Raw genomic sequence first — 57,671 nt, 5'->3', positions numbered from 1 at the left:
GTTGAATTTCTAGAAGCCATTTTAGAATTTCATTATTTAATTGCTTCATGCGCTGCTAATAAAGCAATCTTATTTGCGAGAGCACCAATTAGTGAGTTCTTGCTTCCAACTTATTTAAAGATGGTAAAAGATCGTAACCAGTTTCTTGTGGCTAACAAAGCTATCTTTGAAGCGTTACGGCGAAGTGATGCAGAAAGTGCACATCAATTAATGTATGAACATATTTACAATTTTTTTCAGGTTTGTGAGCTAAAAGGGGTATCAGTTGACGATTCAATTAGAAAGCTCAACGCTAAGCTAAATAATCCTGAATAGAGGGGATGGTAATATAAACCTTATACTGCAACGAAAGTATTAAAAATATCTTAACTTTAGTTAAGGTAAGAATCCAAAAACTGAAGTAACTTTTCCTTCGATGAATAATTAATATATCTGCTTGTTTTCTTAACTTTCTAAAAGCAGAATACAGCCACAAAAAAATAGTTTATTCGCCAGATAGTTGGAAGCTTTTAATGATTGGATTTTTTAAACCTGCAGTACATAGAGCTCGATTATCCGAGCAAGATATAGATCCCGTTTACAAAAAGCTTAGATGGCAGATATTCCTAAGTATCTTTGTTGGGTATGCGGGTTACTACTTGGTAAGAAAGAACTTTTCACTGGCCATGCCTTATTTAATTGAAGAGCAAGGGTTCACAAAAGGCGAGTTAGGTTTTGCACTATCTGCGGTTTCTATTGCTTACGGGTTAAGTAAATTCTTAATGGGAAATGTTTCTGATAGAAGCAATCCTAGATACTTTCTAATGACAGGGTTACTACTGTCTTCCTTGGTCATGTTTATTTTTGGTTTTGTTCCATGGGCAACGCAAAGCATCGCGATTATTTTTCTGCTGCTGTTCATTAATGGCTGGGTGCAAGGTATGGGGTGGCCCGCCTGTGGTCGTACTATCGTGCATTGGTACTCAGGGAATGAACGAGGGCAGGTTGTTTCGGTTTGGAATATTGCTCATAACGTTGGCGGCGGACTAATTGGCCCCTTATTTATTTTGGGCATGGCGTGGTTTAATGATTGGCATAGCGCTTTTTACGTACCCGCAACCTTTGCTGCATTAATCGCCGGTTTTGTTTTTCTAACTTTACGGGATACACCGCAAAGTTGTGGTTTGCCGCCTATTGAAGAGCATCGCAACGACTACCCCCTCGATTATGAGGAAAAACACGAGCAAGAACTCAGTGCAAAAGAAATTTTTGTTACCTACGTATTAAACAACAAACTCTTATGGTTTATCGCTATCGCAAATGCGTTTGTCTATCTTATTCGATATGGCGTTTTAGATTGGGCGCCTACTTACTTGTCAGAAGTGAAAGACTTCTCCTTCGAGCATAGTTCATGGGCGTACTTCTTGTATGAGTGGGCGGGCATTCCAGGTACGTTGTTATGCGGTTACATCAGTGACAAATGGTTTAAAGGTCGTCGCTCACCAGCGGCTATTTTGTACATGGTATTAGTGCTCATTGCGGTACTGGTGTATTGGTTTAATCCTGCCGGAAACCCCTCTGTAGATATGGCGGCACTAATGGCTATCGGCTTCTTAATCTATGGGCCTGTTATGTTGATAGGTTTATACGCACTAGAGTTAGTTCCTAAGAAAGCCGCTGGCACGGCAGCCGGTTTAACAGGCCTGTTTGGATACCTTGGTGGTGCTGTTATCGCCAATATTGCTTTAGGTTTTACCGTCGATTACTTTGGTTGGAATGGCGGGTTTATGCTTCTCACCGGTGGGTGTATTTGTGCCATCGTGCTAATCGGGTTTACGGTTAAACATGAAATTGCGCATTTAAAAAGTAAAGAAACGTCTTCAGTTAGCTAGGTGATAGCGTTTACTTAACGCGGATTGTTGATGTATCTAACACGGTAGTAGGTTAATCATGAGCAAAGCAGCGACAGCAAACACAGCGAATATCGTTATATTGGGCGCTGGGAGCATTGGGTGTTATTTAGGCGGTTGTTTGCTGTCTATTGGCGCGAATGTCACCTTAATTGGCCGCGCCAGACTAAAGATACAAATTGCGAATAGCGGCTTAACGTTAACGGATTGGCGGGGTAGGGATACAAAACTTAAACCTAGAGACGTTAATTTTACTGAAAATGCCGAGGTCATGGCGATCGCTGATTATATTTTAGTGTGCGTAAAAAGTGGTGATACCCAAGAGGCCGCGTCGCTTATTGCGCAATATGAAAATAGTGACCCATTGAAGGATAATCCAGTTGTCATCAGCTTTCAAAACGGGGTAAGAAACGGACGATTGCTATCAGAATGCTTACCGAATCATACGGTCATGAAAGGCATGGTTCCATTTAACGTGCTGGGGCAGGGCGACGGGCATTTTCATTGCGGCACGGAAGGCGATTTGTGTATTGAGGATAAATCAGGACAAGCGACAGACTTAGTTGGCCTGCTCGAAATGGCTAATTTACCGGTAAAGGTGTTTAAGGATTTATCCAGTGTGCAGTGGGGCAAGCTGCTTATGAACTTGAATAACGCCGTTAATGCACTCTCTGGCAGGCCATTGCTTGAGCAATTGAATGACAGTGCCTATCGAAAGGTGATGGCGGTAGTATTAAAAGAGGCATTAGCGATAATGAAAGCGGCTGGTATTGAGCCGGCTAAAACAGGAAAGGTTGTACCTAAGCTAATGCCTTATATTATGTCTTTACCTAATTTTCTATTTAAAAAGGTGGCGGCAGCCACGTTAAAAATAGACCCTCAAGCCCGTTCATCAATGTATGAAGATTTAGCGCTGAATAGAAAAACAGAGGTCGATTATCTCAATGGCGAAATTGTTGCGTTAGGGTTAGCACATGAAGTGAGTACACCTGCGAATACCGCGATTGTTGAGTTAATTAAAGCGGCTGAAAATGCGAATGATGGCTCGCCAAGGCTAAGTGCCAGTGCGTTACAGCAAGCGATAGGTATGAAGTAACCTTTTGTTTGCTGTCTGGATTTATTTCATGGGCGTGCTGCCTGGGCTTAATACCCAATACTTGCTACTTAATAATTGCTACTAGTCGTTTTGAAGACTTTTCACATCGTCAATAATATCTCGCAGTTGTTTAAGCAGATGGGTCTTTTGTTTCAAACTCATTGTTTGAGAAAGATCGTTCGCCAGCGATAAGTAAGCTTCTCTGTTTGCTTGCCTTTGAGCTAGGTATTCGTCAGAGCGATAATCATCAGGGTGAGTCAATAAATGGGTCAGCTTTTGTTGGAATACCTCAGCATTTGCTCTGCTAGCAAACAAGCGCCTTGCCTCATTTTGCATGGTTACACGATACTCAAGCCAATTACCACGGGTGCTGGCGAAATGGGGGGCTGCTTCAACAATGAGTTGTTTCTGCTTGTCGGTCAAATCACCAAGGTTTTCTTCAAAGTCGTCTTCAAAATTATCAATGAGTTTGTCGAGTCTTTCGTTTTTAGACATTGAGTTATATTCATCAAGTTCTTCTTGTTCTTCGCGATTTTCTTTTTGAATTGCGGCAAAAAGATAGATAACTTGATCGTCCGAAAGGCGATAGGCTAATTCGGCTAACTCGGGTGCTAATTTCGAGCGTAATGTCATTACATGTTCATTAGCTTGATTCAAATGATTAGCAATAACGTCTTTGTCTAATTTGTCTTGTTTTATGTCTTGTTCTAGTTGCTCTAGCTGGGTCAAATATAAAGCTAGTTGTTCTTCTCTGTGCCACTCAATCCAGCCTTCAAGCTTTACATCAAAAATGGCTTCTTGCGAATCGTTAAGCTCTACATAATCGTCCATGTACCAGTAAACCAGCCAATCAAGATTATTGTAAGCAAGCTTCGACGAGCACCCTGTGAGTACCAAAAAACCTAAAACAAGCCATAACTTCTTCATCTTAAAATCCGTTGTAGATGTAGCGATTAACTACGGTCAGTTAAATTAATTACAATGCATTAATAGTTCTTAGTAATTTAGCCGCGGTTTGGACTTCATAATCAATAAATCGCTGCTGAATTTCTATGGCTGCGCTACACATGATATCTGGTGAATCAACAAAGTTTTCAGGGACGACTACCACCTCAAAATGTGCCTTGCTGTTATCTTGCATGTCGGTAACCAACGTAGTGATCATGTCATCACTTTCCTCATCAGAATACAAAGATGGGCTTACCTGTTGATTGGCAATAAGTCGCGCCAATGCTTCAAGTTCAAGTGCCCTTACTTCGCTTGATAGCTGAACCTCATTGCCAGCATGATGCTCTAATGGTACCTCTTCTGGGTACACAAATGCGGCGCAGGCAAGGGGGTGTTGGCCTTGCAGTTCTTGCATTTGTTTTATTATCACTTGCCAATAATCAACAATGTCGGCATCGCTACCATGGGCGATATAATAGGTAACTCTTTGCTCTAGTACTGCTTGTGCTTCGGTTGCAATGGTATTGATAGAAGCGCCTTCCCGTAAGCCCTCCTCATTTATGGTAACAATACGATAATAGGTATCAGGATCTTTGTCTTTCATTGCCACCAAATAGGCGTGGGTCAATAAACCCGACTCCACTGCTTGAGTGTTAATTTCGTTTTCATCGCCAAAACCACTGAAACCATAGGCACTGCTGTCTACTATTCTACTGACAATACCTGCCCGCAGAAGTTCTTTATGAGAAGGAGCCCAAAGTTCAGTATTAGGGGTGTTTCGTATTTTTTTCGCAAACCAATTTGGCACACCTGCATCTTTATAAGCCCCGTCAAATGCCCCATTTAAATCAGTATTGTCGTGCAGAGACTTACCACCCAATGCGGGTGCGTGAAATTGCAACACGCCGTCTTCGCCCAACAGCCTTTCCTTTCCTGCTAAATACACAATAGTGCAGGCTGAAGCACAAGATGTTTTTACATAGGTGTTTAAGTTATATTCTTTCACTATGTCGGCAAGGCGAAGTGCGCCAATAAGCCGCCCGCCAATACTGTGTAAGTGTATAGTAGATACGTTTTCATTTTGTTGCAGCGCCTCTAACAGCAGTAGTTCTGAACCTATCTCAATACCGCCATAAAGCTCTAACTCCGTACCATCATTTAATACTCTAAATTGGGTAGCTGGATAGGTTGAATCTGCTCCAATTAAAGAAATACTTTCGGTAATAATTGGCACGCCAGACTGATAAAAATCAATACTGAACCGTATTATTCCTATCGCTACCATTACTATTGCGACAATGGACCAACCTTGAGAGCCTCCGCGATGAGGGTGACGTATTGCCGAGCGAATGATACCAACGGATTGCCAAGTGATCACTGGCACTAGAACCAAATATAACAGCATCATATAGATGCCAAGCTCGATACGAGATGAAGCATTGTCGATTTTAATTTCAACAAATGCGCTTAAAGCGAGGGTGCCAAGAGAAATTAAAATCCCAACAACCCAATAGCTGATAGGCAGAGATACTTGGCCTTTCCAAAAACGAATGAGCCAATTAGGATGTGGTACTTCGTTATAGCTAGATGCTGCTTGTTGAGCCTTTTGAAGCTTTGATTGATAGCCCGCTTCATGCTCTTGCTGAAAGCCTAACGTTTGAGTCTGATTAGACGAGATGCCCCGATGATTAGAAAGCGTTTGACGCAAAGCTATCTCTTCAAGAATAACAGATACTCGCTCGGGATATTCGTCATGGTCAATATGCGCTAATGCATCTTCAAGTTCGTTGATGCTGTAGGTTGAATAATTAGGGGCGTCCATTTAATACATCCATGTGGCTTTTTATTATTAATTATGACGTGCTAGTGCACTATATTTAAGCATACTGAATAAAGGAAGCTAACACTACTGTGTTAGGTATATCTCACTGAATAGATAAGGGAAAAGCATGGCAATTCACGAAAAGCTGAATTATGTAGAGTTAGGTACATTGAATATCAGCAGCACAAAGCAGTTTTTTGAAGCTGTGTTTGGTTGGACTTTTACTGACTATGGCCCAGAATACACGGCATTTTCTGACCAAGGGTTGGATGGTGGATTTTTTAAAGCCGAGCAGGCTAGCACTACAGATAAAGGTGGCGCGTTATTGGTTTTTTATAGTGCAGATATTAGGCAGACGCTGGATAAAGTAAAAGCCGCAGGTGGTGAGGTGGTTCAGTCTATCTTTGAATTTCCAGGGGGCTGCCGATTTCATTTTGTGGAGCCTGGCGGTAATGAATTCGCCGTTTGGTCTGAAAAGGAATAGCGGTTAAACAATAAACCTACAAGTGCAGAAAAAGCTGACTTAACATGGGCTTACACAAAAAAGGCGTATATAAAAAAGCCCGGCTTAAAAAAGCCGAGCTCCAAATAGTGTTGCTCAGTTAAAAATTAAAAATTAACTATTTAAATATTAATAGCTTACGCCTTGCCAAGAACTATACGTAGCATTCTGCGAAGTGGCTCGGCAGCGCCCCATAACAATTGATCGCCTACGGTGAACGCTGAAATATATTCAGGTCCCATGGTCAGTTTACGAATTCGACCTACAGGAATAGACAAGGTACCCGTCACTTTCGCTGGCGTTAATTCTTGCATGGTGGCATCACGATCGTTTGGTACCACTTTCACCCAATCGTTGTGCTGGGCAAGAATTTTCTCAATCTCTTCAACAGGTAAGTCTTGCTTTAACTTGATGGTAATAGCTTGACTGTGACAACGCATCGCGCCTACACGCACACAAATGCCGTCAATAGGAATAGGTTGTTCAGTTAAGCCCATAATTTTGTTGGCTTCAGCTTGGGCCTTCCATTCTTCACGGCTTTGGCCAGAAGGCAACTGTGAATCAATGTAAGGAATTAAACTGCCTGCTAGCGGTACACCAAACTGCTCAGAAGGATAATTTTCGCTTCTAATAAATTCTGACACTTGCTTATCGATATCTAGAATAGCAGAGACAGGATTGTCTAAGTTGGCTTTTACATTAGTGTGAATAGCACCCATTTGGCTAATAAGCTCACGCATATGCTTAGCGCCCGAACCAGAAGCAGCTTGGTAAGTCATAGGCGAAGCCCATTCCACCAAGTCTTTTTCAAATAACCCGCCTAGTGCTAATAGCATTAACGATACGGTGCAGTTTCCGCCTACAAAAGTGCGAATACCACTTTCTACGCCCGCATCAATTTCTTTACGGTTTACAGGATCTAAAATGATAACCGCGTCGTCTTTCATACGAAGTGCTGACGCTGCGTCTATCCAATATCCATTCCAGCCCGTGTCGCGTAATGTTGAATACACTTCTTTGGTGTAATCACCGCCTTGGCAGGTAATAATAATATCTTGCTTCGCTAGCGCTTGAATATCGAAAGCGTCTTCTAGTACACCTGCGTTTGCACCTGCAAAGTCTGGCGCCGGAAGGCCTTTTTGAGAGGTGGTAAAAAATGTGGGTTCAATGTGCGCGAAATCTTGCTCTTCTTGCATGCGCTGCATTAACACTGAGCCAACCATACCGCGCCAGCCCACTAAACCTACTTTTTGTTGTGACATTAACTTGAGAACCCTATAAAACTAAACTGTGTATTCATGTTGAACCAGCGGTGATATCACCCTGCCAACCCTATACCTGTCGCTTTTTCATTATTATGCCTGCAGTCTATAAACAATTTAAAACGCTGGCTAGCGAGTTTTTATAAATATTACGTAATAGATATAAGCGAAACCATTTACTAAGTCGATTATCAATATTTCATTGAAACTAATTCTTAAAATGGTTAATTATCATTCAAGGGATAGAAGCGTAGTCTTCCGGTAACAATTTTTAGCCCTTTAGCATCGCCATGAGTATTGAGTTTACCGATAACAACTTCGCAAAAATAAATACTGGCTTTGGCACAGTGTTTAACAATGGACATATGTCGATTGGCTTAGTTGTGCCTATTGAGTCTTACCCTTACGGGCCAGTTCCCACCATGCAAGATCATATTGAACGTGTGCAACTTGCAGAAAAGTTAGATTTCAAAGCGGTATGGGTAAGAGATGTGTTATTCAATGTACCTAGCTTCGGTGATGCGGGGCAGATGTATGACCCTTTTGTTTATTTAGGGGTAATAGCGGCGTTAACTAAAACCATATCGTTAGGGGTTGCCTCGTTGGTATTGCCCCAGCGCCACGCTGCACAAGTAGCAAAAGCCGCTGCTAGCATAGATGTACTTAGTGGCGGGCGACTTATTCTTGGAGTGGCATCTGGCGACAGACCAGAAGAATACCCCGCTATAAATCGAGGCTTCGATGACCGTGGTGACCGATTCCGCGAAAGTGTTAATACATTAAACGCATGATGTTAGGTTATGGCCAAGTGAACAATAGCTTTGGTCACGTAAATGGCACGTTAGACTTACTGCCTAAACCCCATGGTGAACGCTTTCCTATGATGATCACCGGTGGTTCTCAACAATCGCCTAACTGGGGCGCTGAACATTTAGATGGTTTAATTACCTACCCTCGAAGTCCGAAAATTCAAGCCCATGTAGTGGATAGTTATCAGGCTAAAGTGAATACTTTCAGCAAGCGGCCTAAGCCGATAATGCAACCGCTCTATATTGATATAGATGCTAACGATAACTCACCCGTATCACCGATACATTTAGGCGTTCGCTGTGGAATAAACAAATTACTAGATTACCTTTTGATATTAAGAGATAGCGGGGTTAACCATATAGCTTTAAATCTTAGGTTTAATCGCACACCGGTTGAAAGCACCTTACATAAACTTTCGGAAATGGTGTTACCCCATTTCCATTCCGACGAATTTAATCTTAAAGCTGTCTCGAAAAGAGAAGGAGTAAACGGATGAAAACTATTTTAATTACAGGGTCTACTGATGGTATTGGCCTTGAAACCGTTAAGATGTTGGCACATGAAGGACACAACCTTATTATTCACGGAAGAAACGCTGATAAATTAAAGCATGTTGAGCAAATGTTGAGTGCTGATTACCCTGCAATAAAAGTAACGGGGTTTGTGGCTGACTTAAGTAGTTTTGAGGCAGTGGACAGTTTTGCAACAAAGGTGGCAGAATCTTTTTCTTCAATAGACGTTATTATTAATAACGCTGGGGTATTTCATTCACCTTCAATTGAGACTGCTGAAGGATTAGACGTGCGTTTTATGGTGAACACCATTGCACCATTTATTATTACCCAGAAGCTAATGTCTTTAATGCCCTTGACCCCTACTAGGGGCCGCATAGTAAATGTATCGTCTGCGGCACAAGCGCCAGTTAATTTTGATTTGCTAGGTGCTGCTCCTTCGTTGAGCGATGGTATGGCATACGCGCAAAGCAAACTTGCGATTACTATGTGGACACGTTTTCTTGCCGAGAAATATACGGGTTCTGGGCCTTTGTTTGTATCGGTTAACCCTAAATCTCTATTGGGTAGCAAAATGGTTAAGGAAGCTTATGGCGTTGCCGGTGGCGATTTAGCCATTGGGGCGAAAATATTCGTAGAAGCTGCGCTTAGCGATAGATTTGCCAATGTAAAAGGCGAGTACTTCGACAATGACAATAATCAATTTGCTCCAGCACATCCGTTTGGTGAAAATGCGGAAAATAGAGCGAAGTTAGTCAGTGTTATAGAGTCAGTGATAGCGGGTCATTTAAACTAGGCCCCCATAATTCATTTAAATAATAAATTGTCGTATTCAAAAGCACATGAATAGGTGTGCTTTTTTGCCCATAGTTAATTCTAATTTCCATTCTCTTTCTGTTTCCTTTGATTCCATTTTAAATTCTTAGAACGACATGCTGGCTTAGCATTATTGTTAGGGTTTTTTATGCCTGTAAATTATTCCTCCTATTTGTAATTTTTGTAGGGCAGGGTAATGATTTATAATCTAAGTTTATGATTATGATGAATTTATTGCATGGAATTTTTTTTGCTTTCTTATGTTCTGAAACACGTATGTTCAACCCTAGATAACTATTTTATAGCAATCAATTAGGTAAATCCCAATAAGGAACTGAGATGGCTGAATCGTTTAAATATCAAGGAAACAAAGGTAAAGGCGGCGAATTACACCAAACCGCTTCTCATGGACATCCAACTATGACAACGGCACAAGGTTGCCCTGTTCACGACGATCAAAATTCCCTCAAAGCTGGTCAACGAGGGCCAACTGCTTTAGAAGATCACGTACTTCGAGAAAAGATATTTCACTTCGACCATGAGCGTATTCCCGAGCGAGTGGTACATGCCAGAGGCTTTGGTGCACATGGCTATTTTGAAACTTACGAATCTTTATCAGATATCACATCAGCAGACATTTTTCAGCGTAAAGGCGAAAAAACGCCAGTGTTCACACGCTTTTCCACCGTTGCAGGTAATAAAGGTTCACCCGATTTAGCTCGAGACGTACGCGGTTTTGCCGTGAAATTTTATACTCAACAAGGTAACTGGGATTTGGTGGGTAATAATATTCCAGTGTTCTTTATTCAAGACGCCATTAAGTTCCCAGACCTTATTCATTCAGCAAAACAAGAGCCTGATCGTGGCTTTCCTCAGGCACAAACCGCCCACGACAACTTTTGGGATTTCACTAGTTTATCACCGGAATCGACGCACATGTTGATGTGGGCCATGTCAGATCGCGCAATTCCTCGCTCTTTTCGTTTTATGGAAGGTTTTGGTGTACACACCTTCAAATTCATAAATGCAGACGGTGAAATGAAGTACGTAAAATTTCACTGGAAACCTAAGCAAGGTTTACAGTCGGTAGTGTGGAATGAAGCACTTAAAATTAACGGTGCAGACCCTGATTTTCACCGTCGTGATATGTGGAATGCGCTTCAAGCCGGTGATTTCCCAGAATGGGAGCTAGGTGTTCAGATATTCGACCAAGAATTTGCTGACAGTTTTGAGTTTGATGTATTAGACGCCACTAAGCTTATTCCTGAAGAACAAGTTCCCGTGAAGATTGTAGGTAAAATGGTACTTAACAAGGCAGTAGATAACTTCTTCGCAGAAACAGAACAAGTTGCATTTTGTACTCAAAACATAGTGCCAGGTATCGACTTTACGAACGACCCATTGCTTCAAGGCAGAAACTTTTCCTACTTAGATACCCAATTAAAACGCTTAGGAAGCACCAACTTTACGCAGCTTCCTATTAATGCACCCAAATGCCCAATGCGTCATTTTCAACAAGACGGCCATATGGCAATGCAAAACCCTAAAGGGCGTGCTAACTACGAACCAAATTCGTGGGATGCGGACGAAAACAACCCTAGGGCGTGCCCAGAAACAGGCTTTAAATCTCATGCGGAGCCCATGGAAGGCAGTAAAACGCGCTATCGTTCTGAAACCTTTGCAGACCATTACAGCCAAGCACGGCAGTTTTACATCAGCCAAACTCAAACAGAGCAAGAGCACATGCGTGATGCTTTCGCATTTGAACTGTCAAAGGTTGAACGCTTAGCGATTCGTGAGCGGGTAGTGTCTCATTTACGTAATGTTGATGAAGCATTAGCTAAAAGCGTAGCTGAAGAACTAGGCTTTTTAGAAATGCCTGAGCCCGCAGAAGCAGCAATGCCAACCAGAGAGGATTTACCCGTCTCTGATGCACTGAGTATTTTGAAAAATCCTCCGAGCACGTTTAAAGGTCGTAAATTAGGTATTCTCGTATCTGATGGCATTGATGGAAACATACTTTCAAACCTTATCGATGCACTTATCGCAGAAGGGGCCATGTTCGAGTTAGTCGCTCCGACAGTAGGCGGTGTAACCTGTAGCAAAGGTAAACACATAGCAGCACATCAAAAGATCGATGGTGGTCCATCAGTACTTTATGATGCGGTACTGCTACTACTTTCTGAAGACGGTGCGAAATCGTTATCGATGAAGCCTGAAGCGAAAGACTTTATTTCAGATGCCCATGCTCACCAAAAGTTTGTAGGTTATACATCAGAAGCAATGCCTTTGATTAAGGCTGCAGGTATGGGTGATGCTATGGATGACGGATGGCTTGATGTTGCTGATATAAAACTAGATGCTTTTATCAAGAAACTTCGCGACCTACGTTTTTGGGCGAGAAGCTAGGTAGATTGGTTTTTAGTTTATCGTTCGGGGAGGCGCTATTTGGGCGTTTCCCCTCATGTCTTATAAAATTTTCCCGTGCTAAATTACGTTTTTGATTTAGAATAGTGTAAAAGACTTGTGAAGTTTACTTAGTAGTTATTCCACAAATTAACGCTGAGTAGAGTAATGTAGAAAAGTGCTAACATATTAATATATATAATTTTCTATATAGAAGTCAGTCATAACAACTATTGAGTTTCCAGAGGGAAATATGCAGTACGATACACATCAAAAATTTGCACCTACCACAGTGCTTCTTCATTGGCTTGTTGGCTTAATTATCATTGGCATGCTGGCGTCGGGCGTTTATATGGTCGAGGAAAACGCTTACTGGGTTTTCAGTTGGCATAAATCCTTCGGGTTTATCGTGCTATTTCTTGCGTTAGCGAGAGTTGCGTGGCGCTTAAAGAATGGTTGGCCAACAGCGGCAGGGGACTATACCGCGTTCGTGCATGGTGTGGCTAAAGTTATCCACTGGGTGCTCATTATTAGCACGCTGTTAATGCCTATTTCTGGATTGATGACCTCGGTGCTCGGTGGCCATGGGTTATCTGTGTTTGGATTAGAAGTGTTTGCACAGAACTTTAGTGTTGAAGATCCTGAGAAAACACTGCCGATAAACTACGAGCTTTCAAAATTCGGAGGCACCGTACACCATTATTTAGGGTATGTACTAATTGGAGCCGTTGTACTTCACGTTGCAGGAGCGTTAAAGCACCATATTATGGACAAAGACGGAACGCTAAGACGCATGCTGGGAAAAAGCATTTAATGACTAACACCCAAGGCTGAAATTTGGGCTAAATGCGAACGCCAACAATCATCGAAATTTGTAAAAACCACAGTTTAATGACTGTGGTTTTTTTTGTGTCTTCGTTTACATTTTCATTATTGTTTTGGTTTCTTATGAAAGACCCGCTTCTCTTAGGGCTTTGTCCCAATAAGGTTCGCCACTGTAGCGGGCTTTAAGAAAGTCGATAAAAGCGCGTACTTTGGGGGCTAACAAACGGTTGCTAGGGTAGACCGCCCACAGCGCACATTCAGCTGTTAAAGGGTAATCTTTTAATACTTGAACTAGTTGGCCAGTTTCAAGATACGGAGAGCTACACCAGGTGGCAGTAAGGGTTAAGCCATTGCCTCCAATTGCGGCGTCTCTTACCGCCTCACCATTATCCATACGAATTCGAGTTTTAGGCTTTATCGATACCACGCCTTGTGGGGTGTTAAACTCCCATGTCTCTAAACCCATAAGGTTTACAGCAGCATGTTGTGTTATTTCTTGCGGGGTTTTCGGTTCGCCGTATTTTTTAATATAAGCAGGTGAAGCCACTATAATTCGTTTGTCATCGGCCAGCTTTCTGGCGTGTAGGTTAGAGTCTTTAAGCACCGCATCACGAATAGCTACATCAAATCCACCTTCAATCAAATCTAAAATACTGTCACTGAATCGAAAGTCGATATTTAGCTGCGGGTAAGATGCTAAAAACTCTTCCATTGCAGGAATTAAATGTAAGCGACCGAAAGAGGCCGGAGCGGTTACTCGCAACGTACCTTGTGGCGTTTGTGAGCCAACGCCAACCGCCGCTTGGGCTATTTCAATACTTGATAACACTTCTTCAGCGTGAGGTAGAAATAGTTTGCCTTCATCGGTTAACGACACTTTTCGCGTGGTGCGGTGAATAAGTCGCACACCCAAATTTTCTTCCAATTTATTGATGTGAGCGCTGGCCACGGCAGGGGAAACATTCAGTTCACGCCCAGCTACACTGATATTGTTGGTGTTGGCGATACGCACAAAAAGCTTAAGGTGATCGATGTTCATAATGGATTATCAATAAAATCTATAAACTGTATGTGTTTATAACCCAATTATCATATGCCTGGCTAGTGTCTATTATTAGTCTCGAACTTAACGCAACGAGGCAAACTCACATGAAAGCAATGGTTATTAACGAATTTGGTGGTCATGAAGTATTTACTGCGGCTGACATAGACGCGCCACAAATTAAAGCGGGTCACGTCATTGTGCGTATTGCAGCAACCAGCGTGAACACGGTAGACACCATGATACGTGAAATGGGTCAAGACCTGCCATTTTCTCCTAAACTACCAGGCGGTGTGTTGGGTATGGATTTCGCCGGTACAGTTGAAGCCGTTGGAGAAGGCGTAGATAACTTTAGCGTAGGTGATGAAGTTTATGGTTGCGCAGGTGGTCTAGCCGACTTGCAAGGTGCCTTAGCTGAATTAATGTTAGCCGATGTTCGTCTTATTGCACCTAAGCCTAAATCGTTGTCGATGCGTGAAGCAGCCGCTTTACCTTTGGTTGGCATTACTGCGTATGAGGGTTTAACCCGCGCGCAAACAGCAAAAGGTCAAACCGTATTAGTGCATGGCGGCGCTGGCGGCGTAGGTCACCTTGCTATTCAAATGGCTCGTCACTTTGGTGCTACTGTATTTGCTACTGGCGGCTCAGATGAACAAGCGGCACTGATTGAAAAGCTCGGTGCGACTTATATTGACTACCGTTCGGAAAAAGTGGCTGATTATATTGCTAAGCATACTGATGGCGCTGGTTTCGATGTAATTTATGATTCTGTGGGTGGCGGTAATTTACCTAACTCTTTTGAAGCGGCAAAATTATGCGGCCAAGTGGCGACGACGGTGTCGTTTATTGAAACAGATCTTACCCCAGTGCACTTCAAAGGCTTGAGTTTACATGTTGTGTTCATGCTTATTCCTATGATTCACAACTACAAACGTGAAAGTCACGGAGCGATATTACGCGCTATTACAGATATTGTTGATGCAGGTGCGTTAACGCCAGTATTAGATAGCGAGACGTTTACCCTTGAGCAAACAGGTGATGCACATGCGCGCCTAGCAAGCGGCAAGGCTATGGGCAAAATCGTTATTGATGTAGCCTCTTAAGCTTCTGCGAACTGGTTTGTGAACGAGTTCTTGTATTAGCTTTTAAATTTGTACAGTTTACTATCCCTAAGCGCTACCCTTTGCGCACTTTTCCCCTTGGCGTTAGTAGTTTTGCTCGCCAAAGGGGCTTTTCTTTATATTTCTCCCTTTAATTAATCGTCTCCATCCTCATGTGTGTATTAATAATAATGATCACATTTACTTCAGCTTATAGTTGCGTTGGTCGTTTTTTATGACTATTGATATCTATTGACCGCCACTATTTTCGCTTGCTAATTAGGAAGGAAATATTATGAAAGTAATGCGTTTACAAGACAACAGCGAAGGATTAGACGCGCTTTACTGCGTAGATGAAGCCGAGCCTACAGAGGTGGGTTATGATGAAATTAAGGTAAGAATTCACGCGAGCTCTCTTAACTATCACGATTACAGCGTAGCCACGGGCGCGATCCCTGCTGAAAAAAATCGTATTCCAATGTCTGATGGCGCTGGGGTAGTGGTTGAAGTAGGTGAAGGTGTTACCCAATTTGCACCAGGCGATCATGTGGTTTCTACGTTTTTCCCAGATTGGTTAAATGGCGCGCCCACGGTGGGAGATTTCTCAAGAACCCCAGGCGACGGTATTGACGGATATGCGCGAGAGGTTGTGGTAAAACCGCAGCAATGGTTTACCAAAGCGCCTGCCGATTGGACACACGAAGAGGCTGCAACTATCACTACCGCAGGATTAACCGCATGGCGTGCTTTAGTTGTGGAAGGCGGATTAAAAGCTGGTGACACGGTGTTGTTATTAGGCACTGGCGGCGTATCTATTTATGCGCTTCAAATTGCCAAGGCGATGGGAGCAAAAGTGGCTATTACTTCTAGTTCTGACGAAAAGCTAGAAAAAGCAAAGGCCTTGGGCGCTGATTTTACCGTTAATTATAAAACAGACGAAAAGTGGGGCAAAACCATTGCTAAATGGTCTGGTGGATTAGGCGTAGATCACGTGGTAGAAGTAGGTGGTCCCGCCACACTTGGCCAATCGATTAATGCTTGTAGGGTAGGGGGCAGTATTGTGCTTATTGGCGTATTAACCGGCATAAAAGGCGATATTCCAACAGCGACCCTGATGCGTAAGCAAATTAGGCTAACAGGCGTTATTGTAGGTAGCAATAAAGACCAGTGGGACTTTGTCAGTGCCTTGGAATGTATGAACTTTAAACCTGTAATAGATACTACGTTTGCGCTAGAAAGGTTGTCTGATGCCTTTACGTTTGAAGCTTCGGGTAAGCATTTTGGAAAAATCTGTATTAGTGTATAGATTTGCCGTTAGGCTTTTAGGCCAACAACGCAGTACGCTAATTTGTTAGTGCCTAGTACAGCGTTAGTTAGTACAACGTTGTGTTAGTAAAGATTTCTGTCATTACACAAAGGCGAAAAAAGTGATAGTTAGAAAGTAGCGCAAATTAGCTAGGAGTTTGCGAAAAACTAGCCTGAATACTGTAAGAATATTACCCGGTGTTAGTAGAAAAGGATTGAAAATGAGCTTGGCCAATATCATGTCATCTCGTGTGGTCAGTGTGCATATGGATGATAGTCTAGAGTCGTTGCAGACGTTATTTGCAGAAACCGGGTTTCATCATTTGGTGGTGGTGTATCGTAACCAACTACAAGGGATCATTTCAGATCGGGACCTACTAAAAGCAACCAGTCCTTTTGCTAACACCGTTAATGAACGCTTTCGTGATAGAGCGACACTTGAAAAGAAAGCACATCAAATAATGACACGTAACGTGTTAACCCTTTCGCCAAGCGATTCAATTGTAAAAGCGATTTCGTTATTCAATGATAACAAAATATCATGCATCCCTATTGTTGATGACCACCGCTGCCCAATTGGAATGGTTTCGTGGCGTGATGTAATGCGATATATGGAAGCAAGGGTGAATGCAAAGAAAGGCTAATATGTATTCGTGATAAATAAAAACCAATAAAAAAGGTGCGTATAAACGCACCTTTTTGCTATGTAAAAAGCGAAGGCCTGAAGCCTTGAGCTTTAGATCTTAAAGCGTAAACCTTAAAGCTATGAGTTGTTCGAGTTTCTATAGCTTACTTTAAATAACAAGCTATAAAGTACAGGCACCGCGATAAGCGTAAGAATAGTGGCGAAGGTCAATCCACCCATAATAGTCACAGCCATATCAGCAAAGAAAGCATCGAATAACAGTGGCGCCATCCCTAAAATCGTCGTTACTGCGGCCAAGGACACAGGACGTAAACGACTTAGTGTTGCTTCGATGATGGCCTTGCGAGGTTCTAAGCCTTCTTCAATCTGTAAGTCTATTTCTTCAATAAGTACGATGGCATTTTTAATCAACATGCCGAACAAACTTAAAAAGCCTAACAACGACATAAAGCCAAAAGGCATACTGGTTGAAAGCAGACCTGCCACTACCCCAACGATAGCCATGGGCACCACTAACCATATGATAAGTGGTTGTCTGGCGTGGCCGAACAACAAGACAGAAATGATAAACATGATTAAGAAGCCTGCGGGTAAGCCAGCACCTAGGGCTTCTTGGGCTTCACTTGAGCTTTCAAACTCACCACCCCATTCAAGTTCATATCCAGCAGGCAACTCGATATCTTCTATTAGCGGGCGTATGCGCTCCAATGCTTTACCGGCAGTGTCATCATCACCAGGTTCAGCTTCAACAGTAATTGTACGTAGTCTATCCATTCGGTGAATACGCAGTTCTTCAGCGACTATATCTAAACCGCTAGAAACCTGCATGAAAGGCACATATTGGCTCTGCAAAGAGGACCAAACTTGACTTTCCCTCACAGACTGAATAGCGGTTTCATCGGGTTGGCCCATCTTAGCCACTATGCTATAGGCATAATCACCATCTTGAACACTACCTAATCTTAAGCCGCTGCTAGCATATTGTACTGTCTGACTGAAGTCTGAATGAGAAACCCCCGCAATCCCAGCATTGTAATTATCGTACTGGGTATTTATCGCTACCCCTTTTTCACGCCAGTTGTGGCGAACATCTTTAATCTTGCCATCAGCAAGAATGACGCCTTTTGCTTCTTCAGCAAGGGCGCGGAGGACTTCGGTATCAGGGCCTGAGAATCGAGCTTCTAGCTTAGCGCCAGAACCTGGGCCAAACTGCATTCGCTCCAAATAGAAGCTTGCGTCTAAATCTATGTCATCAAGTAGGTCTGCTAGCTTAGCTTGAACGCCGGGGATATTCTCGAGTTCGTTTACTCTAACCATCATGAAACCGTAGTTTTCGTTGGCACTTTTAGGCGCGTAGGTTAGCGTGAAACGCTCGGCACCTTGGCCAATGATAGTGGTAACAGCGGTAACATTTTCTTGTTTCAAAACGCGCTGTTCAGCTTCTTTCATGATTTCTTCGGTAGCTCTAATATCGCGGTCTTGAGGCCCCCAATAGTGAACGAAAAACAACGGTGCGTTGGATGGTGGGAAGAACCCTTGTTTTACCATGCCAAAGCTGCCGTAAGCCACAATTGTGATAACGGCGAGTACCGCAATGGTAACCCATCGAAGTTTAAGCGCTTTAGTGAGTACGCCGGTAAACCAACGTTGCATGGTTGAAGGCTCATCATCTTCGCTGGTTTGTTTTACCCCTTTGCGATAGAAGTAGGCGCCCAATACCGGCACTAAAGTAACGGCTAGCACCCAACTCATCATGAGCGATACTAATACAACCGCAAATAGTGAATATAAGAACTCACCGGTAGCGTCATTAGATAACCCAATTCCCGAGAACGCAGCAATACCGATAACGGTGGCACCCAGTAAGGGCCATTGCGTTCGTTTTACAATAAAGCTGGCTGCATCTTTTGCTTTGGCGCCCGTCGCCATCCGTAGCATCATACCTTCGGCGACAACAATGGCGTTATCTACTAGCATTCCCATCGCAATAACCATGGCACCAAGCGAGATTCGTTGTAGTTGAATGCCCATCAACCACATAATCAAAATAGTGCCTAACACAGTAACCAACAACACTACACCGACTACTACGCCAGAACGCCAGCCCATAAACAAACATAACGTTAAAGTCACTACCGCAACTGACATTATGAGGTTATTAATAAAACCCGTAACTGACTCATCAACAACCGATGCTTGATCGTAAATAGGTGTAAGCGTGATACCCACAGGAAGCTTGGTTAGTAGTTGGTCAACTTTTGCGTTTACAGCGGTACCCACATCAACAATATTCACGTTCGACAGGGCGGATACAGAAACCGTAAGGGCTTCTTCGCCATTGTAACGAATGAGTTCAGATTGAATGTCTGCTGGTTCTAGCCTTAGCGTGGCAATATCAGAAACTCGAATAGAGCGATTAGTACCAGGTATAACTAAGGATAAGTTGGATATTTCTTCTAATTTATCTGGCGCTCGCTCTACAATTAAGCGTACTTTTTTCTCATCAACTTTTACTCTGCCGCCACTGAATGGACGTAAATTATCTTCAAATAACGCCGTAAAATCAGGGAAGGAAATACCTAAACCAGCAAGTTGATAAGGGTTGATGTAAGCAACAATTTGTTCTGATTGCACGCCACCTACTGTTACTTTAGCCACGCCATCAGTAGTTAACAAATCTCGTCTAATTACCCGTGCGAACTCTCGTAATTCGCTGGTAGTGAAATCTGGGGCGCTTAATGCGTAATAAAGCCCGTAAACATCACCGAAATCATCATACACAACAGGGGCTTCAGAGCCCGTGGGTAATGAAGAAGAAGCATCTCTAAGGCGCTTTCGAAGTTCATCCCAAATTTGGGGTAATTGCTTAGTGTTGTAGTTACTTTTTACTTCTACAGAAATTTCTGACAAAGAAGGGGAAGAAATTGAGGTGACCTCTTTTAACTGCGGCATCTGTTGAATAGCAATTTCTAGTGGTTCAGTAATTTCCTGCTCTACTTTCTCGGCGCTCGCGCCAGAAAAGGAGGTGTATACCTTCACTTGTTTAATAGTAAATTCAGGATCTTCCAATCTACCAATTTTGGTCATCGCAATAATACCGCCAAGCAGTAATATAACGACCATAAGCCAGACGTTAACCGGCTTTTCTATTGAATAACGCGCGATATCCATAAATTACTTTTCTCCCTCATAAGGAAGAACTTTCATGTCTGCTCGCATCTTCGTCGCGCCGGCAGCAACGACTTGTTGTCCTAGCGATAATTCACCTTTGAGTATCGCGAACTCTTCGCGTATATGCTCAACAGTTACACTCTCTTTGTGTACCAATTGACTTGGTTCATCGTAAACCCATACTGAGAAACCAGAGGCTTTGTCGCCTACAAGGGCTTGTACAGGAACTACCACACCATCATTAAACAATGAACCTTCTAATTGTACCTTAACGACCGCACGTGCCCCGGGAGTTAATTGGAATTCCTTTAAAGGCTCCATGGCGAACACGGCTTCGTAAGTTTGTGAAACTGGATCGGGTTGAGTGTTATGCTCAACGTACGAGACTGGATACCATTTACTACTATTCGTAGTTAAAGACGCACTGGCTTGATTAATTTGACGATTGAGGTTGGCAGTAAGCAATCGCTCAGGAATGTTGATATTGAAGTAAATTTTAGATAAATCTTGAATGCGAGCTATCGGCGTGCCCGCTGCCACGAAGCTATTGTTTTCGACTAAACGCTGGGAAACCTTTGCATCAAATGGGGCATAAAGCTGCGTATAACTTAAGTCTTGTTTAGCGGTTTTTAGTTCTATTTCCGCTAATTCATAGGCTGTTTTGGCAGTATCAAGCGTGCTTTGTGCCACGAGCTTTTGCGCGTACATTTTTTGGATTCGGTCAAATTCTCGCTTGGATTGCTCTAAACGCGTACGCTGTTCGTCTACTATACGTTCGAACGGCTGCCTATCAATAGTGGCTAGCAGCTTTCCTTCTTGAATATCGCTACCGGTCACCAAATCCATTTGAACAAGTCGCCCTGACACTTCAAAGCTAAGGTCGATGGTTTTAACCGCAGAAACAACAGCTGGGAAAGTAAATTCATCGAACGTAGGTACTTCGCTAACGGTTGCAAGTTTTACATAACGAGGGGGGATTGTTTTTTGTTGCGTATCATCCTCAGATGAACACCCTGATAGAGTAAAAATAGTTAAAGCAGCGAACGCTATTACATAACGAATTTGCGAAATGGGCATAGGAATTTTTCGATCCGGATTAAAGGTGAATACAGTATAGACGACTATGTTTACATATATTAAAAGTAAACTGAACGGTGCATTTTAGAGATCATCCATTGAAAAGTAAACTGTGCGGTGTAAAATGAAAGTATATTATTTTTAGGCAATGGGATTATGACTAGCACAACTCGAACGCGAAGTGATGTTAAGCGAGATGCTATTATTCAAGCAGCTAAACATGCATTTCAGGAATTTGGAGTAAACGGCACCAGCATGGATAAGCTGGCTGAGCTAGCGAACGTGTCTAAAAGAACCGTTTATAACCACTTTTCCGCCAAAGAAGAGTTGGTGATGCACCTTATCAAAGAGCAATGGCATACTGCACTTGTTGATAATGGAGCGCCGTATGATCCCACGCAAGCATTAGCCGACCAGTTAATTAGCATGATTTTAATTGATATTAACTTTATGAGTGGCGACGAACACCTAGAGTTAGCTCGCGTAGCTATCGGTCATTTTTTCTATGAGCCTTCTAGATTGAAAGATGAAGTTGCCCAACTTCAAGCCCAAGAAAAAGCCATGCACAAGTGGTTAAGAAGCGCTAAAAAAGATAATCGAATGGCCTTTGACGATATAGACCAGGTGGTTGAAGAAATGGATAGCCTTGTAAAGGGGCAGTGTTTTTGGCCTCAGCTATTCAAGCTGGAAGACCCGCTTACAGAAGAGCGAAAAATGCAGATAGCCAAAAGTGCGACCGCGCTAATTCTTAGCCGCTATGAGGTTAATGAGTAGTACAGTAAGAATTCCCATTTCCTATCACTTATGAGCTTCACTACGTTGAGCCTGGTATAAATAGATAGATAGTCATCTAAACTCCCACCGCTAAGTAGCGATGGGGGGTATCCAGATATTAATACAACATACTATTGTGTTTCGTATTTTACTTCGCCAGTATTCTTACCTGAAGAGTCATTCTCACTTTGAGCCTTAACGTCATTTACGCGAGATCTACGGGAAATTTTACTTTTTATCCATGAAAACGGTACGGCCAAATCCAGCAAGATTAAGTACAAGCAAGGAACGAGAATAAGCGTGACCAGTGTAGCGTAAAGCACGGCAAACCCGAGTGCAGCGGCCATAGGTACCACGAATGCTGCTTGTAGGCTGCTTTCAAACATAATAGGTAGTACACCGGCAAAGGTCGTAATAGAGGTCAGTGTGATAGCTCTAAAACGTGCGCTACCTGCTTCGGTTACGGCTTCTCTTACACTGTAACCTTGAGCGCGGCGCTGATTGACAAAGTCTGTCATTACTAGGGAGTCATTTATTACCACACCAGCGGCGGCTATCAGGCCAAAGGTAGACATCATGCTTAAATCTAGATCGAGCCAGAAGTGCCCCCATATGGCCCCAGTAAAGCTAAACGGAATAACCGACATTATAATAAGTGGTTGCCCGTAGCTTTTAAGCGGTACCGCTAATAGTATATAAACCATGATCATAGCGGCTAAGAAAAACAATAATTGCTCACTTTGCTGCGCTTGTTGCTCTTCAATGTCACCGCCTAACTCAGTCATCACTGAAGGGAATTCTTCTTGAAGTTGCGGTAATAGCTTTTCCTTAATTTGCTCTACTACTTCGTTCGGCTCTACAGCCTCTTCATCAATATTGCCCCACACATACACGCTGCGATAACCACCTTCGCGGCGAATGTAACTAATCCCAGGTTTTTCTTCCAACAAGACTACGTCACCAAGCAGTACATCACGGCCTTCAGGCGTTTTGATAACGGTATATTTTAAATCGGCAAAACGCTCTCGGGTAAGTTCGGGATAGCGCACCATTACCTTCACCTCCTCGCCATTACGAATAACTCGCTGGGCTTCGCCGCCGTAGAAACTAGCGCCTACTTGAGAGGCAATATCTGATAACGTTAGGCCTAGGTCGTATGCCACGGGCAACATGACTAATTGTACTTCTTTGCTGGCTGGATCTATGGTTGAACTAACATCAAATAGCCCATCTTGTTGTTGCAGCATTTCAATAAACTTCAGACCAGCAGCGTTCAGTGTGTTGATATCCGGGCCAAACAGTAGGTAGCCAAACTCACCGTCATTGCCGCCACCATTGACATCATCTACCACGATGAACGACTTCATGCCGGGTATTTCTGGTATGGCTTCGCGCCAGCGCCTTGCTAGTTCAAAAGTATCGATAGGGCGTTCGTCTTCGTGAACCAGAGGCGTAAGGATTCGGCCTTCGGTACGCTCTTCATTGAAGACAAGCCTATCGCGGATCATACCTGTACCGAATTCTTCTATAACCTGCTCTTCAACATTTAAAATAGTTTGCTCTATGGTTTTTAACGCAATTATTGTGGCTTCATCAGACACGTTTTCGTTCATTTCAATGCGCACACTAGGAAAGTCGTGGGGCACTTTGGGATTAGGAACCATGCGAACATAATTTGCGTTAATTAAACCAATACTAATCATCAATATGCCAAAGAAAAGGAAGAATACTGCCCAACGCCACTTTAATGCGCGTTCCACCGTGCGTTTGTATGGACCATTCACGAAACCATAAAATTTGGTGTTGAATTTGTCCCGCCAGCTGCCTTTTTTGATGGGAGAGAAGTGAGTATGGGCAATATGCGCAGGTAATATCAGTTTTGATTCAATTAAACTGAATACCAAACAGAAAATAACCACAATGGCAATATTGTAGAAGAAAGTGCCTTCAGGTCCGCTACTAAGGGTAAAAGGAGCAAATACCGCAATAGTGGTCAATACACCGAATGTGGCTGGTGTAGCAACACGTTTTGCGCCACGTACTACATTGTCGATACCGCCGCCCTTGCTTTCTATTTCAGTATAAGCGCTTTCTCCTATAACTATGGCATCGTCTACCACAATACCTAACACCATAATAAACGCGAATAACGATAAGATATTGATGCTTATTCCGAAAACAGGCATCAACATAACCGCGCCCAAGAAACACACAGGTAACCCTACCATAACCCATAACGCTAATTTAAAGCGTAAAAAGAGGGTAAGCATTAAGGCAACAAGAATAGAGCCCTGGAATAAGTTTTTAAGCATCATGTCTAAGCGGGCGTTGAGGTAGTAGGTCATATCAACCAACACTTCTAAACTTACCCCATCTGGCAAGGTTTTATTTCTTTGCTCTATATAGGCTTTAACCGTGTTCGCGACCGGAATTGTATTTTGGCTCTTAGTTGCACTTACCGACATGAAAATCGCGTTTTTACCGTTGAACTTGAAGTAGCGTTCACCTTCGGTAAAGCCGTCTTTAATTACTGCAATATCCCCTAATGTAACTTTTGCACCAGCGGTACCAATTTTAACGGGAATTTGCGCAAACTCACTGCCACTGTAGTATTGATTTTCCACTCGAACAGAGATGATACCTGCGTTTGTACGTAATTGGCCCGCAGAAATATTGGCTGAATAGTTACCCACTGCGCGACTAACATCGGCAATGGTTAAGTTATATTTGCGCAGCATTTCAGGCTTGATTTCAATGGCTATTTCGTCACTTGGTGCTGATAAGTTAACCAAAGATACATTACCCAGCTGAAGTAACTCATCTTCAATGTCTTTGGCAATAGCCTTAAGCTCGGGAAGAGGTAAGTCGCCTACCAAAGGCATATCTATGACTTCTTGGCGAAACTCAATTTGAGAAATATTCACCGGCTCCATACCGGCAGGGAAGGTGGCTATACTATCTACCCGTAGTTTTACTTTATCAAGTACATCTGTTAGCTCTTCGTCGGTATCAATTTCAAGCTCTAATGTGCCATAGTCACGGAATGCACGGGCTACCGTTCTATTTATCTCGGTAACGTCTTTTAGCGACTCTTCCACCTTAATAAGAATACTTTCTTCGATTTCTTGGGGGGATGCACCAGGGTATTGCGCCGATATCGAGATATAGTTTATTTCAATATTAGGAAACATTTGGCGCTGAATAGTAAAGTAGCTGGCTAGCCCCATGATGATGATGAATATCATTAACAAGTTGGCGGCTACGGCATTATTCGCAAACCACGCAATAATACCGGTTTCAGATTTCGTTTTAATCATGGCAGTGCTCCTATTTCGCGGTATCGCTGTTTGCCGCAAAATCAGCGCTATTATCGATGATTTTCACTTCCATGCCATTTTGAGGGTACTCAGGTAAAGACATCACCACTTTGTTCGGGTTAAACGTACCTTGAATGAGAAAGTCCCCGCCATCTTCACGAATTACTTGAATTTTCTGTGACACCAATTTGTTTTCTTCATCAATTGTCCACAACGTGCGGTTGGTCACCAATTCTTGTGGGATGCGGTATACATCTTCTAACTTTTTACCTTCAAAGCTAATGGTGGTGTAGGTGCCAAATTTTACTATTGGATGAGTGGAATTTAAGGCGTAAGGATCTTCAATTCGAGCAACAAAGTGAGTCATACGGGTAGCGTTATCTATCACGCCCGTATCTCGGTGAATAATAGCATTCACTTGAGTTTTACTTAGGTCGTCTAAAATTAATGTGGCTTTCTTACCTAAGGTATTGTCGTCTAAAAATACGCGGTCGAACCCTGCGATAGGGAAGGTGATTTCTGCCTGTTCTATGTTATTAATAACGGCTGCTGTAGTACCTTGAGTAACATAATCACCGGTACTTATTTCCCGCGAAATAACTAATGCATCGTAAGGTGCGGTTATCTCGCAGTTATCTAAGTCGCGTTTAGCAATTTTAAGTTGTGCTTCTGCTGACTTAACGGAAGCTTGAGCGCTCATGACTTGAGGCTTTCTTAAGTATAAATCGGTCACTCTTGCATCAGGCATAGACTTGGCTTCTTGCGCTGCCACATCTGCTTGGGCTTGTTCCTGAATTAACTGAGCCTGTGCACTGGATAGGTTTGCTTGGGCTAGCAGTAATGCTGCCTCGTAAGCGTCTTTCTCTACAGAGAAGAGAACTTCGCCACGGCGAATTAATCCGCCGCTAACAAATTTAGGATTCCATGATTCAACTTCGCCTGACACTTGAGCTGCAAGATTGGTGCTCTCAAGAGGTTGAACTTCACCGTAAGAAGAAAGTGTGATGACCGAGCTTTCAAGATTAACTTGCTTGATAGTGACGGTGGGACGGGTATCGACTGCTTCCGTAATTACTGAATCTGAAGCTGATGCTTCAATTCCTTTCATTATAAAATAACTGACTATTAGTATTGCTACAGGCAGTATGAATTTCATCCACTTCATGATTAGTTCTTTTCTATATTAATTAACTATGTGCAGTGTAACGCCAAACTGTGTCAAAGTTATTTATCAATTGTAACTAATCGTGTGCTTTTGGCTTTAACTCTGATGCGGTACACACCTTATTGCGGCCGTTATTTTTCGCCTGATACAAAGCTTGATCGGCTAGATTAAGCGCGGTGGTCAGTGTGATTGAAGGGGTAATTTCACATACGCCGAAGCTTGAGGTTACTTGGTGATGTTTATCATTTATTGGGATTGATCTAGCACTCAGATTTTCCCTAATTTGTTCCGTAACGTTTTTAGCGTCTTGTTCGCTAGTTTCGGGGAATATAAATAGAAACTCTTCGCCGCCCCAACGTGAAAGGCTATCTTGCACTCTTAACCTGCGGCTAAATGCATCTGAAACTTGCTTTAATACTTCATCACCCGCGTCGTGGCCAAAGGTATCGTTAATGGACTTAAACCTGTCTATATCTGCAAGCGCGATAGAAAAGGGCTTATTATTTCGCTGCATTCTGCTGAGCTCTTGCTCAAGCTGTTGTTGACCACCACGACGGTTTAATAACGTGGTGAGTGGGTCGTAGCGCGCTTGGCGTTCGAATTGTTCGCTTAAGTACATTGCTGTGTTGTAACTGCGTTGGCGGCTGTACTCATAAAATGCAGATAAGAAGGATACGGTGATAAATGAATAGAGCAGGCGAGTTTTAAATTCGAAAGAATATTCAGTAGTAAGTAGGGCATTATCTGGGGCAAACAGCACAATAACTACCAGCGAGATAAACCCTGTAAGCGCTAAAATGCCACGGCGAAAGCCGGTAAAGAACATAGTGACGGGGGGCACGGTGAATATCCAGAGTGGCCCAGTACCTGCGTTTCCACCAGTAACAACCAGTATTAACATCAACGACATTAAGCAAGCGATGATAACCATCGCAGAAATAAAACTACCCCGTTTAGCGCCTATCGTCGCTTGCATTTTATACGCTATAGCAAACAAAATACTGGCCGTTAGCAAAATAAAAGTAAGCTGAATATCCTGAGCGAATAGTGCCCTAAAACCTAGTATGAAGGTTAATGCCATGCCCACGGCAGAAAACATGTTTACTACTCTGATTCGACGGTTTACGTCGTCAGATAGTGATTTATGTGTTCCAAGCTCGATGAACTTTTTAAGGGCATTAAGCATAAATGTTATTCTTGCATCTGATTGACGTCACTAGCAATATCGGTTGCTAAGGCAGTAATAGCCTCCCGCATTACTTCAATACTGGCAGGGAAACCGTCATTTTCAAGGGGAAAGGTGTAATCAAAATGTATCGCTGATTGAGCTTCATCAAGGTGCTTTAGTGTGTATTGTCCGCTAAAAACAATGTCGCCTTGCCAAGTGGCAATAAAGTCATCTATCTGCAGGGTTAAATAGTCTTGAACGTTTTGGGCATCGACATTGTGGGTAAGCAAGGTTACCCCTTTTGAACGTAATGCGCCTTTCAACGCTTTGGTAATACCTTCATCAAGGGGCTCTGCCCACAGGTGCTCAGTGGCAATATGTAAATTGGTTGAACTAGTTTGATACACCAATCCTCTTTGCTTTAAATAATCGGGCAAGATTATTTTATTGATTAACAGGCTAGACGATGTTTCAGATGTAGCCTGCGATGATGTTGAGTGAAGTAGGTAATACTGCAACGTGCCGCCAGAAGATACACAGCCGACTAAGGATGCGCCCAAAAGTAGGGTCATCACCAGCTTGGTGATATTTATTCGATTAACGAATTTGTACCCATGTAAATTATGATTTTTCATAGTTATCCTTCTACAACGTGGCGTTGTCGCCTAAGTAAACTGGCATTATTTTTTAGCCTTTGGCTCAATACCCGAACCATTGCTGTCGGTGAATATTAAGCTGTTCGGCGATTGATTCAGTTTTAATAGCAGAGGTTGTAAATTACGCATGGTGTCTTGCATGGTATCTACAGTTTCTTTTATTTCAGACTGGCTCAAACCACCTTCGCTGTAATTTTTAAGTAGGCTGTCTAAGCTCACTAACACCTGATTCAAATTGGTATTAAGCAATTCGGTATCGACATTTTCTATCAGTAAGTCAAAATCATCACTGGCGGTTTCTACAGACTGAGCAGCTAGTTTCATATCTTCTACTGCAAGCAGCACGTTTGATACCATATCACCCAATGGCAATTGATTAATTTTGTCTAAAATAGCATCTGCTTTTTGCGTAATTTGGGTAAATTCATTCGACACTGTCGGAATAATTTCATACCCATTGAGCATACCTATTTGGCCTGTGTCATCTGGGTTTGAAACATGTTGTAGGTCTACAAACAGGCCACCCGTCAATACATTTCCCATTCGAAGTGTGGCTCTTAAATCTTTGCGTAACCAATTGCGCATGGTTTGCTTAATGGCACTTAAGCCTTCTTCAGTGTCGGGTTGTCTTACCTTGCCTGGGTAAATATTAATGATGACGGGAATAGGGTAGTCACGTTCTAGTATATTTCCCTTCACCTCAGGGAATGAGTTAATAGCAGTCACATTACCTATTTCAATTCCTCGGTATTCAACCGGCGCGCCTACGGTAAGTCCGCGGACACTTTCGTCAACCAAAAGCACATACTCCGCTGCTAGTTTGTAACGGGCATTCGACGCGGTTGCGATGTCACCATAAATGGTAAAAAAGGCGTTCTCTACCACTCGCTCACCTATTTGTACGCCTTCAGGTACACCAAAGGTAATGCCGTTGGCTAGCAGGGTTTCAAGACTACCGGTTTCCATTTTTACACCGCTAGATTCAAGCTTGAATTTAACGCCGCTTACATCCCAGAAACGGGTATTTGCAGTAATAAGCTTATGATAGGGCGCTTGAATAAAGGCATCGTAATACACCACGCGCTCTTCAATATTAAATTCAGCATCTTCAAATTCACCTACTTTAAATCCTTTATAAATAATAGGGTCGCCAGGCTTGTAGGCAAATTCATCATCGCTTTGTAGAATGACATGTAATCCAGGCGTACCTGCCGGCGTCACCGGTGGGCGTTCAAGAGCAATGAAATCCAGCTTTTCATTGCCACTGTCATTGGCGGCCATGGCAATATAACTACCAGATAAAAGCGTATTTAATCCAGATACTTCTGAAAAACTAATACGTGGTGCCACCACCCAAAATTCGCTTTTGTCGGTGAGAAGATGAGAGGCATTGGCGTCAATACGGGCGGTAACCAGCACCCCATCTAAATCGGGTTTTAAGGTGATTTTTTTCACCTGGCCTACATCTAGGTCACGCACCTTGATTGGGGTTTTGTTCACTTCTATGCCGGTGGCAGATTGTAACTCAATGGTGATCAATGGGCCTTGATTTTGCCATTGTTGATAAATCATCCAACCACCAACCACGATCACTAATATGGGGATTATCCATATGCGAGAGATTGATTTTGAGGAAGTGATTTTTGCCTCTTCTGTCATGGTAATTGTTTCCAGTGCTGCCAAATTAGCCGTGAATCAAATGTCATGGCGGCTATCATCGTTGTAAAGACCACCGCGCAGAACGCAAGTGCAGCGGGGCCGGGGAAAATTGAAAGAGTGTTACCCATTTGAATGAGTGCAACTAATACAGCCACTACGAATACGTCAATCATAGACCAGCGACCTATAGCTTCAGTGATGCGGTAATATTTAATTCGTAATTGTGTAGAGCCAGTGCGGCTAAACTGCACACTTAAGTTAAGCCAACATAAAATAATAATTTTTGCCACAGGCACTACTACACTGGCGACTAAAATAACCAAGGCAATAGGGTAAGACCCCGACTCCCATAATGTAATTACACCGCCAATAATAGTGCTTGGCGTTTCTTGACCGAAAAAGTTGGTGCGCATAATAGGGAGAAGGTTTGCAGGGATATACAAAATGGTGGCGGTAAGGAGTAATGCCCACGTACGCTGAATACTTTCGCTGGCTTGCTTTTCTTTAAGTGGCTTTGGCGGCGGTAAATCACCTTGGTGCAGCCACAATGCAAACCCAGTAGTGTCAAAATTTGACATTGAACAGGCCATAAAAGTAGTGAACCCGATAAATGCATAAAAAGACATGCCAATGGCAACATCGGCCAATTCGGTTATTTTGATTAGGCTGACTAAGGTGCCTACCAAAAATATCTCGGCCATGCTCCAAGGCAGCAAGGCTCTGACCCAATAAAACACCCGCTTTATAAACGGTGTGCGTGTATTTCTTAAATGTGCTAATCCCAAGGTGATAAAACCCAGTAGTACCATGCCAGGTAAAATGAGCGTAGATAAGCCGGTTATAATAGCGAGGGAAAGGTAGTCGTTTTCTATCAGTACAGACAGACCACCGGGAAGGTCAATACTGTGTTTTTGCCCACTTGATTTAAACGTCAAAAAGTTAAATGGTAGGGATAACGCCAGAAATACAAACGCACTAATTGAAAACGCCAGTAGTCTCTCACTCGCATTTCGTTTAAATGTGAGTAAGGTATGTTGGCATCGAGGGCATACTGCACGCTCGCGATGACTCAATTCGGGCAATACAACGCGGTTATGGCATTGTTCACAAACGAGAGTTAACCTAGTACCTTCATCCATAGGGGGTTAAGCAAATACCTTTTCTTTTAGTAATACCAATCGATTAAGCCTTTAATGGGCGAGCGACAATTTATCAAAACGTTTTATCAGTGCATTCAATGGCGCAAACATCAGGGCAAACAGCAAAAGAACTGATGCTTAAACCGTTGAATTATAATTATTAACAGAATAGCGTATTCCTCGTTATGCGGGAAGCATCGGTGATAACACACGCTAAAATAATCGAAGAATAAGACATCAAATGGATATGAAAATTCAATACACGCGCCCTTTATTATTAATTAAGGCCATGATTCTTCAGAGTTTATCAATTTTTTCTTCAGTGTTTTCGGTATTCGTACCGTTTTGGAAAAGTCTGAATTTAGCCCAACGATGTTACGTTGCCGCAACCTTGCTGGCATTTTGCGTGATGTTTTTTGGTATTCAAAGCATCCTACTTAAGCTCGTAATAGGCGCTATGGTTACCACGGCTATCCTGTATGAATTCTGGCCAAGATTCATGACTATATGGGATAGCTTACCAGGCAAAGCATGTATATTGTTTGTCTACGCTGTCATTGCTAATTTTGCGCTGGCATCAGCCAGTGGGCTCGTTAATAGCGTAACCGGTGTTAGTGCGGCATCGCTTCCTTACAGTCATAACTTTGCCATTATCCTTATGTTGCCTAGTTGGTTTTTCATCACAACGATTTTAGCTTTGGTTCTTACCCAGCTTCTTATGCCGCTGTATTTACTGGTGCTATTGCTGTTAAAACCTTTTGGTATACATGGCTTCTGGCATGCGCCTAATTACCGGTTTGTGGTGACTACTGCATTCGTTCGTTATATTTGGATGCTAGTGGTATTGGTAACTGTGCTTGACGTGTCGATGGAGGCAGGTGTCGTTACCTTTTTAAAAGACACCCAGCCTGAAGTCGCTTCGAATTTTTCAGAGGAATGGCGCGGAGTTAACGTTGAAGTTAAGCCAGACCCAAATGCCAAAGCAGCTAATCTAGAACCAGTTGCCTCCAAATTAGCTAGAGCAGATGATGAAAGAGTCGCTACATTTGATCTTGGTGCCCAAGGTGATGAGTTTCGACTGGCTCAGAAGCAACTGTTAGCCTTGTTTATTTTTAAATACGAAGCCGATGAGTTTTCTCGTTGTGCGAGCCCTGAAGATACGCGAGTAGTAGAATTAAACGACTACGAGATCCTTACTATCAGCCCTGTTGAAGACGATGAAATCGGTTATACCTACACAGTAATACCTTGTCGTTCGGCGGCCATTGGTAATGGTGTTACGCCTTAGATATGCTGCAAAGAGGAGTCTTTACAAGGATGGTCTTTAATAAAAGCAGCCCTTAATTGGGTAGCTTTTAAATAAGGAAATAGTGAGCGAGCCACAGCAAGATGCGCTGATTAAAGGTAACAAAAAAGCCAGCACAAGGTGCTGGCTTTACATAAACGATATTAACCGCAATTTAGAAGCTTGCGTTACCCGGTGTACGAGGGAATGGAATAACATCACGCACATTTTGCATACCAGTAACATAAGCAACCAAACGCTCGAAACCTAAACCGAAACCAGAGTGTGGTACGGTGCCATAACGGCGAAGGTCGCGATACCAGGCGTAATCTTCTTTCGATAATTCCATTTCTTCCAAACGGGCATCGAATACATCAAGGCGTTCTTCACGCTGTGAACCACCAATAATCTCACCAATACCTGGTGCTAGTACGTCCATAGCGGCAACGGTTTTGCCGTCGTCGTTAATACGCATATAGAACGCTTTAATATCCTTCGGATAGTTTTGCATAATAATAGGCGCGCCAACGTGTTCTTCAGCCAAATAACGCTCGTGCTCAGAAGATAAATCGATGCCCCACTCAACTGGGAACTCAAAGGTTTTACCGCAGTTTTGCAGAATGTCGATAGCGTCTGTGTAGTCCATGCGTACAAAGTCAGAACTGACTAACTTTTCTAAGCGTTCAACGGCGTCTTTCTTAATACGTTGAGCGAAGAAGTTCATGTCATCTGGCAGTTCTTCAAGCACGGCTTTACACACATATTTCAGCATGTCTTCAGCTAACTGGGCTATGTCGCTTAAATCCGCGAAAGCCACTTCTGGTTCAATCATCCAGAACTCAGCCAAATGGCGAGAGGTGTTTGAGTTTTCCGCACGGAAAGTAGGACCGAAAGTATAAACTTTAGACATAGCCGTACAGTAAGTTTCTACGTTTAACTGACCCGAAACGGTAAGGTAGGTTTCTTTACCGAAGAAGTCTTCTGAGTAATCAACGTTGCCCTTATCGTCTAGTGGTAGGTTCATCATATCTAACGTAGATACGCGGAACATTTCACCCGCACCTTCGGTGTCGCTTGCTGTTAGAATTGGCGTTGATACCCAAAAGTGGCCGCGCTCATGGAAGAAGCGATGAATTGCTTGAGACAAGCAGTTACGTACACGGGTTACTGCGCCAATTACGTTAGTACGAGGGCGTAAATGAGCGTATTCTCTCAAATACTCAATGCTGTGACGCTTCGCTGACATTGGGTAGGTATCTGGGTTTTCTACCCAACCTAAAACCTCAACCTCAGTTGCTTCAATTTCTACCGATTGACCTTGGCCTTGAGATGCTTTTACTACACCTGTAACCGATAATGAGCAACTTGCTGTTAAACGCTGTACGTCAGCGTAATTTGACAGAGAACTCAGTGCCACCACTTGGATAGGATCAAAGCAGCTACCATCATGTAGTGCTATAAAAGATAACCCAGCCTTAGAGTCGCGGCGTGTTCTTACCCAACCTTTAACGGTTACCGATTCGCCAACTTCGTACTTACCTTTAAGTACGTCGACAACGGGCGCGTGCGTCATGTTAATTTCTCCGTCTTACTGATTTATGCTGTTTTGTGTCATTGTTCACAAGCAACAACAATGTGCATTTGCACAAATAATGGTTTTTACGTCAATCTTTTGGATTTTCTGCCGATAATTCAGCATGTTTTAGAATTTGCATCCTGAAAAAGCGAAATAGCGGTTAGTCATTTCAAAACGCTGAAAAGGCGTTTACACGGTGACTAAAAATAAATACGACTATTAACGCATAATCCAATAGCACGCTAGTATACTCAACCTAAAGCGGGATGCCAGAGAACAGAGTGACAAATGGGAAATAAAAATAATCCGTATGGGATTGAAGAGCGCCGTTCAACACCTAGAAGCGAAACTAATTTCTTTCGCGTGATGCTCGCGCTTAATGTTTTGGGGTGGCTGTCCTTAGTTATCACGCTTATCTTATTTCATTTTGCTCGCCCGGATTTTATCAGTGGGGTTCAAGAATATTGGGGTATTGAAGGCGATACGGGCTGGTCGGCTGAATATTTAAAAGCCATGCAAATTATGCTGCAAGTGTGTTTGGTGGTGAGCTTAATAAGTATTGTTATGCGCGCCCGCCGCAATAGGCGGCAGGGCGATCATTTCGGTTTTAATTTATTTGTGTTGGCCAGCATTGCGTTAATTAGCCTTGTCACACTGGCTACTACCTTAGGGCTTACTATATAAAAGCAACGCTAATAAGCCAGTAGGTGTATATGGCATAGGCTGCCACAAAAGCTCCACCTTCTACTCGGTTTAAGCGCCCTTGGCGTTTAAAGCCGATGCAGAATATAAATAGTGCTACGGTAGCCGCTAGCATTACTACTACATCGCGATACAAGAAATCGGCACTGACTGTCATAGGCTGAATAGTACCGGCAATTCCCACTACCGCTAAAGTGTTGAACATATTCGAGCCAATAACATTACCTATGGCTAAGTCGTGTTCACCTTTTTTCACTGCAATTAAAGAAGAGGCGAGCTCAGGTAACGAGGTTCCAATCGCAATAACGGTTAAGCCAATGATGGTATCGCTAACGCCAAAGTAGGTAGCCACTTCAACCGCACCCCACACCAGCATGCGAGAGCTTGCCACTAATAGCAGTAGGCCTGTAATTAACCAAATGATATGGGTTTTAATAGTGCCTTCAGAAGCGTTGATTTCGTCGCTGTATTCATCGGCAAGTTTATCTTTACTGCCTTGCATACCGTGCCAGATACTCCAAGAAATAAGCAGCACAAATAAGCCAAGTAATGAAAAAGCATCGTCTTTAGATACCGATTGATCTAGCACCTGCCAAGAAGCGAAAAATGTAATGCCGAGTAAGACCGGAATTTCTTTTTTAATGATGTTCGATTTAACCGCAATAGGACTAATAAGCGCGGTTAATCCTAGAATAAGCAGTATGTTGGCAATGTTTGAGCCGTAGGCATTGCCTAAAGCAATACCTGAATTGCCTTGCGCAGCAGCGAAGATTGAAACAATAATTTCAGGGGCTGATGTACCGAAGCCAATAATCAGCATACCAATTAATAGTGGCGACACCCCAGAGTGATTGGCAACAGAAGCCGCGCCGCCAACAAATTTACCCGCACTCCATAGCAAAACCGGTAGCCCAATAAGAATGGCTAAACTGGCTAGTAACATACAATCTCCTAGTTATTTTACTTAACTCTTTTTACTAAAAATTCTATACACAGCACTTTGCAGTAAACAGGCTTTACAGAGTTCTTTCACGAACACTGCTTGGCTTGTAATAATATACATCACGATACGAATTAGAATTAAAGATTTACCTTAATTTATACTCGTGTTAGGTAAAAATTTTAGCCTAATTAGAAACCTTTAACGCGGGAATATCTATCCAGTTCTATGGATTAGTTTTCGTTGTCTTAACGATGAAAAAAAGCCGTGCTCAATTCCCTTTGCAATTTCCACATTCGGCGTAAACTCAGCGCCAATCTTACGCGAGTGTAAGTGAGTGTTACACCACTTACGTTCATCTCGAATTGTAACTTACATAATCTTTTTTAGAAGCGAATTACATGCACAATACCTTGATTGTAGCTGACGATGTTACGCCATTTAGCGAAACAACATTAACGGTACTTACCTTTCAAGACTACTTGGCCGAGTTTCCAAAACTTAATGAGCCGAAGATACGGGTAATTAACCTGTGTGACACTACCCGCTATTTGAGCCAAGGGTATTACTGTTCACTATTGGCACAGGCCCGTAACCACTTGGTGTTGCCAGGGGTGAATACCATTAACGATCTTCGACTAGCAGAAGCTCGCAGTGTAGATAGGCTTCCTTTTGCGCTGTCTTTACCCGTGGATGAAACTGACATTCCAACGGCACCTTTATTAGTACTTTTTGGTGAAGTTAAAGATCAGCGTTTTAAACGTATTGCACGCCAAGCGTTTGAAAAGTATCCGTGCCCAATTTTGCTACTCACCCTGACAGTGACGGATTCCCATGCGGACAAGAAGACCAGTAAAAAGGTAAGTGGCAAACACAATGTAGTTGGCTTTGCTGATATTGCGGCTAAGCCTTTTACCGCACTCGATAGCAAACAACAGCAGTTGTGTATTGCCCAGTTAGAAAGCTACACCACAAAACAGTGGCGTGCATCTAAAGCGAGTAAGCGTACCCGTTGGGATATGGCTATTTTAGTTAATCCTGATGAGACGACGCCGCCTAGCGATGAAAAAGCTATTCGCCACTTTGTAAAGGCGGCTGAAAAGGTGGGTTTTAGAGCTAACGTAGTGTCACGTTTGTCGCCTGAAGATTTGGGGCATTATGATGCGTTATTTATTCGTGAAACGACGGCAATAGACCACCACACCTACCGTTTAGCCAGAGCGGCCGAGCGCGAAGGTGTAATCGTGATGGATGATACCCAGTCTATATTGCGCTGTTGCAACAAAGTGTTTTTACAAGATGCGTTTACGTATCAAAAAGTACCAGCACCGAAAGCTACGTTTGTATCGAATTCTGATGATGAAACCTGCGATAAGCTTATTGAAGACTTCGGCTTACCTTTGGTATTGAAGTTACCGGAAAGCTCATTTTCTCGCGGTGTACACAAAGCGGAAAACCGCGATGTGTTAAAAACTCGCTTGGTTGAAATGTTGGCTGAATCGGCTTTAGTGCTGGTTCAAGAGTACATCTTTACCGAGTTTGATTGGCGTATTGGTATGTTGGGCGGTAAGCCGATTTATGCGTGTCAGTATTTTATGGCCCGTAATCATTGGCAAATTTATCACCATCAAGGAGAGCGCTTTTCATCCGGTGGCTTTACAACAATGCCAACCTTTGAAGTTCCTAAGCCCGTGTTACAGGCAGCCATTAAAGCAGCAAAAGTGGTAGGTGATGGCTTATACGGTGTAGACATCAAGCATTCAGGTAACCAAGTGTACGTGATTGAAGTTAATGATAACCCAAGCATTGATGCTGGGGTTGAAGACAAATATTTGGGTAAAGCCCTGTACGAATTAATTATGCAGGAATTTGCTGACAGGTTAGAGCGACGAGGGCGGTAAACATGAACAGTGCACTTGCGTCTGAATACAAAGGGCTTGAGCGTGTATATAAAGGTGAGCACGAGGATGAATTGAATACTGTCAACAATATTCAGTTGAGAAAAGCCACGTTTGATGACGTGACACAAATTCAACACATTGAGAATACGTGTTTTAAGACTGATAAGCTGAATGTTCGTCGTTTTCGTTTTTACGTAACGGCGAGCCATGCTGAGTTTTACATTGCTGAGCACCATACCCCGCAAGGCGTTACCATAGCAGGGTATGGACTATTGCTACTACGTAGAGGCACGCAGCTGACCCGTTTATATTCAATTGCTGTGTTGCCAGAAGCCCGAGGGTTTGGAATTGCCGAAAAGTTGATAACAACACTAGGGGAGCAGGCGTTAGCCAGGGGAAAGCGCTTTATGCGCCTAGAAGTGTCTGCGGACAATAAGGGCGCCATTGCACTTTACCAGAAGCTGGGTTTTAAACAGTTTGGTATGTACGTTGATTATTACGACGATCATTCAAACGCCTTGCGTATGCAAAAAGTCTTGGTGTCGTCTAAAGCTATGTCTCATACCGTATACCCGTGGTATCAACAAACTACGGAGTTTACGTGCGGGCCAGCGGCTTTGATGATGGCAATGTGTTCATTACAAAGCAGTTTTGTGATGAACCAGCAAAAAGAGCTAGCAATTTGGCGTACGGCAACCACAATATTTATGACATCTGGCCATGGTGGCTGTCACCCCATTGGCTTAGCGTTAGCGGCGCTACAGGAAGGGTTTGCTGCGGAGGTGTTAATTAACCAGCCTTTACCTTTATTTGTAGATGGCGTAAGAAGTGAACATAAAAAACAAATTGTTGGGCAAGTAGAAGCCGACTTTTTACTGCAGGCGCAAAAAAGCGGTATGTCTATTGTTACAGAAGAATGGCGCGTAGAAGCGATTGAACAGGCATTGGATGCTGGCAAGGCGGTGCTGTGCTTAATTAGCACGTACGCGTTTGACAAGAAAAAAGCACCACATTGGGTTGCCATAACCAGTTACGATGAGCAGTGTTTTTACTTACACGACCCAGACGCAGATGAAAGCAACAGTTTAGACGAAAGTCAGCGTGTTGAATTTCAACATATTCCCGTCGCTAGGGACGACTTTGTTCGTTTGGCCAGTTATGGTACTCGTAAAGTCCGTACGCTGGTCGTTGTATCAACAAATTGCAGTATGTAGAGCCTTTTGGCTGTTCAGGAGTAACTGAGTAGCCAAGCTTTGTTTTTTAAGACTGTTTTTCAAGACTGTTTTATCAAGAAAAAATCATCGAGACTGTTTCGGTTAGAACGTTTCACAAGGCTATTGTGCGTTGACTTTACCGACGTTAACTTTACCAAAATTAGCTTTCCTAAAAGTAACACATCAAGGTAAGTGCGATTTCTCTTAAATCTAAGGTCTTAAAACTAAGGGCTTAAAACTAAGAGCTTAAAACTAAGCGCTCAAATCTAAGGGCAAAAACTTAACGCAGGCTTACGCTGTTTAAGTTTGCAAGCTTGATTCAAAAGACCCGAGTTAATAGCCTCACGTCAGAAAATAGCTGCGCTTTATTAATGCCTAACCTGCGCAATAGTCACTTCTTCGTTTAACGCATTTAAACGACTAACCAATCCCGATAATTCTTTTACTGAACCTGTGTAAGCTAGGTGCTTGTTAGTACGTTTACCTTTAACGGCCGATTTGAAAATAGCAGTGCTTTCAAAGCATGCTGTTTTTTGGTCTAGCGCGTCCCACTCGGTCTGAAGTTCAGTAGGTATGCAATGACGTTTTGCACTAATTTTGTCTTTTATTTGCAACACTTTCCCAATAAGTAACTGTGCATCTGTTGGCATATTAATTCTTCCTTACTATTTAACTAACTAAAATGCATGGGTTTTTTATTGTTTTTATTGCCTTTATTGAGCAATAAAAAAATAACCCATAGAAATGTTGTTGCATGGAGAGTGCCAATACGACAAGAATTATTTTAAATGGCTTGGAATATTCAAAAGCAGGGTAGCGAAGTGGTGTAGCCAGCGTCTAGCTGGCCACCGGTGTTGATATTGAAAGCTTAGCGGTAACTCGCGTGCTGCGGTTTGTGTTTAAAGTGCCTGACTTGGCAATAACAAAGGTAAGGGCTCCACAGCAGTAAATTAATCAATAATGCCGTTATAAAACTGAAAATAATTGAAGATGGAGTTAGCGGCACTGACGGGCTGAAGTTATCTAGCACTCGCTGCAGCGTGGGCGTATTAGACGGGGTTACCATGTACCAAGCTTTTTCATAATAGTGGCCGTGCTCAAGGGTTTTCAAGCCTTTTTCTATTTCACCAAGCCTAGTAAAAAGTGCAGATTTACGCTCTGCATCTGCTCGCACCACCGCTTCGCTATTTTGCTTAAGCGCACTTAGCATAGCGCCAACCGATGCATAACCATGCTGCTCCGCTAATGCTGACATGGCAGAGACTTCCTCGCGGGTTGCGTCGTAATACCCACTCAGATACTGGCGGTAGTGGTCGGCTAAAATAGGGACTTGCAGTGCTGCAACAAACAATGTTGCGAAAACAATTTTATCGAAAATACGTACAAACATATAAATGACTGACCTAATGTTATTTTTTGCAGTTAACAGCGTATAAATTACGTTAGACCAGCCATAGCACACCTGTTTTTAAACGGTGTTACCGAATACTTAAATAGGTGTAAATAGCGTGGGTGAGCTTACTGAGCTGGTCTGGGCTAATGATGTACGGAGGCATAATGTATACCAGCTTACCAAAAGGCCGTATCCACACCCCTTGTTTTACAAAGTGGCGCTGAATATCGGCTACGTTGACAGGTTGTACCGTCTCAACAACACCTATAGCACCGAGCACTCGTACATCGGCAACGGTAGGTAAATTGGCACATTTTGACAACTCAGTGTGTAATTGTTGCTCAATGGCGGGGATTTGTTGCTGCCAATGGTTTTCGTTTATCAGCGATAAGCTGGCATTGGCTACAGCACAAGCCAGCGGATTACCCATATAAGTGGGCCCATGCATGAATACACCGGGTGAGCCTTGGCATACACCTAACGCCACATCTTCAGTACATAACGTAGCCGCTAAGGTCATGTAGCCGCCGGTAATAGCTTTCCCTAAACACATGATATCGGGAGAGATGCCCGCATGTTCACAGGCGAACAGTTTACCTGTTCTGCCAAAACCCGTCGCAATTTCATCGCAAATCAGCAATACATCATAATTATCACAAAGTTGCCTACAGCGTTTTAAATATTCAGGGTGATAAATGCGCATGCCGCCTGCACCTTGAACAACGGGCTCAAGTATAAGCGCAGCCATTTCATGATGATGTTTTTCGAACAGTTCGGCTAAAGGCAGAATATCGTCTTCGCTGAATGTCTGGCCGAAGCGAGTTTGTGGGGCAGGGGCAAAAAGCTGTTTGCTTAGTACGCTTTCAAACAAACTGTGCATACCGTTTACGGGATCGCAAACAGACATGGCTGCAAAAGTATCACCATGATAGCCATTGCGAGGCGCCACGATACGCGACTTTTCCGTGCGGCCTTGGCAGGCCCAGTATTGAATGGCCATTTTGATAGCCACTTCTACTGAGACCGAACCAGAGTCGGCTAAAAATACCCGCTCAAGGCCATCCGGTACCATTTCTAGTAGCGTGCGACATAGATCTACAGCTGGCTGGTGGGTAATACCGCCAAACATAACATGAGAGAAAGCATCTATTTGGCTATGCGCCGCTTGGTTTAGTTCAGGGTGATTGTAACCATGAATGGCCGCCCACCAGCTAGACATGCCATCAACCAATACCTCACCGGTTGAAAGGGTAAGCTCAACCCCTTTGGCGCCTACCACTTCGTAGCAGGGAAGTGGGTTAGTTGCTGAAGTATAAGGGTGCCAAATATGTTTTTTATCAAAGTCTATATTGTTCAAAATTCAACCGTTAGTAAAGCTTTTGAAATGGTCAGAGTTGACAACTCGTGTTTGGAGCATAGACTAAGCCAGCATTCTTAATTAGTAAAGGACAGTCAATGACTCTGGCTTCAGCGCCTGACGCGCAAAATAATACAATTCGTCACGATTGGTCACAAGCCGAAGTAGAGGCGCTTTATGCCTTGCCATTTAACGACTTGCTGTTTCAAGCGCAGGTGGTTCACAGACAACACTTCAATCCAAACGAAGTACAAGTAAGCACCTTGTTGTCGATTAAAACCGGAGCTTGCCCGGAAGATTGTAAATACTGTCCGCAAAGCGCGCGTTACGATACCGGCTTAGAAAAAGAGCGCTTGCTTGAAATCGAAAAAGTGATTGAGCGAGCCAAAGAAGCCAAGCAAGTAGGCTCTACTCGTTTTTGTATGGGGGCCGCATGGCGTAACCCACGTGACAGAGACATGCCTTATATTGTAAAAATGGTGGAAGAGGTTAAACAACTTGGCCTTGAAACCTGTATGACCCTTGGCATGTTAACCCGCGATCAAGCGGTAGCCCTTAAGCAGGCTGGTTTAGACTATTACAACCATAACCTTGATACTTCGCCTGAATACTACGGCGATATTATTACCACTCGTACCTATCAAGACAGACTAAACACCCTAGAAAACGTGCGCGCGGCGGGCATGAATGTGTGTTCTGGCGGTATTGTGGGAATGGGTGAAACCGCAGGTGATAGAGCCAGCTTACTAATTCAATTAGCAAATTTGCCTGAACAGCCGCAAAGTGTACCTATTAATATGTTGGTTAAAGTTAAAGGTACGCCGCTTGCCAGTTTAGAAGATTTAGATTACTTCGAATTTATTCGCACTATTGCGGTAGCCCGTATCATGATGCCTAAATCTCACGTGCGTTTATCGGCGGGCCGCGAAGCCATGAATGAACAGATGCAAGCACTATGCTTTATGGCGGGTGCGAACTCAATTTTCTACGGTTGTAAGTTGCTTACTACGTCTAACCCTGACACACATGAAGACGTAATACTGTTTAAAAAGTTAGGCATAAACACTGAACGTACTCGCGATTTTTCTGATGAAGCACATCAGCAAGTATTAGAAGAAGAAATTGCGCAGCAACAAGAACAAGGTTCTGACGCCAGCGATTTGTTTTACGATGCTAGCGCGCCGCGTAAACAAAAACCGCAGCCCGCGGAGGCATAATGGCCTTCGATTGGCTTGAAGCCCGCTTAAGTGAGCGGGCTCAGCAAGGATACCTGCGCAAGCGGGTATGCCAGCAGTACGAAAAAGACAACATTATCTGCATTGATGGTGAACACTATTTAAATTTTGCCAGCAATGATTACCTTGGAATGCGTCAACATGAAGGCGTATTGCAAAGCTGGGTAGAAGGCTTGGCACAATTTGGTGGTGGCAGCGGCGCATCTCCTTTGGTCACCGGTCATACCCAAGCACATTTAGCGCTAGAGGCTTACATTGCCGACGGTTTAAACAGAGAATCGGCGTTGTTGTTCAATTCGGGGTTTGCTGCTAACCAAGCATTGTGTATGGCGCTGTTTAGTGGTGCTAATAATATTGGTAACAGTAAGCAGAATGCCAGCGACTCTAATAGCAGTACCCCAAACAGCAGCACCCAAAATAGCCGCGACCAAGCTGTCCTAAACAAGCATTCCGGTGAAATTTTCTCAGATAGACTTATGCATGCCTCCTTCCTTGAAGGTGCTATGGCAACCAAAGCTAAACTACGTCGATTTAGGCATAACGACTTAACCCACCTATCTAATTTAATGACTAATTTACAGAACGAAGCTGATGCTACTAATGACATCGACAAGCTAGTGGTCACTGAAGGTGTATTCAGTATGGACGGCGATAGCGCCCCTCTTCGTGATATGGCGGGTATGGCGAAGCAACACAATGCATGGCTAATGGTAGACGATGCACACGGCATAGGCGTATTAGGTGAAAACGGGTTGGGCAGTATTGAAGCGCAAGCATTATCTCAAACAGATGTACCCATAGTGATGGGCACCTTCGGTAAAGCTGTAGGAACCGCAGGCGCGTTTATTGCTGGAAGCCAAGGGCTAATTGATTACTTGGTTAACTTTGCCAAACATTATGTTTATTCTACTGCCATGCCTCCGGCACAAGCTGTGGCAACACTTTACTCACTTACCCATATTGCCGCAGACACTAGTCGAAGAGACGCTTTAAACGAAAATATCGCGTATTTTCGTGAACGCTTTGGCGCTGAAATTGGGAATGATCATAATAGCGATTTACAACTTGCGAATTCAAATAGCGCAATACAACCCATTATTGTAGGTAGCCCTGAGCGTGCGCTAGCATTAAGTGATGGCCTAAAAAGTCGTGGCATATGGATACCAGCTATTCGCTATCCTACAGTGCCAAAAGGGGAAGACCGATTGCGTATTACGTTAAGTGCTACTCATACTCAGCAGGATATAGATGTGCTGATTGATGGTATTGCCCTTGCGATGGAGGCATTAGCATGAGCCCTCAGAATTTAGCAAATAGTTTGTCTGATGCTTACCAACTCTCTTCGCAAGCGTTGAGCGAAGCACAAGTAGGCCATCAAGCCGGCATTCAATCAAGCGATAGCGTTAGTGAAGCTATTGTAGCCAAGCAGTTTTCAAAAGCTGCAAATAAATACGATAACGAAGCGCATATTCAGCGCGAAATTGCGCAGGCAGGGTTAAACAATTTACCTAACTCCTTGCATGGCGAACTACTTGATATTGGCTGTGCTACGGGTACTCACAGCGACATGCTGCGGCAACGTGGCGCAAACGTCACGGGGTTAGATATTGCACCAGGTATGGTGCACAAAGCACAAGCGCGCTTCCCTGATGTTCATTTCAAACAAGGTTCAGCCCAGTCGTTACCCTTTGAAAATAGCAGCTTCAATTCTGTTTTTTCTTCCATGGCATTGCAGTGGTGTTCAATTCCGCAAACCGTAGCCAGTGAAATGTACCGCATACTTAAGCCATCGGGCATGGCGGAAATTGCCATAATGGTGAGTGGTTCTTTTTCAGAGCTGCATAAAGCGAGAAGTATTGCCCAGTTACCTGCCGCGGTAACAAGTTTGCCCGAAGCGCAATTGTGGCTTAATTCGTTCCTTGGAGCGGGGCTCCGGGTTAGCCGCCTTATCAATAAAGATTATGTTGATGAGCACCAAGATGTACTTTCTTTACTTCGTTCAATCAAAAACGTAGGGGCAGGGGCTACGGGCGTGAAACAGCAATCCCTCTCGCGTAGCGACATCAATAAACTGTCGCTAGCGTATAAAAATGTTAGCGCTATCGATGGCGTGCTACCCCTTACTTACAAAGTGTGTCATTTCAGACTAGAGAAACCATGAAGCAGTATTTCATTACCGGAACCGATACCGAAGTAGGTAAAACCTACGTTACCTGTCACCTACTAAAAGCTGCTGAAAGTGAGCAAAAAACAAGTTTAGGCTACAAACCTATTTCGGCCGGCTGCGAAAAAGTGGGCAACGACTGGGTAAACGAAGACGCATCAGAAATTCAACAAGCAAGTAGCATTAAGCTTCCTATCAGTACCATTAACCCTATTGCGTTTCTGCCGGCCATTGCACCGCACATAGCTGCAAAAGAGGCGGGTGTGAAATTAACGAGTAATGCAGTGATTGAAGGGCTAGCTCGCCTGCAACAAGAAACGCCAGATCTTCTATTAATGGAAGGGGCAGGGGGGTGGCGATTACCGTTAACCGATACGCTGTTTCTTTCAGATGTAGTAACTGAACTGAAAATGGACGTTATCTTAGTGGTAGGCATGAAACTAGGTTGCCTAAACCATGCGTTGCTTACCGCACAAGCTATTCAAAACGACGGGCTAAATATTGTAGGTTGGGTAGCTAACGATATCACCGGTTGTATGTCTCGATACGATGACAATTTGGCTACGCTTAAAAACGCCATGCCAGCGCCATTATTGCTGGAAGTGCCTTTTTCAAGCGCGCCAAGTTCAGAAGCCTTACAGGCTGCTATTCAAAAGCTCTGTTAAATCTTCATTTGGCGCAATTGGGCGCTTTTCATCGCCTAAAAATATGAACCCACCTTTTTTCCCCACTAATGTTAGCTGCTTATGAGATAAAGTAAGTGCTGTTCCTTCACGAATGGCTACCACAGGTGTATTGGGATTCAACACCGTAAATTCGGCTAAGCGTTGATCTCGCGTTTCACCATTGTGTCCAGGCGGATGATAATCGCTGTAGTGTGGGTTGAGTTGAAACGGAACGATATTGAGCGCATTAAAGCTTTTAGGCTCAATAATTGGCATATCGTTTGTGGTACGAATACTTTGCCCACAAATGTTTGAACCAGCGCTCCAGCCTATGTAATGTGTGCCTTCAGCAATAGCGTGTTGAAGTGGTACCAACAAATTTTGTTGGTATATAGTATGCATTAGATGGAAAGTGTTACCACCACCAACCACAATGGCTTGGTTATTTTCCTTTGCCTTATTGATAACTTCGATAGGGTTTTTAAAGGTATGCAGTCCAGTCACATTGCACTCTGGCAAGGCTAATGCAACCGCGGCAACATAGTTGTCATAGCTTTGCGTTACGGCAGCGTAGGGAATAAATAGTAGGTCGCGAATGCCACCTAAGTGTGCAAGAATAAGCGTTCTCGCATGTTCTAGGTACGCTTCGTCGCCCTGACGAGAACTACTTAACATTAATACATGTGCGGTCATTACTGCTCCACAATTTTTTTAAACGGCGTAATTTACGTAAAAGTTAACATAAAGTTTAGCGTAGTGCCGTTATTGGTTTTAAAGGAATTTTTATATGGGTCAGAACACATCGGTGTTATTCGTGTGCTTGGGTAACATTTGCCGTTCACCTACCGCCGAAGCTGTGTTTATTCGTAAAGCGGCTGATGCTGGGTTAAAACTGGAAATAGACTCAGCGGGAACCCATGGTTATCACATTGGTAAACAGCCAGATAAACGCTCGCAAGCGGTAGGTGTAGATCGAGGTTATAGCTTTAAAGGCTTAAAGTGCCGACGAGTCGATGACAAAGATTTCGAAAAATACGACTATATCCTTGCCATGGATAATAGCAATTATGACAATTTGTGTGAAATGTCTGCGCCAGAATACCATGACAAAATTCACTTGTTTTTAGATTTCGCTGATAGCGAGGACAAAGAAGTGCCAGACCCGTATTATGGCGGAAAGCGAGGTTTTGAATTAGTGTTAGACTTAATTGAAGAGGCCTCTGACGGGCTAATTGCACATATTCAACAGAGCTAAGCCATGCACACGGTATTTAAGGGAAGAGTTGCCATCTTCCTTCTTTGTAGTGTTACCGTATTGCTCATCGTTGGCGTGCTAGCCACGGTATGGCTAGCTGATTCACCCACGGCTTTAAAGCAACACATCACCTTGCAGCTTCAAATTCCGCTTATCATTACCGCCGTGTTAGTGGGGAGTGTGTTGGCGGTAAGTGGCGCCACGCTTCAGATTGTTTTACGAAATCCTTTGGCAGACCCAGGTATTATAGGCATTACCAGTGGCGCCAGCTTAGTGGCGGCTACCCTGTTATTGCTCACCCCCTTGTGGGCACAGCCTTATCTTCATTACATACTTCCTTTAGGCTGCTTTATTGGGGCATTAATAACCACGTTTATTATCTATCGCCTTGCAAGAAAACTGCTGGGTTCTGCGGTTGCTGTTATTTTATCGGGTGTTGCTATTTCTACTCTGAGCGGAGCCGTTATAGCGTGGTTATACATGTTCAGCGATGCTCAATCATTGCGCAACCTAACGTTTTGGCTGATGGGAAGCGTGTATCAAACCACTTGGCCTATTTTGTGGGTAAGCGGCCCACTTATTATTGGTAGTTTGTGGTATCAAATGCGCCAATCTGCCAAGTTTAATAGGTTGTATGCTGGTGATTTAGCAGCGCTAAGCAGTGGCGTACATGTAGAGCAGCTTACCGAACGTAGCCTAATTGCTACTGCCGTTGGCGTAGGGGCGGCTGTGTCTATTGCGGGAGCGATTGCTTTTGTAGGGCTGTTAGTGCCTCACATCCTTCGGCTTATTCTGGGGCATGATAATAGATTGTTATTGCCAGCAAGCGCGCTATGTGGCGCCAGTTTATTGCTTATTGTGGTGCTGATGTCTGAAGTTACCCGTGCGATAACCCTGCCTGTGTCTATGATCACTGCCACCTTAGGCGGCCCTCTGCTCATTTGGGCACTATTAAAAGGCCAGCTTCGATGAGCCCGGTTATTTCTTTGCGCGATATTAGTGTGAATAAGCGTTTAGCGAATATCACCCTTGATATCACCAAAGGCAATTGCGTTCATATTCTTGGCCCTAACGGCGCTGGAAAGTCTACCCTGTTATCGATAATGGCTGGGGTGTTGGAAACAGAACGCGGAGAAGCTTCGCTGTTAGAACAGCCTCTGCAACAATGGCCTTTAAGTGCACTAGCCACATTTAGAACTTTGTTAGCACAGCAAAGTGAGGCCGTATTTGCGGTTTCGGTTAAAGAATACCTTTCATTTTTTGCAAGCTCTCTTGCTTTTGAATTACCCGAAATTTTAGAAGCCACTTTAGAAGTAAAGCGCTTTTTTAAAACCCCTTTAAATAGGCTTTCTGGTGGAGAGCGCCAACGGGTGGAAATTTGTCGCGCTTTACTGCAAGTGTGGCCGGCGGTTAAGCGGGGCGAGGCAGTTTTACTATTAGATGAACCATTACAAGGGGTTGATATACGACACCAGTACGCCTTAATGGGTCTTTTTCGCACCTTGTGTGATAAAGGGAATACCATAGTGCTAAGCAGTCATGACATTTCCTTAAGCGCCAACTATAGTAATACAGTGCTGCTAATGAAATCGGGGGCTAGTGTCAGCTTCGGTTTGCCAGAGAAGGTATTATCGGTGAATAACCTTGAGCACACCTTCGATTGCCATTTTGCAGTGAGTAAGCGCGACGACTTTCTAGATATTCAAGTTTGCGCACCTATTGTATTAAATCAAATGTGGTAAAATGCCGCGCAAAGGCGCGTATATAAACAGCAGCGTGAATACAACAAGAGCGCTCATTCATTATGAGATTAACGTTTGCCTAAACGTAGAATATTTAAATCAGGAGAACCCCTTGAGTAATTGGCAAGTAGACAGTTGGAGGCAAAAACCTATCCTTCAACAACCAGAGTACGATGATGCGGCACAACTTAAACAAGTAGAGCACACACTAAGTACATATCCACCACTGGTTTTTGCCGCTGAAGCACGTGATCTTCGCCGTCAACTTGGTGAGGTTAGTTTAGGAAAAGGCTTCTTGCTTCAAGGCGGTGATTGCGCTGAATCGTTTGACGAATTTAATGCACCCAAAATTCGCGATACCTTTAAAGTATTGCTGCAAATGGCCATTGTTTTAACCTTTGCTGGCCGATGCCCAGTAACAAAAGTAGCGCGTATGGCAGGCCAATATGCTAAGCCACGTTCATCAAACTTTGAAACCCGTGGTGGTATTACGTTACCAAGCTACCGCGGCGATATTATCAATAGTTTCGAATTTAACGAAGCGGCTCGCCGCCCAGATCCTAACCGTTTAATTGAAGCGTATCATCGCAGTGCCTCTACCCTAAATTTACTTCGCGCATTTTCACAAGGCGGCTTGGCCGACCTTCATGAAGTAAACCGTTGGAATATGGCGTTTGTTGAAAACAACCCGCTTAAAGAGCGCTACCACGATATGGCAGTGCGTATTCAAGATACCTTGTCGTTCATGGACGTAATTGGTATTAACTCGCAGTCTAGCCCTACGTTGCACGAAACCTCGTTATTTACGTCGCATGAAGCATTATTGCTGAACTACGAGCAAGCGCTGACCCGTATCGATACATTAACAGGTAAGCCTTACGATTGTTCTGCACACATGATTTGGATTGGTGAGCGTACTCGTCAGCTTGATCATGCTCATATTGAGTTTTTCCGCGGTATTCATAACCCTATCGGCGTGAAAGTTGGGCCTAGCATGGAAGAAGACGAGCTTATTCGTTTAATTGATGCACTAAACCCGAATAACGACCCTGGTAGATTAACTCTGATTACCCGTATGGGTGCCGATAACTTGGCTGATAACTTGCCTCGCTTATTACGCCGCGTGAAAGCAGAAGGTAGACACGTAGTGTGGAGTTCAGACCCCATGCACGGAAATACTTTCTCTGCTTCTAGTGGTTATAAAACTCGTAATTTCGATGCAATATTGCGCGAGATAAAGCAGTTCTTCCAAGCGCATAGCGATGAAGGTACTCATGCTGGCGGTATTCACTTAGAGATGACAGGCCAGCACGTTACTGAGTGTACTGGTGGTGCATACGAAATTAGTGATGAAGATTTAGCTCAGGCATATAAAACTCAGTGCGATCCTCGCCTAAATGCAGACCAAGTGCTTGAAATGGCATTTTTAGTTGCCGATCATTTACGTAACGCGTAAACATTTTTTAGCGCGAAAGAAAGCGTAAGAGTAATTACAAATAACTAATGGGTAAATCCATTATAAAAAGGGTAAATCGCTTATCGATTTACCCTTTTTTTTGAAATTACTACACTCTTTAAAAGGAAGTGCGTTTTAAATGAACGTGCATCTCAAAAAGAAGTACCTATGCAAAGTAATAGGAACGCGTTTAAATCCGGTAGGTCAGTGTTTTTTACTATTACTATTGTTTACTGAAGGGCTGCCGGTATTATTACTGCTTGTATCGTTACTACTCGTTTTATTGCCGTTCGTATTGTTAACGTACAAAGCACCACCAACAAATACTACGCTAACCGCAACCACACCAAACCAAGAGAATGCGTTAAACGCAATAATTCCTGCATAAGAGCCTATCGCTCCGCCAATATAGTACCCCAACATGTAAACACCATTGATTCGACTTTGCGCGGAAACATCGATTGAAAACACACGAACTTGATTAGACACTTGGGCACTGAATACACCGAGGTCAATAAGAATAATCCCTACTACTAACCCCCATAAGTTTTCACCAACAATACCTGTTATAGCAAACCCAAGAAAGATGAGCCCCAATGCAATATTTATCATATTGCGAACGCCAACTTTGTTGACTAAATTACCCGATACCTTTGCTCCCACAATACCGGCTAGTGCCACTACACCAAAAAGCCCCGCTTGTTGCGCATTGTAGTTAAAAGGTGCTTCGTGAACATGTAACGCCAGCGTCGCCCATAAAGCGTTAAACGCAGCAAACCATAAGCCTCCGGTTATTGCAGATTGGCGAAGTGCTGCATGTTGTTTTACTAATGACAGCATGCTCAAAACTAGCTTGGGGTAGGGCATGTTGCTGGTAGGTTTATTCGCGGGTAAATATAAATGGAGTAAAACCCCAAAAAGTGCGGCTAATAGGGCTGACATCAGAAACACCGCGCGCCAATTGAAAAGCTCACCGACAAACCCGCTTAAGGTTCGAGAAAGTAAGATACCGACAGTTAGCCCTGTCATGATGGTACCGATAACTTTCCCTTTATTTTCAGGTGTGCTTAAAGACGCCGCAAATGGAATTATTTGTTGCGTAATATTAGCGCTTAATCCAATGGCGAAACAGGCAGCGACTAAGGTAAATAGACTATTTGCCGAAAAGGCGACTAGTGAAGACGCAACAAGTAAAATAGATAACAAACCGATTAAGGTTCTGCGAGATACGGTATCGCCTAAGGGAGATAAGAATAGAAGCGCGGCCGCATAGCCAATTTGTCCTGCAGAAGGCACTGCGCCCAGTTGTTGGCTGCTTAGCCCTAACTCTTTTCCTATCTGCGGTAATATAGGTTGGTTGTAGTATAAGTTAGCCGCGGTGGCCGCTACCGCGCTCGACATTAGCATTAACTTGCTTGTGGTCAGAGAAGGCGAAGTATTGGATTGCATAATAGTATCTACACTTTGTGGTATTAAGTTATAGCGCTATTTTAAGAATGTATTACTCATTACAGAAATGATGTATTTGCGTTTAATTAATCTCAAATGTGCATAAATAAGTTAGAGAGTTAGGTAAAACCTAAAGTTAGCGAACGAGTGTAGGGAAAGGAGAGATTGCTTACTTTCGGTAGAGCAAACGCTAAACTTCCTTTTGTGAGTTAGTCGTCATCAAGTAGCGGCTCAACGATAGACTCTAAGCCATTTAGTTTTATCTCGTACATTAGCGCAAGTTGTTGGCCTAACTTTCCTTCGGGAAAACCTTGTTTATGAAACCAAACTAAATAAGGTTCAGGCAGGTGAAACAAGCGGCGGCCCGCATATTTTCCGAATGGCATAACTTGATTAATTGTGGTCTTTACTGCGGCTGAATCCATGTGATGTACTACTTGCGTTGTTGAAAGTGTTTATTTATGTCTTTAATTCGATGCTCGTTGTTGCGTAGTCCATAAGCGGCTGTAGATACCGTTATGGGCTAATAACTCATCGTGAGTACCATGCTCTTTTATAAAGCCATTGTGCATAACCAGTATAGTATCAGCATCCACAATAGTAGACAGCCTATGGGCAATAACCAAGCTAGTATGCCCCTTTGCGGCGTCTCGAAGGGCACCCAATATCGCTTGCTCTGATTGACTGTCTAACGAAGATGTGGCCTCATCAAATATCATAATAGGCGCACCTTTTAATAGCGCCCGAGCGATGGCTACGCGTTGTTTCTCACCGCCAGAAAGTTTCAGCCCACGTTCGCCTACTGTGGTGTCCAGTCCATCCGGCAAGCTTTCAACAAACTGGGTTAAATGTGCAAGTTTGATAGCATGATTTACATCTTTATCGCTAGCATCAGGATTACCGTAACGGATATTTTCAACCAATGATGCATTAAACAACACCGTGTCTTGCGGAACAATACCAATATGGCTTCGTAAACTATGTTGGCTAAGGTCGCGAATATTCTGCCCATTTATAAAAATACCACCTTGGGAGGGTTCGTAAAAACGAAACAGCAACTTCATGATGGTAGATTTACCCGCACCACTTTCGCCAACCACAGCCACCTTGGCCCCTGATGGCACGTCGAAGCTAATACCTTTTAAAATAGGCCGTGCTTGCTGATAGTGAAATTGAACGTTACTAAAACGTATACTCGCCTGGTTTGCTGAGAGATGAGTTGCATTGGGCTTATCTTCAATTGCTGGCTTTTGGGCCAGTAGGGAAAATAGGTTTTGAATGTTCGCTAGCGAGCCACGAATTTCCCGATACACAAAACCCAAGAAATTAAGCGGCATAAATATCTGCATAGTGAAGGCGTTAATTAGCACGAAGTCACCAATGGTCATCTCGCCTTCCATTACGCCATAAGCTGCATTCGCCATCATGGCTGTCATCGCCAGCGCAATAATGCTGGCTTGGCCGCCATTTAACGCAAAAAGGGATAGCCGGTTTTTACGCCTCGCTTTTTCCCATCCCGCTAAATCCGTGTCGTATCGATTAGCCTCGAAGCGTTCGTTATTGAAGTACTTTACGGTTTCAAAGTTTAATAAGCTGTCTACCGCTCGTGAATTAGTCGTGGAGTCGGCCTCATTCATTTGTTGTACAAATCGGGTGCGCCAATCGGTGGCTTTCATCGAGAACATGACATAGCTGATAACACTCACCACAATAATCATCGCAAAAGACCAGCCAAACTGAATCAATAGCAATATTACGACTAAGCCAATCTCTAAGAGGGTAGGCACAATATTGAACACCATAAACCGCATTAAGAAGCTTACGCCGTTTGTACCACGTTCAATATCTCTAGATAAGCCGCCTGTTCTGCGGTTTAAATGAAAACCTAAATCTAAATTATGGAGGTGATTAAATACCTTTAAACCTAGCCTGCGCATAGCGCGCTCAGTAACACGTCCGAATAAGGTGTCTCGTACTTCGCCAAGTAAAACATTGGTGAGCCTAAGTGCACCGTAGGCAATAATTAAGCTGATAGGCACGGCAATGGCCAACGCTTCTACATCACCGTTTAAACTATCTACCGTGTATTTAAGTACATATGGTAGGCCAATGCTGGCAAGTTTCGCGGCGATCAAGCAAAGTAGGGCTAACGCTACTCGACCTTTAAACTCTAGCAAATATGGCCATAGCTGCTTAAGTACCTGCCATTTAATGGGCTCATTTTCGTTTAAAGGGAATCGGTTTTTTCGCATGATTTCAGTATGTTCTCACTGCAAGTATGTGGCATTTTTCAACGATGACGCTAGCGGAAGGCAGGAGGGAAAACTCCTTTACGAGGGTGAAATGTGATAGATTGATGAATAATAGACTAAATCGTTAATTGTGAACCGTAATATTTATTTAAGATAAATAGGGTAAGGGTACGATAAAACGTTCTAATTTATGCGTTATCGAGCATTTCATTCTCATTTGCAGCCGCGTAAACTGGCGCAAAGACATCATAGTCTATTTAATCATACTATTTGTTTTACGTACCCCTTAAGGGAGAAAATTTGTTAGAAGATAGCTTTGGACGACAATTCCATTATTTGCGCTTATCGGTAACGGAAGCGTGTAATTTTCGCTGTCAGTATTGTTTGCCTGACGGTTACCAAGGCCCTTCGAGCGAGCATTTTCTTTCGTTAAGTGAGATTAATACCTTACTAAGTGCATTTTCAGGCCTGGGTACGTCGAAAGTCCGTCTTACTGGCGGGGAGCCAACACTTCGCCGTGACTTCCTCGATATTTTAAGCGCAACAGCTAATACGCCGGGTATTAAGCGAGTAGCCATGACCACTCACGGTGGCCGTATGGCCGAGCACGCTGCATCGTGGAAGCAAGCTGGGTTACACCAAGTTAATGTTAGTATCGATAGTTTAGATCCTAGGCAATTTGCGGCTATTACTGGGCAAGATAAATTAAAGCAAGTGTTAGCCGGACTGGACGCTGCGGTAGAGACTGGCCTTGATGTAAAAGTAAATTCAGTGCTGTTGAATGACTTTTCTGATGCAAGGTTAAATCGATTCCTCGATTGGCTGAAAACGATGCCTATTACATTGCGGTTTATTGAGTTGATGGAAACCGGCGATACAACGAATTTCTTTAAAGCACAGCATCAAGGCGGCACGCCGCTTAAACAAACCCTTGTTGATGCAGGGTGGCAACCTATGGTCAGACGTAAAGATGCGGGGCCTGCACAGGAATTTTACCACCCAGATTATGCGGGCAAGATTGGTCTTATTATGCCGTACAGTAAGGATTTTTGTAAAAGTTGTAATCGACTTCGAGTCGCCGCTAATGGTAAGTTACATTTATGCCTATTCAGTGAGCATGGTATTGATATGCGTCATTTATTATCCGATGGAGATGTTGTAGGACTACAACAGTTCTTAGTTGAATGTTTAGGTGAGAAGCATGCCACACATTTTCTACATGAAGGTAATACAGGTGCAACTAAGCATTTAGCTATGTTAGGTGGCTAAACACCCCGCTTAGTTGTATCGATAAAATACGAAAGCACTAATATAAAGTTGCTCGTAATAAAAATTATAAGAAAGGGAAGTCTATGTATATTGAAGATAGTGCGCGCCTGTCTTTCCATTATATTACCGACGATGATGTTGAGTTCCTGTGGGAGCTTGATCAAGACGAAGAGGTAATGCGGTTTATCAGTGATGGTAAAAAAACATCCCGCGAAGATATTATCAATACATTTGTACCGCGCTTTCAAGCGTACTCCAACCCAGCGCTGGGATGGGGGTTATGGCGTGTGCAAGAAAACGAAACTGAAAAGGATGTAGGTTGGATTTTAGTTCGACCTTTTGGTTTTTTCACTAAAGATCCCGAGATTGATAATATTGAACTTGGCTGGCGGTTTAGAAAAGCTAGCTGGGGGAAAGGGTACGCCACAGAAGCCGCGATGCAAGTGAAAGACGCCTTATATCAAATTGGTATCGATAAGTTCTGTGCAATGGCTAAACCTGAGAACCAACCTTCTATTAAAATCATGAAAAAGCTAGGCATGAATTTCAGCCATGAAATAGAATATAAAGATAGCCTCTATCAAGAAAGGGTAGTGGTTTATACCACTTGATCTAAAAGCCCTTTAACGGTTTCGTAGCGCTGGCTTTGCTCTTCTGATAAAGATGCACATTCGAGCGTGAACCTGCACTTTTTCATCACTGCCTTCATGTTGTCTTCTGTTTTACCTTCCCTAGAACGGCGCATTGCTGAAGCCTGAAGTAGGTTCAGCGCAATGGCAGGGTTACGTGGCATGACTCTAAATGCCTGTTCAAAGGTTTGATATGACTTCACCAGTTCGCCACGTTTATATTGAACAACGGCCACGTCATTAAGGTTTTTAGGACTAATTGAAATTGCAGTCTTTTCATTAACTTCTTGTTCTATGTAACGGCTTAATAAGCTGTTTGGAGCATCTAACTCTTTTTGTTTTAACGTTGCTTTGTCGAGTATTTTCAGCGCACTTCCTCTTAGCCCCAAATCGTGAAAGGCTTTGGCTGAGTCTAAGAGTGTCTCGACTGAATGTTCTTCTAGGTTGTCAATATCTAACGAATCAAGCAGATCCTTTGCTTTTTCATTTTCATCTTTTAAGTAGTGAATACGCGCGTTAATAACCTGAAGTTGATGTTCAAGGTTAACTTTCGGGTAGGCACTCTTTAGTTGACGTAAAAACTCGTTAGATTGCTTAATGATTTTATTAGTTTGGGAAGTTTCCGCCGTCATCGCAAAATCAATACCCGCTCTGGCAACAGACAAATACATTTCAGGGGTATCGTGTACCGAGTTTTTACCGAAGCGAACCACTTTTTTAGCGCTATTAAATTGCCCTTCATAATCATGTGTTAAGCGAGCGAGTTGTACAGCAGTTATATGTCGCATTACATTTCGAGGTGAAATATCGCTAGCCACATTCATGCATTCTAATGCTTCATCATAGGCTTCTAGCTTTATTTGCAACTCAGCCAGTAAATCGTAGGCACTAAGCATGCTATCAGGCTGTAAAGCTAATTGAATAAGGTCTCGTTCTGCTTCATCAAACTCGCCCAAATGAATATAGCATTGAACTAACCCTAGCTTAGCCCATGTGAAATTTTGAATATTGATAATAGATTCGTAAAACAGCTTAGCGTTTTCAAATTCGTTGTTCAGTAACAGTAAGTCGCCCTTCGTTTTGAGGGCTAACGGAAAGTGTTCGGCGTTTTTTGGCTCTACCAAAATAAACTCTAATTCTTTTAACGCTTGCTCGGGATTACTTTCATCCATAAAGCGATAAACATCGAAAAACAGTTTTTTGCGAGTAACGACTTTACTTAGCCTTTTATCCAGTTCGTTAACGGAAAAAGGTTTTGCTAAGAATTCGTCTGGTTGCAGTTCAATTATTGCATGCACGACATCAATAGCGGTATCAGCACTGGTAAAGATAAAGCCGGTAGTAAGGGGGATGGTTTTTTCAGTTTTCAGTTGTTCGAATAGATTATAACCCCCTTGCTCGTGCCTTAGGTCGTAAGCACACACGATGACGTCATATTGACGGGTGCGCAAAGAGGTAAGAGCGTGAGCGGCACGATCTACATAGTCGATATGCTGGAAACCAAGTTGCTCTAAAGCATATTTGATATGGCTTTTCGCCAAAGCTTGATCTTCAGCAATCAATAAGCGGGTTTGTCTAGCCAACTGTAGGTTCATTACAACCTCGTATCTGCGTCAATGCTTACTATTGTAAACAACCTAATTGAAGTTTAGTTGAATAATCAGGCTATCACCACGGTTAAATAGCTTCTTTGTACTTGATTTGTTCACGCTGAAAAGCTAATTGGGGCAGGGTGGTAAATAAGTTACCGTATCGGGCGTTTGTTTTTGGGCATAAAAATGATGAATGCAGCTGAGATACGCAATGAAGTTATTGAACCAGTGCCCCTTGCCTTGTAAGGGCGATGCTCTCCCAACTGAGCTAAGCGTTCGATGTATTTCGATGTTGCTAAATTTGACGAATGCTGTGACTCGCACCAAAGTTGTTGAACCAGGGATTTATAAAGAAATTTGATAAGAGAGATGGTGGACGCTGCTGAGGCTCGTAACGAAGTTATTGAACCGGGGATTTATAAAGAAATTTGATAAGAGAGATGGTGGACGCTGCTGAGGCTCGTAACGAAGTTATTGAACCGGGGATT

General features: G+C 43.3%; 49 protein-coding genes (1 of these 49 running past the window's edge). 27 read left to right on the top strand and 22 right to left on the bottom strand.

Annotation, left to right across the window (positions count from 1 at the left end; translation table 11 throughout):
* From Q4561_RS17700 to Q4561_RS17690, 3 genes are all read left to right on the top strand, one after another.
* Window positions 1–315 carry the final stretch of a FadR/GntR family transcriptional regulator gene (locus Q4561_RS17700; RefSeq protein ID WP_303462555.1) on the top strand. It extends 432 nt beyond the left edge of the window, so 315 of the gene's 747 nt are visible here — the last part of the coding sequence; its start codon lies beyond the left edge, outside the window; the stop codon is at window positions 313–315.
* Window positions 316–512: 197 nt separating this feature from the next.
* Complete coding sequence (gene glpT, locus Q4561_RS17695; protein WP_303462533.1) at window positions 513–1,871, top strand: glycerol-3-phosphate transporter; 1,359 nt, start codon at window positions 513–515, stop codon at window positions 1,869–1,871.
* Between the two features lie 58 nt (window positions 1,872–1,929).
* Window positions 1,930–2,985: a 2-dehydropantoate 2-reductase gene (locus Q4561_RS17690; protein WP_303462532.1), complete on the top strand. Its 1,056-nt coding sequence runs from the start codon at window positions 1,930–1,932 to the stop codon at window positions 2,983–2,985.
* Between the two features lie 81 nt (window positions 2,986–3,066).
* On the opposite strand, the gene Q4561_RS17685 is transcribed toward Q4561_RS17690, so the two are convergent.
* Window positions 3,067–3,912: a DUF6279 family lipoprotein gene (locus Q4561_RS17685; protein ID WP_303462530.1), complete on the bottom strand. Its 846-nt coding sequence runs from the start codon at window positions 3,910–3,912 to the stop codon at window positions 3,067–3,069.
* A 49-nt stretch (window positions 3,913–3,961) separates the two neighbouring features.
* Window positions 3,962–5,755, bottom strand: a complete 1,794-nt coding sequence (locus tag Q4561_RS17680) for a hypothetical protein (protein WP_303462529.1) — start codon at window positions 5,753–5,755, stop codon at window positions 3,962–3,964.
* 127 nt (window positions 5,756–5,882) lie between these two features.
* On the opposite strand from Q4561_RS17680, the gene Q4561_RS17675 reads away from it, so the two are divergent.
* On the top strand, window positions 5,883–6,239 hold the full coding sequence (locus Q4561_RS17675; RefSeq protein WP_303462527.1) for a VOC family protein: 357 nt from the start codon (window positions 5,883–5,885) through the stop codon (window positions 6,237–6,239).
* A 155-nt stretch (window positions 6,240–6,394) separates the two neighbouring features.
* Here Q4561_RS17675 and asd read toward each other — a convergent pair whose 3' ends face one another.
* A complete protein-coding gene (gene asd / locus Q4561_RS17670) occupies window positions 6,395–7,519 on the bottom strand; it encodes an aspartate-semialdehyde dehydrogenase (protein ID WP_303462526.1) in 1,125 nt (374 codons plus the stop codon).
* Window positions 7,520–7,809: 290 nt separating this feature from the next.
* Between asd and Q4561_RS17665 the strand changes: the two genes are divergently transcribed.
* The 5 genes from Q4561_RS17665 to Q4561_RS17645 all read left to right on the top strand — a co-directional run bounded on the left by Q4561_RS17665 (window position 7,810) and on the right by Q4561_RS17645 (window position 12,877).
* Window positions 7,810–8,310 (top strand): LLM class flavin-dependent oxidoreductase, encoded by a 501-nt coding sequence (locus tag Q4561_RS17665; RefSeq protein WP_303462524.1) that lies wholly within the window; start codon window positions 7,810–7,812, stop codon window positions 8,308–8,310.
* A gap of 17 nt (window positions 8,311–8,327) precedes the next feature.
* The gene (locus Q4561_RS17660) at window positions 8,328–8,825 is read left to right on the top strand and encodes a hypothetical protein (protein WP_303462522.1); all 498 of its coding nucleotides are present in this window, start codon (window positions 8,328–8,330) and stop codon (window positions 8,823–8,825) included.
* Window positions 8,822–9,637 carry an SDR family NAD(P)-dependent oxidoreductase gene (locus Q4561_RS17655; RefSeq protein ID WP_303462520.1) on the top strand — a complete coding sequence of 272 codons (816 nt, stop codon included), beginning with the start codon at window positions 8,822–8,824 and terminating at the stop codon, window positions 9,635–9,637. Before Q4561_RS17660 ends, Q4561_RS17655 begins: the two co-directional genes overlap by 4 nt.
* A gap of 359 nt (window positions 9,638–9,996) precedes the next feature.
* Window positions 9,997–12,066 carry a catalase gene (locus Q4561_RS17650; protein WP_303462518.1) on the top strand — a complete coding sequence of 690 codons (2,070 nt, stop codon included), beginning with the start codon at window positions 9,997–9,999 and terminating at the stop codon, window positions 12,064–12,066.
* A gap of 250 nt (window positions 12,067–12,316) precedes the next feature.
* Complete coding sequence (locus Q4561_RS17645) at window positions 12,317–12,877, top strand: cytochrome b (RefSeq protein ID WP_303462517.1); 561 nt, start codon at window positions 12,317–12,319, stop codon at window positions 12,875–12,877.
* Window positions 12,878–13,009: 132 nt separating this feature from the next.
* Here the strand turns inward: Q4561_RS17645 and Q4561_RS17640 are convergent, their stop codons facing one another.
* Entirely contained in the window at window positions 13,010–13,927 is a 918-nt protein-coding gene (locus tag Q4561_RS17640) for a LysR family transcriptional regulator (RefSeq protein ID WP_303462515.1), read from the bottom strand.
* A gap of 110 nt (window positions 13,928–14,037) precedes the next feature.
* Between Q4561_RS17640 and Q4561_RS17635 the strand changes: the two genes are divergently transcribed.
* The 3 genes from Q4561_RS17635 to Q4561_RS17625 all read left to right on the top strand — a co-directional run bounded on the left by Q4561_RS17635 (window position 14,038) and on the right by Q4561_RS17625 (window position 16,979).
* On the top strand, window positions 14,038–15,033 hold the full coding sequence (locus Q4561_RS17635) for a zinc-dependent alcohol dehydrogenase family protein (protein ID WP_303462512.1): 996 nt from the start codon (window positions 14,038–14,040) through the stop codon (window positions 15,031–15,033).
* Window positions 15,034–15,325: 292 nt separating this feature from the next.
* Window positions 15,326–16,336 carry an NAD(P)-dependent alcohol dehydrogenase gene (locus tag Q4561_RS17630; protein WP_303462510.1) on the top strand — a complete coding sequence of 337 codons (1,011 nt, stop codon included), beginning with the start codon at window positions 15,326–15,328 and terminating at the stop codon, window positions 16,334–16,336.
* 220 nt (window positions 16,337–16,556) lie between these two features.
* Window positions 16,557–16,979 carry a CBS domain-containing protein gene (locus tag Q4561_RS17625; protein ID WP_303462508.1) on the top strand — a complete coding sequence of 141 codons (423 nt, stop codon included), beginning with the start codon at window positions 16,557–16,559 and terminating at the stop codon, window positions 16,977–16,979.
* A gap of 119 nt (window positions 16,980–17,098) precedes the next feature.
* Here the strand turns inward: Q4561_RS17625 and Q4561_RS17620 are convergent, their stop codons facing one another.
* Entirely contained in the window at window positions 17,099–20,152 is a 3,054-nt protein-coding gene (locus tag Q4561_RS17620) for an efflux RND transporter permease subunit (RefSeq protein WP_303462506.1), read from the bottom strand.
* A gap of 3 nt (window positions 20,153–20,155) precedes the next feature.
* Window positions 20,156–21,229 carry an efflux RND transporter periplasmic adaptor subunit gene (locus Q4561_RS17615; RefSeq protein WP_303462504.1) on the bottom strand — a complete coding sequence of 358 codons (1,074 nt, stop codon included), beginning with the start codon at window positions 21,227–21,229 and terminating at the stop codon, window positions 20,156–20,158.
* 156 nt (window positions 21,230–21,385) lie between these two features.
* Between Q4561_RS17615 and Q4561_RS17610 the strand changes: the two genes are divergently transcribed.
* Complete coding sequence (locus tag Q4561_RS17610; protein WP_303462503.1) at window positions 21,386–22,003, top strand: TetR/AcrR family transcriptional regulator; 618 nt, start codon at window positions 21,386–21,388, stop codon at window positions 22,001–22,003.
* Between the two features lie 131 nt (window positions 22,004–22,134).
* On the opposite strand, the gene Q4561_RS17605 is transcribed toward Q4561_RS17610, so the two are convergent.
* From Q4561_RS17605 to Q4561_RS17580, 6 genes are all read right to left on the bottom strand, one after another.
* A complete protein-coding gene (locus Q4561_RS17605; RefSeq protein ID WP_303462501.1) occupies window positions 22,135–25,320 on the bottom strand; it encodes an efflux RND transporter permease subunit in 3,186 nt (1,061 codons plus the stop codon).
* Window positions 25,321–25,330: 10 nt separating this feature from the next.
* Window positions 25,331–26,485, bottom strand: a complete 1,155-nt coding sequence (locus Q4561_RS17600; RefSeq protein ID WP_303462499.1) for an efflux RND transporter periplasmic adaptor subunit — start codon at window positions 26,483–26,485, stop codon at window positions 25,331–25,333.
* A 76-nt stretch (window positions 26,486–26,561) separates the two neighbouring features.
* Complete coding sequence (locus Q4561_RS17595) at window positions 26,562–27,671, bottom strand: GGDEF domain-containing protein (RefSeq protein ID WP_303462498.1); 1,110 nt, start codon at window positions 27,669–27,671, stop codon at window positions 26,562–26,564.
* Between the two features lie 5 nt (window positions 27,672–27,676).
* The gene (locus Q4561_RS17590) at window positions 27,677–28,288 is read right to left on the bottom strand and encodes a membrane integrity-associated transporter subunit PqiC (protein WP_303462496.1); all 612 of its coding nucleotides are present in this window, start codon (window positions 28,286–28,288) and stop codon (window positions 27,677–27,679) included.
* 45 nt (window positions 28,289–28,333) lie between these two features.
* The gene (pqiB, locus tag Q4561_RS17585; RefSeq protein WP_303462494.1) at window positions 28,334–29,968 is read right to left on the bottom strand and encodes an intermembrane transport protein PqiB; all 1,635 of its coding nucleotides are present in this window, start codon (window positions 29,966–29,968) and stop codon (window positions 28,334–28,336) included.
* The gene (locus Q4561_RS17580) at window positions 29,965–31,107 is read right to left on the bottom strand and encodes a paraquat-inducible protein A (RefSeq protein ID WP_303462492.1); all 1,143 of its coding nucleotides are present in this window, start codon (window positions 31,105–31,107) and stop codon (window positions 29,965–29,967) included. The genes pqiB and Q4561_RS17580 overlap by 4 nt, the downstream gene beginning before the upstream one ends.
* A 241-nt stretch (window positions 31,108–31,348) precedes the next feature.
* Here Q4561_RS17580 and Q4561_RS17575 point away from each other — a divergent pair, with 241 nt between their 5' ends.
* Window positions 31,349–32,395 (top strand): hypothetical protein, encoded by a 1,047-nt coding sequence (locus tag Q4561_RS17575; protein WP_303462490.1) that lies wholly within the window; start codon window positions 31,349–31,351, stop codon window positions 32,393–32,395.
* 172 nt (window positions 32,396–32,567) lie between these two features.
* Here the strand turns inward: Q4561_RS17575 and asnS are convergent, their stop codons facing one another.
* Window positions 32,568–33,965: an asparagine--tRNA ligase gene (gene asnS / locus Q4561_RS17570; RefSeq protein WP_303462488.1), complete on the bottom strand. Its 1,398-nt coding sequence runs from the start codon at window positions 33,963–33,965 to the stop codon at window positions 32,568–32,570.
* Window positions 33,966–34,256: 291 nt separating this feature from the next.
* Here asnS and Q4561_RS17565 point away from each other — a divergent pair, with 291 nt between their 5' ends.
* Window positions 34,257–34,652 carry a hypothetical protein gene (locus Q4561_RS17565; RefSeq protein WP_303462486.1) on the top strand — a complete coding sequence of 132 codons (396 nt, stop codon included), beginning with the start codon at window positions 34,257–34,259 and terminating at the stop codon, window positions 34,650–34,652.
* Here Q4561_RS17565 and Q4561_RS17560 read toward each other — a convergent pair.
* Entirely contained in the window at window positions 34,645–35,613 is a 969-nt protein-coding gene (locus Q4561_RS17560) for a calcium/sodium antiporter (RefSeq protein WP_303462484.1), read from the bottom strand. The genes Q4561_RS17565 and Q4561_RS17560 overlap by 8 nt on opposite strands.
* 398 nt (window positions 35,614–36,011) lie before the next feature.
* Here Q4561_RS17560 and Q4561_RS17555 point away from each other — a divergent pair, with 398 nt between their 5' ends.
* Window positions 36,012–37,511, top strand: coding sequence for a RimK family protein (locus Q4561_RS17555; protein ID WP_303462483.1), 1,500 nt, complete (start codon window positions 36,012–36,014; stop codon window positions 37,509–37,511).
* Between the two features lie 2 nt (window positions 37,512–37,513).
* Entirely contained in the window at window positions 37,514–38,725 is a 1,212-nt protein-coding gene (locus tag Q4561_RS17550; RefSeq protein WP_303462481.1) for a GNAT family N-acetyltransferase/peptidase C39 family protein, read from the top strand.
* A 368-nt stretch (window positions 38,726–39,093) separates the two neighbouring features.
* Here Q4561_RS17550 and Q4561_RS17545 read toward each other — a convergent pair whose 3' ends face one another.
* From Q4561_RS17545 to bioA, 3 genes are all read right to left on the bottom strand, one after another.
* The gene (locus tag Q4561_RS17545) at window positions 39,094–39,375 is read right to left on the bottom strand and encodes a hypothetical protein (protein ID WP_303462479.1); all 282 of its coding nucleotides are present in this window, start codon (window positions 39,373–39,375) and stop codon (window positions 39,094–39,096) included.
* A gap of 218 nt (window positions 39,376–39,593) precedes the next feature.
* Entirely contained in the window at window positions 39,594–40,115 is a 522-nt protein-coding gene (locus tag Q4561_RS17540) for a DUF2937 family protein (protein ID WP_303462476.1), read from the bottom strand.
* Window positions 40,116–40,203: 88 nt separating this feature from the next.
* The gene (gene bioA, locus Q4561_RS17535) at window positions 40,204–41,475 is read right to left on the bottom strand and encodes an adenosylmethionine--8-amino-7-oxononanoate transaminase (RefSeq protein ID WP_303462474.1); all 1,272 of its coding nucleotides are present in this window, start codon (window positions 41,473–41,475) and stop codon (window positions 40,204–40,206) included.
* 98 nt (window positions 41,476–41,573) lie between these two features.
* On the opposite strand from bioA, the gene bioB reads away from it, so the two are divergent.
* The 4 genes from bioB to bioD are packed head-to-tail and all read left to right on the top strand — an operon-like array spanning window position 41,574 to window position 45,539.
* Complete coding sequence (bioB, locus tag Q4561_RS17530; protein ID WP_303462473.1) at window positions 41,574–42,692, top strand: biotin synthase BioB; 1,119 nt, start codon at window positions 41,574–41,576, stop codon at window positions 42,690–42,692.
* Window positions 42,692–44,005, top strand: a complete 1,314-nt coding sequence (locus Q4561_RS17525; RefSeq protein WP_303462471.1) for an 8-amino-7-oxononanoate synthase — start codon at window positions 42,692–42,694, stop codon at window positions 44,003–44,005. The genes bioB and Q4561_RS17525 overlap by 1 nt, the downstream gene beginning before the upstream one ends.
* A complete protein-coding gene (locus tag Q4561_RS17520) occupies window positions 44,002–44,871 on the top strand; it encodes a methyltransferase domain-containing protein (RefSeq protein ID WP_303462470.1) in 870 nt (289 codons plus the stop codon). Before Q4561_RS17525 ends, Q4561_RS17520 begins: the two co-directional genes overlap by 4 nt.
* Window positions 44,868–45,539 carry a dethiobiotin synthase gene (gene bioD, locus Q4561_RS17515; RefSeq protein ID WP_303462469.1) on the top strand — a complete coding sequence of 224 codons (672 nt, stop codon included), beginning with the start codon at window positions 44,868–44,870 and terminating at the stop codon, window positions 45,537–45,539. Before Q4561_RS17520 ends, bioD begins: the two co-directional genes overlap by 4 nt.
* Here bioD and pepE read toward each other — a convergent pair.
* Window positions 45,510–46,232, bottom strand: coding sequence for a dipeptidase PepE (gene pepE, locus Q4561_RS17510; RefSeq protein WP_303462467.1), 723 nt, complete (start codon window positions 46,230–46,232; stop codon window positions 45,510–45,512). The genes bioD and pepE overlap by 30 nt on opposite strands.
* Window positions 46,233–46,326: 94 nt before the next feature.
* Between pepE and Q4561_RS17505 the strand changes: the two genes are divergently transcribed.
* The 4 genes from Q4561_RS17505 to Q4561_RS17490 all read left to right on the top strand — a co-directional run bounded on the left by Q4561_RS17505 (window position 46,327) and on the right by Q4561_RS17490 (window position 49,992).
* Entirely contained in the window at window positions 46,327–46,794 is a 468-nt protein-coding gene (locus tag Q4561_RS17505; protein WP_303462466.1) for a low molecular weight protein-tyrosine-phosphatase, read from the top strand.
* Between the two features lie 3 nt (window positions 46,795–46,797).
* Window positions 46,798–47,766, top strand: a complete 969-nt coding sequence (locus tag Q4561_RS17500) for an iron ABC transporter permease (protein WP_303462465.1) — start codon at window positions 46,798–46,800, stop codon at window positions 47,764–47,766.
* Complete coding sequence (locus tag Q4561_RS17495) at window positions 47,763–48,536, top strand: ATP-binding cassette domain-containing protein (RefSeq protein ID WP_303462464.1); 774 nt, start codon at window positions 47,763–47,765, stop codon at window positions 48,534–48,536. Before Q4561_RS17500 ends, Q4561_RS17495 begins: the two co-directional genes overlap by 4 nt.
* Window positions 48,537–48,648: 112 nt before the next feature.
* Complete coding sequence (locus tag Q4561_RS17490; protein ID WP_303462462.1) at window positions 48,649–49,992, top strand: class II 3-deoxy-7-phosphoheptulonate synthase; 1,344 nt, start codon at window positions 48,649–48,651, stop codon at window positions 49,990–49,992.
* A gap of 204 nt (window positions 49,993–50,196) precedes the next feature.
* On the opposite strand, the gene Q4561_RS17485 is transcribed toward Q4561_RS17490, so the two are convergent.
* From Q4561_RS17485 to Q4561_RS17475, 3 genes are all read right to left on the bottom strand, one after another.
* Complete coding sequence (locus Q4561_RS17485) at window positions 50,197–51,441, bottom strand: MFS transporter (RefSeq protein WP_303462461.1); 1,245 nt, start codon at window positions 51,439–51,441, stop codon at window positions 50,197–50,199.
* Window positions 51,442–51,650: 209 nt separating this feature from the next.
* Window positions 51,651–51,866, bottom strand: a complete 216-nt coding sequence (locus Q4561_RS17480; RefSeq protein WP_303462459.1) for a DUF3820 family protein — start codon at window positions 51,864–51,866, stop codon at window positions 51,651–51,653.
* A gap of 42 nt (window positions 51,867–51,908) precedes the next feature.
* On the bottom strand, window positions 51,909–53,693 hold the full coding sequence (locus Q4561_RS17475; RefSeq protein ID WP_303462457.1) for an ABC transporter ATP-binding protein/permease: 1,785 nt from the start codon (window positions 53,691–53,693) through the stop codon (window positions 51,909–51,911).
* A 300-nt stretch (window positions 53,694–53,993) separates the two neighbouring features.
* Between Q4561_RS17475 and moaA the strand changes: the two genes are divergently transcribed.
* Both moaA and Q4561_RS17465 read left to right on the top strand, forming a co-directional pair.
* Window positions 53,994–54,962, top strand: coding sequence for a GTP 3',8-cyclase MoaA (moaA, locus tag Q4561_RS17470; RefSeq protein ID WP_303462455.1), 969 nt, complete (start codon window positions 53,994–53,996; stop codon window positions 54,960–54,962).
* An 83-nt stretch (window positions 54,963–55,045) separates the two neighbouring features.
* Window positions 55,046–55,573 carry a GNAT family N-acetyltransferase gene (locus tag Q4561_RS17465; RefSeq protein WP_303462452.1) on the top strand — a complete coding sequence of 176 codons (528 nt, stop codon included), beginning with the start codon at window positions 55,046–55,048 and terminating at the stop codon, window positions 55,571–55,573.
* Here the strand turns inward: Q4561_RS17465 and Q4561_RS17460 are convergent.
* Window positions 55,561–57,186 (bottom strand): response regulator, encoded by a 1,626-nt coding sequence (locus Q4561_RS17460; RefSeq protein ID WP_303462451.1) that lies wholly within the window; start codon window positions 57,184–57,186, stop codon window positions 55,561–55,563. The two genes, Q4561_RS17465 and Q4561_RS17460, sit on opposite strands and share 13 nt — an antisense overlap.
* Window positions 57,187–57,671: the final 485 nt, after the last annotated feature.

The sequence above is a fragment of the Alteromonas sp. 1_MG-2023 genome (assembly GCF_030547075.1).
Classification (GTDB): Bacteria; Pseudomonadota; Gammaproteobacteria; order Enterobacterales; family Alteromonadaceae; genus Alteromonas.
The sequence above is the reverse complement of the archived record's forward strand: the minus strand, read 5'-3'. Positions and strand labels throughout refer to the sequence as shown.

Coding starts and splice junctions, on each gene's coding strand:
- Q4561_RS17680 (WP_303462529.1), bottom strand. CDS start 5,755: ATGGACGCCCCTAATTATTCAACCTACAGCATCAACGAACTTGAAGAT.
- Q4561_RS17605 (WP_303462501.1), bottom strand. CDS start 25,320: ATGATTAAAACGAAATCTGAAACCGGTATTATTGCGTGGTTTGCGAAT.
- Q4561_RS17495 (WP_303462464.1), top strand. CDS start 47,763: ATGAGCCCGGTTATTTCTTTGCGCGATATTAGTGTGAATAAGCGTTTA.
- bioB (WP_303462473.1), top strand. CDS start 41,574: ATGACTCTGGCTTCAGCGCCTGACGCGCAAAATAATACAATTCGTCAC.
- Q4561_RS17600 (WP_303462499.1), bottom strand. CDS start 26,485: ATGAAGTGGATGAAATTCATACTGCCTGTAGCAATACTAATAGTCAGT.
- Q4561_RS17545 (WP_303462479.1), bottom strand. CDS start 39,375: ATGCCAACAGATGCACAGTTACTTATTGGGAAAGTGTTGCAAATAAAA.
- Q4561_RS17500 (WP_303462465.1), top strand. CDS start 46,798: ATGCACACGGTATTTAAGGGAAGAGTTGCCATCTTCCTTCTTTGTAGT.
- Q4561_RS17475 (WP_303462457.1), bottom strand. CDS start 53,693: ATGCGAAAAAACCGATTCCCTTTAAACGAAAATGAGCCCATTAAATGG.
- Q4561_RS17580 (WP_303462492.1), bottom strand. CDS start 31,107: ATGGATGAAGGTACTAGGTTAACTCTCGTTTGTGAACAATGCCATAAC.
- glpT (WP_303462533.1), top strand. CDS start 513: ATGATTGGATTTTTTAAACCTGCAGTACATAGAGCTCGATTATCCGAG.
- Q4561_RS17620 (WP_303462506.1), bottom strand. CDS start 20,152: ATGGATATCGCGCGTTATTCAATAGAAAAGCCGGTTAACGTCTGGCTT.
- Q4561_RS17525 (WP_303462471.1), top strand. CDS start 42,692: ATGGCCTTCGATTGGCTTGAAGCCCGCTTAAGTGAGCGGGCTCAGCAA.
- Q4561_RS17540 (WP_303462476.1), bottom strand. CDS start 40,115: ATGTTTGTACGTATTTTCGATAAAATTGTTTTCGCAACATTGTTTGTT.
- Q4561_RS17650 (WP_303462518.1), top strand. CDS start 9,997: ATGGCTGAATCGTTTAAATATCAAGGAAACAAAGGTAAAGGCGGCGAA.
- Q4561_RS17645 (WP_303462517.1), top strand. CDS start 12,317: ATGCAGTACGATACACATCAAAAATTTGCACCTACCACAGTGCTTCTT.
- Q4561_RS17595 (WP_303462498.1), bottom strand. CDS start 27,671: ATGCTTAATGCCCTTAAAAAGTTCATCGAGCTTGGAACACATAAATCA.
- Q4561_RS17485 (WP_303462461.1), bottom strand. CDS start 51,441: ATGCAATCCAATACTTCGCCTTCTCTGACCACAAGCAAGTTAATGCTA.
- Q4561_RS17675 (WP_303462527.1), top strand. CDS start 5,883: ATGGCAATTCACGAAAAGCTGAATTATGTAGAGTTAGGTACATTGAAT.
- Q4561_RS17690 (WP_303462532.1), top strand. CDS start 1,930: ATGAGCAAAGCAGCGACAGCAAACACAGCGAATATCGTTATATTGGGC.
- pepE (WP_303462467.1), bottom strand. CDS start 46,232: ATGACCGCACATGTATTAATGTTAAGTAGTTCTCGTCAGGGCGACGAA.
- asnS (WP_303462488.1), bottom strand. CDS start 33,965: ATGACGCACGCGCCCGTTGTCGACGTACTTAAAGGTAAGTACGAAGTT.
- Q4561_RS17630 (WP_303462510.1), top strand. CDS start 15,326: ATGAAAGTAATGCGTTTACAAGACAACAGCGAAGGATTAGACGCGCTT.
- Q4561_RS17560 (WP_303462484.1), bottom strand. CDS start 35,613: ATGTTACTAGCCAGTTTAGCCATTCTTATTGGGCTACCGGTTTTGCTA.
- Q4561_RS17685 (WP_303462530.1), bottom strand. CDS start 3,912: ATGAAGAAGTTATGGCTTGTTTTAGGTTTTTTGGTACTCACAGGGTGC.
- Q4561_RS17465 (WP_303462452.1), top strand. CDS start 55,046: ATGTATATTGAAGATAGTGCGCGCCTGTCTTTCCATTATATTACCGAC.
- bioD (WP_303462469.1), top strand. CDS start 44,868: ATGAAGCAGTATTTCATTACCGGAACCGATACCGAAGTAGGTAAAACC.
- Q4561_RS17555 (WP_303462483.1), top strand. CDS start 36,012: ATGCACAATACCTTGATTGTAGCTGACGATGTTACGCCATTTAGCGAA.
- Q4561_RS17565 (WP_303462486.1), top strand. CDS start 34,257: ATGGGAAATAAAAATAATCCGTATGGGATTGAAGAGCGCCGTTCAACA.
- Q4561_RS17480 (WP_303462459.1), bottom strand. CDS start 51,866: ATGGATTCAGCCGCAGTAAAGACCACAATTAATCAAGTTATGCCATTC.
- Q4561_RS17655 (WP_303462520.1), top strand. CDS start 8,822: ATGAAAACTATTTTAATTACAGGGTCTACTGATGGTATTGGCCTTGAA.
- Q4561_RS17575 (WP_303462490.1), top strand. CDS start 31,349: ATGGATATGAAAATTCAATACACGCGCCCTTTATTATTAATTAAGGCC.
- Q4561_RS17590 (WP_303462496.1), bottom strand. CDS start 28,288: ATGAAAAATCATAATTTACATGGGTACAAATTCGTTAATCGAATAAAT.
- Q4561_RS17505 (WP_303462466.1), top strand. CDS start 46,327: ATGGGTCAGAACACATCGGTGTTATTCGTGTGCTTGGGTAACATTTGC.
- Q4561_RS17625 (WP_303462508.1), top strand. CDS start 16,557: ATGAGCTTGGCCAATATCATGTCATCTCGTGTGGTCAGTGTGCATATG.
- Q4561_RS17550 (WP_303462481.1), top strand. CDS start 37,514: ATGAACAGTGCACTTGCGTCTGAATACAAAGGGCTTGAGCGTGTATAT.
- Q4561_RS17635 (WP_303462512.1), top strand. CDS start 14,038: ATGAAAGCAATGGTTATTAACGAATTTGGTGGTCATGAAGTATTTACT.
- Q4561_RS17610 (WP_303462503.1), top strand. CDS start 21,386: ATGACTAGCACAACTCGAACGCGAAGTGATGTTAAGCGAGATGCTATT.
- pqiB (WP_303462494.1), bottom strand. CDS start 29,968: ATGACAGAAGAGGCAAAAATCACTTCCTCAAAATCAATCTCTCGCATA.
- Q4561_RS17520 (WP_303462470.1), top strand. CDS start 44,002: ATGAGCCCTCAGAATTTAGCAAATAGTTTGTCTGATGCTTACCAACTC.
- asd (WP_303462526.1), bottom strand. CDS start 7,519: ATGTCACAACAAAAAGTAGGTTTAGTGGGCTGGCGCGGTATGGTTGGC.
- Q4561_RS17640 (WP_303462515.1), bottom strand. CDS start 13,927: ATGAACATCGATCACCTTAAGCTTTTTGTGCGTATCGCCAACACCAAC.
- Q4561_RS17665 (WP_303462524.1), top strand. CDS start 7,810: ATGAGTATTGAGTTTACCGATAACAACTTCGCAAAAATAAATACTGGC.
- Q4561_RS17460 (WP_303462451.1), bottom strand. CDS start 57,186: ATGAACCTACAGTTGGCTAGACAAACCCGCTTATTGATTGCTGAAGAT.
- Q4561_RS17615 (WP_303462504.1), bottom strand. CDS start 21,229: ATGCCCATTTCGCAAATTCGTTATGTAATAGCGTTCGCTGCTTTAACT.